We start from the raw sequence: 47957 nt of genomic DNA, 5'->3' as shown, positions 1-47957 counted from the left end.
AACGTGTGGAGTTGACCGGTACTAATAGGCCGAGGGCTTGTCCTCAGTTGCTCGCGTCCACTGTGTTGGTTCTGAAACCACGAACAGCCCCACGTGCCACACGTGGTGCGGCTGACAGTTTCATAGTGTTTCGGTGGTTATAGCGTAGGGGAAACGCCCGGTTACATTCCGAACCCGGAAGCTAAGCCTTACAGCGCCGATGGTACTGCAGGGGGGACCCTGTGGGAGAGTAGGACGCCGCCGAACAATTTTTAGGGAAACCCCCGCATCTTCGAATGCGGGGGTTTTCTGCGTTTCCGGACCCTTTTCACGACGGCTGAACCAGCTTTGTGTCATAGGCCAGGATGACCGCCTGGATGCGGTCCCGGGACCCCGTCTTCGCCAGGATGCGGCCCACATGGGTCTTCACCGTCGATTCGGCCAGATGGAGCCGCGTGGCTATCTCCGTGTTCGTCCAGCCCTGGCCGATGACCGTGAGGATTTCGCGCTCCCGGTCGGTGAGGGACGCCAGACGGGGGTCCTCCTCCTCGCCGTTCTCCGCGCCGGGGCGGGTGGGGAGGTGGTGGACGTAGGCGTCGAGGAGGCGGCGGGTCAGGCTGGGGGCGACCACCGCGTCGCCCGTGGCGACCGCGCGGATACCGGCGAGGAGTTCCTCTGGCTGGGCGTCCTTGACGAGGAAGCCGGAGGCGCCCGCGCGGAGGCCGGCGTAGGCGTACTCGTCCAGGTCGAACGTGGTGACGATCAGGATGCGGGTGCGGTCGCCGGCGGCGGTGATGCGGCGGGTCGCCTCGATGCCGTCGAGGCCGGGCATGCGGATGTCCATGAGGACGACATCGGGGTGGAGCTCGGCCGCCATGCGGACCGCTTCACTGCCGTTCGCCGCCTCGCCCACGACCGTCATGTCGTCCTGGCTCTCCAGCAGCATGCGGGAGCCGAAGCGTTGCAGTGGCTGGTCGTCGGCGATGAGGACCGTGGTCACTGGGGGGATTCCTCCGGGAGGTGTAGGCGGACACGCCAGCCCTGCTCCGGGTGGGGGCGAGGGCCGGCCTCAAGTGTGCCGCCGTACAAGGCGGTTCGCTCGCGCATTCCGGGTAGTCCGCGGCCGTCCCGGGAGGTTCCGCTTAGAGGGCCGCCCGCGCGCGTGCCTGTGTCCGTGATCGTGACGGTGACGGCGCCCTTCTCCTCGCAGGAGAGGGATATCTCCGCCGTGGCGTCGGGGCCGGCGTGTTTGAGGGTGTTGGTGAGGGCTTCCTGGATGACCCGGTAGACCGTGAGCTGGCGGCCCGGGGGGAGGGCCGGGCTGCCGTGGTTGGTGATGCCGACGGGGAGGCCGGCGGAGCGCACCCCGTCGAGGAGCCGGTCGAGGTCGGTGAGGCCGGGCTGGGGGGCCAGGTCGGCCTGGGGCTTGTCCTCCTCGCGCAGCACGTCGAGGAGACGGCGGAGTTCGGTGAGGGCCTGGCGGCTGGTGGTGGCGATGGCGTCGAGGGCCTGGGCGGCCCGTTCGGGCGACTTGGCGGCGGCGTACCGGCCGCCGTCGGCGAGGCCGGTGATGACGGAGAGGTTGTGTCCGATGATGTCGTGCATCTCGCGGGCGATGCGGGCGCGTTCGGCGGCGGTGGCGAGCTGGGCCTGCTGATCGCGTTCGGTCTCCAGGCGGCGGGCCCTGTCTTCGAGGGCCGCCGTGTAACTGCGGCGGGTGCGGACCGTGATGCCGATGAGGGCCGCCACCGCGGTGGACATCAGGTGCGATCCGATCTGCTGGTCCCAACTGCCCTCCCCGTGGCGGAGGGCGGAGACGAGGACCGGGGTCATCACTAAGGCCGTCGCCCACCACAGGCTGCGCAGGGGGCGGCGCAGGGCCAGGTGGTAGACGAGGACCAGCTGGAGCAGGGCCGCCTGGAGGGCGGCGCCGGTCCATGCGTCGACCAGGGTGAACGGGACCATGGCGGCGAGGGCAGCCGCGGGGTGGGTGCGGCGCCACAGGAGCGGGACCGAGAGGCCGAGGCTCAGGGTGAGGAGCAGCCAGCCGGGGAGGTCGAGCTGGTGGGCGTTGTGGCGCCAGCCGCCGCCGGCGTAGTCGATCAGGGCCGCGGTCACCCAGAAGCCGGTGAAGTGCAGGTCCCACAGCAGGGGGTGGCGCCGGTCGAAGGCGCGCGCCTTGTGGGTGAGGCGCTGGGCGTATTCGGTGAGGGGCTCCGGCGTCCGGTCTTGCGTCACGGGGTCCATCGTGAGGGATCCGGCGGCGGGCGTCATACGTCTCGGCGGCGCAGGACCAGGGCCGCCAGTGCCAGGGTCGTCGCGGTCCACAGGAGCATGGCCGACAGGGCCGCTCCCGGGGAGGTGGCTCCGGGCAGGGGCTGGGCCGTGGTGAGGGCTTCCAGGGCCCTGCCGGGGAAGTGGCGGACGGCGTCGTCGACGAGGGCGTACGGGAGCATGGCCAGGATCTCCGGGAGGATCATGACGAGGCCGATGAAGGCGCCGATGGCGGTGGGGACCGAGCGGAGCAGGGCGCCGAGGGCCAGGGCCAGCACGGCGAGGAGGGTGAGGCCGGCCGCGTTGCCCGCGAGGGCGCGCAGGACGCCCGGGTCGCCGAGGGAGGCGGACTGGTCGGTGCCGGAGAGGAAGAGCTGGGCCAGGGGGAAGGTCAGGAGGTTCGTCGCCAGGGTGAGGGGGAGGGCGACCGCGGCCAGGACGGCGGCCTTGGACCACAGCACGGGCAGGCGGCGCGGGACGGCGGTCATGGTGGAGCGGATCTGGCCGGTGGAGTACTCGCCCGCCGTGGCCAGGATGCCGAGCACCCCGAGGTTGATCTGGGCGAACTGGGTGCCGAGGAGGACGAAGACGACCGTGTCCAGGCCGCCTTCGCCCGTGCCGTCGTAGGCGGCGCCCAGGCCCGCGCCCATGGCGGTGGTGAGGGCGCTGGTGACGACGAGGGTGATCCAGGTGGAGCGCAGGGTCCAGAACTTGTGCCACTCGGAGCGCAGGACGCGGGCCGGGGTCACGCGGTGCGGGAGGGTCGCCGTGGTCATGCCGCTGCTCCTTGCGGGGTCGCCGGGTACTCCACCGCGTCGCGGGTGAGGTCCATGAAGGCCTCCTCCAGGGAGGCGGCGGAGGGGGTCAGTTCGTAGAGGGGGATGGCGTGGGCGGCTGCCGTGCGGCCGATGTGTTCGGCGTCGGTGCCGCGGATGTGGAGGGTGCCGGGGGTGTCGGTGGTGATGTCGACGCCGGGGGCGGTGAGGAGGCGTACGAGGGCCGGGGCCTGCGGGGTGACGACCTTGGTGGTGCCCGCGCCGGAGTGGTGGACGAAGTCGGTGACCGTGGTGTCGGCGAGGAGGCGGCCGCGGCCGATGATGACCAGGTGCTCGGCGGTGAGGGCCATCTCGCTCATCAGGTGGGAGGAGACGAGGATCGTGCGGCCTTCCGCCGCGAGGGATTTGAGGAGGGTGCGGATCCACAGGACGCCCTCCGGGTCGAGGCCGTTGACCGGTTCGTCGAGGATCAGCACGGCCGGGTCGCCGAGGAGGGCCGCGGCGATGCCGAGGCGCTGTCCCATGCCGAGGGAGAAGCCCTTGACGCGGCGGTGGGCCACGCCGGTCAGGCCGGTGAGGCCGAGGACGTGCTCGACGCGGGCGCGGGGGATGCCGTGGGTGAGGGCGAGGGCGCGCAGGTGGTGGTAGGCGGTGCGGCCGGGGTGCACCGAGCGGGCCTCCAGCAGGGCGCCGACCTCGGTGAGGGGTGCAGGGTGGGCGGCGTAGGAGCGGCCGCCGACGGTGGCGTGGCCGCGGGTGGGGGCGTCGAGGCCCAGGAGCATGCGCATGGTCGTGGACTTGCCGGCGCCGTTCGGGCCGAGGAAGCCGGTGACCGTCCCCGGGCGGACGGTGAAGGACAGGTCCGTGACGACCGTCCGGTCGCCGTAGCGCTTGGTGAGTTCGTGTGCCGTCAGCATGCTTCGATGCTCGTGGGCGCGGGGGCCGCGGGCGTCGGACCGGCGGGGTAATCGGGGTGAGGGGCGTCGTACCCGGGTACTACCGTGGCCGCATGAGCTATGTGATCCGGTCCGTGCGTGCTGATGAGTGGCCTGCGGCGAAGGAGCTGCGGCTCGCGGCGCTGCGGGATCCGGTGGCGCACCTGGCGTTCCTGGAGACGTACGAGGAGGCCGCTGCCCGGCCGGACTCCTACTGGCAGGAGCGGACGGCCGGGGCCGCCGAGGGGGCGGAGGCGCGGCAGCAGATCATCGCCGCGGGGCCGGACGGGCGGTGGGTGGCGACGCTGACCGTGCTCGTGGAGGAGCCCGGGACGACCGACTGGGCCGGTTTCCCGGTGGAGCGGAAGCAGGGGCATGTGGTCGGGGTGTTCGTACGGCCCGAGGAGCGGGGGAGCGGGCTGACCGAGGTGCTGTTCGACGCGGCCCTGGAGTGGGCGTGGGGGCGCGGTCTAGAGCGGGTGCGGCTCATCGTGCACGAGGAGAACGGGCGGGCGCAGCGGTTCTACCGGCGGGTGGGGTTCCTGCCGAGCGGGGTGACGGTGCCGTTGGGGGACGCGGGGGAGCGCGAGCTGGAGTTCGTCCTCGAGCGGGAGTGACGGCGTCTAGGTCGTGTCCGCAAAGTCCCTCCGTTCGCCCGGAGGGCGGGCCCTGCGGCGTCTGGTGCGTGCTCTCGGCGTGCCGGGTGCGGTCCCTCGTACTGGACGTACTTGGGGCTGCGGCCGGTGCGGCGAGAGTGCGTGCCAGGCGTCGCGGGGCAGGAGGGACTTTGCGGACACGACCTAGACGGGCAGTTCGTCGTGCGGCCAGCGGGCGCGGCCCTGTTCGCGGGACCGGAGCAGGGCCAGGGTCGGCATGCCCCGGTCCGCTCCGGTGGCCAGCAGCTCCGGGAGTTGGGGAAGCGGGGCCACGGCCGCGACGTCGTCCAGGACGAGCGTCATTGGTGGGTCGAGGCGACCGGCCGATGACCGTTCGGCCATGTGCCGGCCGCGCTCGACCACGCTCGAGACGAGGGCCGTCAGGAAGGGCATGGCGCCCGGGTGCGTCCTGGGGTCCTCGATGGATTCCCCCACCACGTAAAGCGTGCCCCCTTCGTGGACGAAGGAATCCAAGGCGAGGGCATCAGTTCGGTTGGGAGTGCACGCTTCGCGGATGTTGACCGTGGACAGGGCCGCGAGGGCGCGGGTGGTCAGCTGCTGGGCCATGTCGCGGCGTTCGGGGTGGGCCGTGAGGGCGCCTTCGAGTTCACCGGCGGAGCCGGGGGCGGCCTTGGGGCTGGTGCGCAGGATGCGCACGGCGTCCTGGATCTGGGTGCCCTGGGACCAGCGGTGGACGTGGCGGATGGTGCGGCCGTCGATGGCGGCGGCGTGCAGGTAGCTGCGCAGGAGTGTGGCCGCGGTGTCGGTGAGGGCCTGGTCGAGTTTGGCGGTGGGGCGTACGGGGGTGAGGAGGGCGGTGGCTCTGGCGGCCGCCGTGTCCTTGTCCTCGCAGCCGGCCGTGGGGGACCAGTGGAGGCGGGCCGGGGTGTCGCAGAGGTGGGCGGGGTCGTAGAGGTGGGTGGGCCCCAGTTTGGCTCGGGCGTCCTTGGTGTCCTGCCACAGGAGCGGGTTCGACGTGACGACGAGGGCGGGGCCTTCCGCGTCGCGCACGGCTTGGGCGGCGGTCGTGCGGCGGGTTTCCCTGGGCGCCACGAGGATCTTCTCCCGGGTCTCCGGCCGTTCCTGGCCGAACAGGGGCGCCGGGGGCGTGATGGGGGCGGTCGCTGCCGGAGCCGGATCGGTTGCCGTCCGGGGAGGGTGCGAGCGGGGCGTGGGCACCTCGTGTCGCGCCGTCGTGGGGCCGGGGTCCTGCGGCGGTGCCGGGGTCTCGTGCACGGCCGCCGCCGTCGGAGCCGGCTGCTGTTCCGCCGTCAGGATCCTCTCCTGCCGCCGTCGCGCCCGGACCGCGCGCCATCGGGCCAGGGTGCCCATGACGAACACCGTCAGGACGACCAGGATCATCAGCTGGCCGACGAACAGGCCCCAGAACAGGCCGTAGCCGGAGAGCTCGCCGGGGGGTGTGCCGGGCCAGGCGCCGGGGACGTCGTGGGGCTGGGCGATGAGGCCGCGCATGGCCAGTGGCGTCCGGGCGAAGGTGACGCCGGACGGCCAGTGGCCGTGGGCGAACAGGGCGGACAGGCCCGTGGCCGTCCACACCAGCACGGTCATGCCGAGGAGGAACGCGAGTATGCCGACCAGCAGGCCGTCCGGGATGCCTCCCTGGGGGCCGCGCTGGGTGGGGCGGTCGTCCGGTCTCACGCGTGCTCCCCTGTGCCTACGCCACCGTCGATTCGGAGTCGCCCAGGTGGTGCTCCACGAAGGCCGCGGCCCGTTCCTCCGCCTCGAGTTCGGCGGCGTGCAGGGCGTCGTCCGCAAGCTGGGCGGAGGACTCGGTCATCGCGCGGTCGGTGAAGACGAGCGGGCGTTCGGTCTCCGTGACCAGGTGTTTGACGACCTGGACGTTGCCGTTGACGTCCCAGACGGCGATGCCGGGGGTGAGCGTCGGGATGATCTCCACCGCCCACCTGGGCAGCCCCAGCACCCGTCCCGTCGCTCTGGCCTCGTCGGCCTTCTGGGCGTAGATCGTCCTGGTCGACGCCATCTTCAGGATCGCGGCGGCCTCCTTGGCCGCAGCGCCGTCGACGACGTCGGAGAGGTGGTGGACCACCGCCACGAACGACAGGCCCAGGCGCCGGCCGAACTTCAGCAGGCGCTGGAAGAGCTGGGCGACGAAGGGGCTGTTGATGATGTGCCAGGCCTCCTCGACCAGGAAGATGCGCTTCTTCCGGTCGGGGCGGATCCAGGTGTGCTCCAGCCACACGCCGACGATCGCCATGAGGATGGGCATGGCGATGGAGTTGCGGTCGATGTGGGACAGGTCGAAGACGATGAGCGGGGCGTCCAGGTCGATGCCGACCGTGGTGGGGCCGTCGAACATGCCGCGCAGGTCGCCGTCGACGAGGCGGTCCAGGACCAGGGCGACGTCGAGGCCCCAGGCGCGCACGTCGTCTATGGCGACGTTCATCGCCTCGGCCGACTCGGGCTCGGGGTGGCGCAGTTGCTCGACGATGTCGGTCAGGACCGGCTGGCGGTCGACGATGGTCTCGTTGACGTAGGCGTGGGCGACCTTGAGGGCGAAGCCGGAGCGTTCGTCCAGGCCGTGGCCCATGGCGACCTCGATGATCGTGCGGAGCAGCGCGAGCTGGCCCGTCGTGGTGATCGCGGGGTCGAGCGGGTTGAGGCGGATTCCCATGTCCAGGGCCGCCATCGGGTCCAGGCGGATGGGAGTTATGCCCAGCTCCTGGGCGATGAGGTTCCACTCGCCGACGCCGTCCTCGCCCTGGGCGTCCAGGACGACGACCTGGCGGTCCTTGAAGCGGAGCTGGCGCAGCACGTACGTCTTCTCCAGCGCCGACTTGCCGTTGCCGGACTCGCCGAGGACCAGCCAGTGCGGGGCCGGGAGCTGCTGGCCGTAGAGCTGGAAGGGGTCGTAGATGTAGCCCTTTCCGGAGTACACCTCGCGGCCGATGATGACGCCCGAGTCGCCGAGGCCGGGGGCGGCGGTCGGGAGGTAGACGGCCTGGGCCTGGCCCGTGGACGTGCGCACCGGGAGCCGGGTCGTCTCGACCTTCCCGAAGAGGAAGGACGTGAAGGCCTCGGTGAGGACGGACAGCGGATCCCGCATCAGGTCCTACCTCCGGATGCCGGTGGCGAAGGGAAGGGTGTTCACGAAGGCGCGGTGGTGCTCGCGGTCGCACCATTCGAGCTTGAGGTACGACTTTCCGGCCGAGGCCCTTATCGTGCGCTTGTCGCGGGCGAGGGCGTCGGGGGAGCGGGAGCTGACGGTGATGTAGCCGACGAGGTTGACGCCCGCGGCGCCGCTGGCGAGGTCCTCGCCGCGCTGGTCGAGCCGGGAGTGGGCGGCCACGTCACGGGGGTCGACGGTGCGGTTCATCTTGGCGGCGCGGGACGCCTCGGCCTCGTCGTTGGTCTTCTCGGTGAGCATGCGCTCGATGGCGACCTCGGTGGGTTCGAGGTCCATGGTGACGGCGACCGTGCGGATGACGTCCGGGGTGTGGACGAGCAGCGGGGCGAGGAAGTTGACGCCGACGGGGGTCATCGGCCACTCCTTGACCCAGGCGGTGGCGTGGCACCAGGGGGCGCGGGTGGAGGACTCGCGGGTCTTGGCCTGGAGGTAGGTGGGCTCCATGGCGTCCAGTTCGGCCGGCCAGGCGTTGCGCTTGGTCATCGCCTGGATGTGGTCGATGGGGTGGTCCGGGTCGTACATGGAGTGGATCAGCGAGGACAGCCGGCTCTGGCCGAGGGGCTGGCGGACGCGGATGTCGGCCTCCTGGAGGCGCGAGCAGATGTCGGTGAGCTCGCGGGCCATGACGACGGCGAGTCCGGCGTCGCGGTCGACCTTGCCGCCGTGGGCGCGGGCGGCGCGGGCCATGGCGTTGGCCTCGGCGGCGAGGTCGCGGGTGTAGTGCATGCAGGCGACGAGGTAGGCGCGGTGCTGCTCGCTGCTGGTGGACACCATCGACTGGAGCTGGTCGTAGGACTCCTGGAGCCACGGCAGGGCCTTGTCGTCGCCGCGGACGGCGACGTCCTTGGCGTGGGCGTCCGGGTCGGCCGGGAGGGTGCGGGCCAGCATCTGGAGGCGGGTGACGAAGCCGTCGCCGTTGGCCACGTGCTTGAGCAGGGTGCCGAAGCGGTCGACGAGGGCCTCCTGGTCCTCGCTGTCGCGCAGGCCGACGCCCGGGCCCTCGATCTCGATGGCGGCGGTGACGGTCTTGCGGTCGGCGTGCAGGAGCACGGCGATCTCGTCGGGTCCGAAGGGGGCGGCCAGCCAGGTGATGCGGCCGATGCCGGGGGGCGGGCCGATCTCCACCTCGCGGCCGTCCAGCCGGGTGCCGGCCTCGATGACGGCGGAGCGGTAGGCGGTGCCCCGCTTCAGGGTGCGCTTGTAGCTGCGGTTGATCTCGAACCACTTGTAGAAGGTGCGGTGCTTGTAGGGCACGTACACCGCGGCCAGCGCCAGCATCGGGAACCCGGCGAGCAGCACGATGCGCAGGGACAGCACCGGGACGAGGAGCCCGCACATCATGCCGAGGAACGCGCCCACGACGATCAGGGCGATCTCACCGGTCTCGCGGTTGCGGCCGATGATCGCGTTCGGCCGGGCGCGGCCGATCAGATATGTCCGGCGGGGCGTGACCGGATGGGACACGTGGGACTCGGTCGTCAACGCCCTTCACCTCCCGTGCGATTGGTACTGCTGTTGCGGGTGTTGCTGGCGTGGGGAGTGTTGACGGGGCTGCTCGAACGGGGGGCGGGTGCGGCGGAGGGGACAGATCCGCCGCCGCCGTTCGAGGGGCGCCCGCTGTGCGCGGCGACTCCGCCGGATGCGGGGTTGCTGGGGCGGGGGGCGGAGGACTGGCTGCCTCCGCCGTTGTGGTCGGCGCGGGTGCTGTGGGTCTTGATGCCCTGCGCGACCAGGGAGGCCGGGGAGCTGATGACCGCGGCGGCCTTGCTCTCGGCGCCCTGCATGAGGCGGTTGTTGCGGGAGCCGGCGATCTCGTCGCCGAAGCCGGGGACGAAGCGGTAGATCATCGCGCTGGCGAAGATGGCGAGCAGGATGATGGCGAGGCCGGAGACGACGGCGGAGAAGGCGTTCGGGCCGTCGTCGGCGGAGAGCGCGCCGGCCAGGCCGAGGACGATGACGATGACCGGCTTGATGAGGATGACCGCGATCATGATGCCGGCCCAGCGGCGGACGTGGCCCCACAGGTTCTTGTCGACGAGACCGGCGTAGACGACGGTGCCGAGGAGGGCGCCGACGTAGAGGAGCGCGGCCCTGATGACGAGCTCCAGCCAGAGGACGCCGGCGGCGAGGATGCTGACCAGGGAGACCACGATCAGCATGATCGGGCCGCCGCCGATGTCCTCGCCCTTCTTGAGGGCCTCGGAGAAGGTGCCGAAGAAGGCGTCGGTCTGGTCGCCGGTGGCTTTGGCGAGGACCTCGGTGACGCCGTCGGTCGCCGATACGACGGTGTAGAGGATCAGCGGGGTGAAGGCGGAGGCGAGGACGGTCAGCCAGAGGAAGCCGATGGCCTCCGACAGGGCGGTGGTCAGGGGTACGCCGCGCACGGCTCGCTTGGCGACGGCGAGCAGCCAGAGCAGGAGCGTGAGGATCGTCGACGCGGCGAAGACGACGGCGTACTGCTGGAGGAACTTGGGGTTGGTGAAGTCGACGTTGGCGGTCTCCTTCACGGCGTCGCTGAGCTTGTCGACGGTCCAGGAGGCGGCGTCGGCGCAGCCCTTGGCCAGGGAGGAGAGGGGGTCGAGGGTGGAGGTGGGGTCGAGCCGGGAGGTCCCGCTCCCCCCGCCACTGCCGGTGTCGCCCTCACAGATCTCTCTGGCCCTGCCCGAGAGCAGGCCGCAGTTGTCGTTGCTGGGGCTGGGGCTGGGGCTGGGCGACGGTGTGGGGGCGGCGATCGCCCGGGTGGCGAACAGGACCATGGCGGTCTGCACGGCGGTGAGGGTTGCGGCGACCTTGACCGCGCGGCGCGGGCTACCGGGCATACGTGAACCCTCCGAACTCCTGGACGGCCTTCGAGATGTCGTCTGACGTCGACACCCTGTTGTCGCCGTTGACCGGCGCGGGGCCTTCCTTCTGGGAGAAGCTGTCGACTTTCCAGTCGCCGTCGGTCCAGCGCAGCTGGAGGGTCATGGTGAACCAGTCGTTGGCGACCGGGCTCTGTGAGCTCGCTCCCGCCATCCCGAACACGCCGGTGCACCACACGTCGACGGTGGCGGTGCTGCCCGACCAGTCGGTGACCTTGGTGCCGACCGGCATGGTGCGGGAGACGTAGGTGCTGCCCTTGGGTGCCTCGCCGTTCTCGTCCAGGCCGACCTTCTCCAGGAACGCCTTGCTGTACACCCGGTCGAGGTTTCTCTCCAGCTCGGAGACCTTGTCGGCGTCGAACACCTGACGGACGATCTCGGGTCGCCGCGCGGGCTTGAGGATGTCGGCCGAGACGAGCACGACGGCGTAGTTCGCCGCGGCGCTCTCCGCTCCCTCCTGGTCCTGGGCGAACCCCGACGGGATGCCGGCGGCCGACTTGGATGTGACGGGGCGTTTGCCGGACGGGGCCGTCGCCGAGGTCTCCGGCTTGCCCGAGGAACCGTCCGCCGAAGAGGACGGGTCACCGTCCCCCCGGTTCGCGAAGGCGATCGCTGCGATCAGGAGGACCACCACGCCCACCACCGTGACCAGGCTGCGGGACGAGCCGCGGCGGCGGGGCTCGCCGAAGGCGTCGCCGGATTCGGGCAGGCGGGTCCGGGTCTGGCCCGTGCCCGCGTAGCCACCGGAGGACTCGTGGTCGTCACCCAGACTCATGCCGCGTACGCCCCCTCGACGTCGTGCGGAAACACTTCGTACCGGTCGTACTTCTCATACTCCCCGTACGACGGTAGCCGTGCTGGTTCCCGCGCGGGCGCGGTGTGGTGACTCGACATCAGGGAAACGCAACCTCAGCCGGTGGGCACGACGGGCGGGTGGGATGGAGAGGGAGAAGGAGCCGGGCGTGACCGGCCGGGCGGACGGTGCCCCGGCTACACGGCCATGCCGTACACGATGGTGAACAGCGTGCCGAGCGAGCCGATGATGAAGACGCCTGTCAGGCCCGCGATGATGAGGCCCTTGCCCTGCTCCGCGCTGAAGGTGTCGCGCAGTGCGGTGGCTCCGATGCGCTGCTTGGCGGCGCCCCAGATGGCGATGCCGAGGCACAGCAGGATGGCCACCGCCATCACGACCTCGATCATCACCTTCGCCTCGTTGCCCAGGCTGCCGAAGGGGCCCCAGTCCGGAGCGATCCCGCCGATGATGGTGTTGATGTCACCCTTGTCGGCCGCAAAGAGCATGTAAGTCACCGCCCCTGTTGGGTAGTTCCGCATCCTCTGCGGTCATGCAGAGGTCAGGCCTCATTCTCGCCGACAATGATGCTGTCGTATGTCGACTTGGCGTCATTGATTGGCGGGTTCCGTACGAATACCTTGCCACCGATCCGCGCCGGGCCCTAGGGGAGGCGACGGGCGGTGTGCGAAGGATCGTATGGTCACTCTGTGTATCACGGCAGGTCACGCCGGGCAATGAGGCCTGAGCGGAACCTGGTGTGTGGTTCCGTCGTTGTGCCCTCTTGCGGCCTTTCTCACCTTTACCGGCTGTTTTCTGACGGCCGGTCGGGTGAGTGGTCGCCCCGGTGTTCCCCGGGTGAAGGCTACCTGGCAAGGCGAACGGGCCGCGGCTGGGTTGCCGCGGCCCGTTCGTCCTCGGCCGGTTCCCGGGGCCCCACGGCCCCGGGCGGCCGCACTCGGTGACGTTCTGTCACGAGCGGGAGGCGTCAGCCGGTGAAGGCGACCAGCCCCTTCGGGGTGCCCAGACCGGTCGGGCCGTCGTAGCCCGTCCGGGCGGTGCAGAAGTAGGCGGTGGCGCAGCTTCCGTTGCTGCCGCTGGTGACGTCGTTCAGGGCGGTGGTGTTCGCGTAGGGGAACTTCGCCGGGTAGGAGCCGCTGGACGGGGTGCCCGCGAGGGCGTAGACGGCCGCGATGATCGGGGCGGAGGCGCTGGTGCCGCCGTAGGTGGCCCAGCCCTGGCCGTCGGCGCCGTAGGTGTCGTAGACGGAGACGCCGGTGGCCGGGTCGGCGACGGCCGAGACGTCGGCGATCATGCGCCGGGCGCAGCCGGTGTCGGTCTGCCAGGCGGGCTTGGTGTCGTAGGCGGAGCAGCCGGAGCCGGTGCCTTCCGTGCTGCTGGTCCGCCAGACGCTCTCGGTCCAGCCGCGGGTGGTGGAGGAGGGGGTGAGGGCGGTGCCGCCGACGGCCGTCACGTACCTGGAGGCCGCCGGGTACTCGGCGCCGTAGCCCGCGTCGCCCGCGCTGACGGTGATGGCGACGCCCGGGTGGTCGAAGTAGGCGGAGTCGTACGAGGCGTCGGAGGAGGACTCGCCGCCGCCGTAGCTGTTGGAGACGTACTTGGCGCCCAGGGCGACGGCCTCGTTGACGGCGGTGCCGAGGTTGGTCATGGACGCGGACTTGGCCTCGACCAGGGTGATGCGGCAGTTCGGGCAGACGGCGCTCGCCATGTCGAGGTCGAGGGAGATCTCGCCGGCCCAGCCGCTGTCGGGTGCGGGCAGGGCGGTGGTGGAGCCGGTCTGGCTCACCTTCTTGAAGCAGCCGTTCGCGGTGGTGCAGGCGGGCAGGCCGTAGTGCGAGCGGTAGGCGGCGAGGTCGGACTCGGCGTCGGGGTCGTCGTAGGCGTCGACGATGGCGATGGTTCGGCCGGAGCCGTTGCCGGCGGCGGAGGTCAGGCCGTAGGCGCTGCGCAGGTCGGAGGGCCCGTAGCCGGACGGGGAGGTGGCCTCGGCGGCCTTGGCCGATATGCCGTGCTGTCGCTGGAAGGCGGTGCGGCCGCCCGTGACGCGCAGGGCGTTACAGGCCATCTCGTCGGTGTGGCGGGGCAGGGCGCAGGAGCGGGTCCAGGTCACCTGGGAGGAGGTGCTCGTGTCCGCGGCCTGGGCGTGGGCGGCGGTGGTGAGGCCGGTGAGCAGGAGTGCGGCGGCGGCGGTGGCGGCGGACGCCGTCCGGCGCCATCTGCGGCGGGGGGCGGGGGAGTCGGTGGGTGTGCGCAAGGTACAGCCTCCTGGCAGTGGTGGGGCAGAGGCCTGCGGGTGGGGGACCGCCGGTGTGATTCCCGGCGGGGGCGGCGACCCGCGACGACCCTCGCTTGTTGGGTACGTGACAACAAGACGGTGATCGGAATCCTGACTTCCGCCTTACCGAAGGGGGTCTGGGGCTTACCGATCGCTGACGGCTCGATGGCGGGGCGATGGGCGCGGCTTGACCCGGCCGCTCCCGTGCGGCCGGTGACCCGCTGCCGGCCCGCCGGCTGTGGCGGGTGCCGGAGGAGCTGACGGGCTCACGCGTCTGGCCGGCCCGGGCCGGCGTCTGACGTTCCTCTCACCTTCGTCGGGCACAGTCGCTCCGGTGAAGCGCGTCCTGTCCATCGCCGTGGTCCTCGTCGCCCTCATCACCGCGTCCGCCGCGACCGCCGACGACGGGGCCGGGCCCCTCGGGGTGACCGTCACCGCGCGCGCCTCCCGGGTCGGGGTGCTCGTCCCCGCCGGCCGGGCGGGGCGCCTGCCCGGCGGCCACTTCTGCACGGCGTCCGTGGTGGGCGCGCCGCGCCGGGACCTGATCGTCACCGCGGCGCACTGCCTGGGCGGCGACGGCGGCCTGCTCTTCGTGCCGGGCTACCGCAACGGCCGCGCGCCGTACGGGGAGTGGACGGTGCGGCGGCGCTACCTGCCCCGCGGGTGGGTCGAGGGACGGCACGAGGACAGCGACGTCGGCTTCGCCCGGCTCGCGCCACGGGGCGGGGTGGAGGTCCAGGACGTCGTCGGCGGGAACCGGTTCACGACCGGTACGGCCACGGGGGCCACCGCGGTGACCGTCACCGGGTATCCCGACGCGCGCGAGACGCCCGTCAGCTGCACCGCAAAGCCCGCCGCGCACAGCCGCACCCAGCAGCGCATCGCCTGCCCCGGCTTCAGCGGGGGCACGAGCGGCAGCCCCTGGGTGAACGGGGACGGGCAGGTCGTCGGCGTCCTCGGCGGGCACGACCAGGGCGGGACGACCCCCGGGGTCTCCTACAGCGTGGTCCTCGGCGCGGAGGCGCGGCGGCTGTACCGGGAAGCGGCCGGAGACACGTGACGCGGCGCGCCCCCGTGCGCCGGGCCGCACCGCCGTGCCGGCACCGTGCCGCCCGTGCCGTGCCCCGTCCCACCGTCCGCCCCCGACTCTCCTGCCCGTGATCATTCCCGGGTGTGGCGGCCGCCTCTACACTGAGCGACGGACTCCTGGGCGACGAGGGGCGGTTGACGGTGCGTAAGGCGTGGATCGTGGCGGGTGTTGCGATCAGCTCCGCCCTGGCCTTCGTGATGCTGCTCGTCGTCGGTGTCTACCTCGTCGCCGGAAACCTGGTCAACGGCGTGGCCGGCGGGGCGAAATCACTGGCCAAGGGATCCGTGCCCGCCGCGTACGCGGCCACCGTGCAGAAGTGGGGCAATCTCTGCCCCGCCATCAGCCCGGCCCTGCTCGCCGCCCAGCTCTACCAGGAGAGCGGCTTCAACCCGAGGGCCCAGAGCCACGCCGCCGCGCAGGGGATAGCGCAGTTCATCCCCGGCACCTGGGCCAGCCACGGCATCGACGGCGACGGCGACGGCGACCGTGATGTGTGGGACCCGAAGGACGCGATCCCCTCGGCCGCCTCCTACGACTGCGAACTCGCCTCGTACGTGAAGAAGGTTGGCGGGAATCCGACCGAGAACATGCTGGCCGCCTACAACGCGGGCGCGTACGCGGTGATCAAGTACGGGGGCGTGCCGCCGTACAGCGAGACCCGGAACTACGTGAAGCGGATCACCACGCTCGCGGAGAGCTTCGCCGCGCCGGTCGGGCGGGTCGACCCCTCCGAGCAGGCCGCCGCCGCCATCGAGTACGCGCAGAAGAAGCTCGGCACGCCCTACCTCTGGGGCGGTACCGGCACCGCTGAGCAGGGCGGACGCTTCGACTGCTCGGGACTGACCCAGGCCGCCTACGCCACCGTGGGCATCAAGCTCCCGCGGGTGGCGAACGACCAGTACAACGCCGGTCCGCACCCCTCGCGGGACGAGCTGCTCCCCGGCGACCTCGTGTTCTTCTCGGACGACCTCACCAATTCCCGCGCCATCCGGCATGTCGGCATTTATGTCGGGGGTGGGTACATGATCGACGCGCCCCGGACCGGTGCCGTCATCCGATTCGACCCGATCGACACCCCTGACTACTTCGGAGCCACCCGCGTCACCGAAGATGGCGCGAAAGCACTGCCCACGACGGTGTGAACCGTGCGTGAACCCACCCCCTGAGCTGCGACAACGTATCTCTCTTCGATAACGTCTGCGTGATCATTCGGTGGAGTGTGGAACGTATCAACGGGGACCATGCGTTCCTGGAGACGTAGCCGAGCGGACGTTCATCGGCACGCGTCCCGCACGCGTGCGGCGGAAGCGGATCTGCAACCACGGGGGTGGCGGGAGCGGCGCACGCAAAGGTGCGCCGGGAGAGACGACGAAGGGGCCGCAGCACCATGGCTGGACTCGCCGATTCCGGGTCGAACCCCGACGTCGACCTGCTGTACGACATCAATGGCCTGGCCAAGGACGCGCCGGCGTGGTTCGACCGCGTCATGGAGTTCGTCGGTGAGTACGGGCTGCTGTTCGCCATCGTGCTGCTGGTGGTGGGCTGCTGGTGGTCCGTCAGGCGACGCCGGGACGAGGACGCGGTGTCCACCGTCGCGGCTCTGATCTGGGCACCGCTGGCGGCGGGGATCGCCGTGCTGGTGAACGTGCCGATACGGGGATTCGTGGAGCGGCCCCGGCCGTTCCTCGATCACCAGGGCATCGAGGTGCTCGTCCAGGGCAAGACCGACTACTCGTTCGTCAGCGACCACGCGACGATCGTGATGGCGCTGGCCGTCGGACTGTTCGTCGCCCACCGCAGGTTCGGGCTGGTCGCTCTCGTGCTCGCGCTGTTCGGCGGGTTCATCCGCGTCTACATGGGCGTGCACTACCCGACGGACGTCGTCGGGGGCTTCGCGCTGGGCACGGCGGTGGCGCTGCTGCTGTCGCCGCTCGCCATGGCCCTGCTGACGCCCCTGGTGCGGGCCGTCGAGCGGTCGCCCCGGGCGGGATGGCTGGTGCGCGCCCGCGGGCGGGCCGAAGGGGAGGGCGCGGCGCTCCCCGAGGCCCGCAGCGAGCGGGCCTCGGAGCGGGACCTCGCCGCGTAGCGCCGAGGCGGCCCCTTACAGCGCCTGGGGACAGGTGAAGAAGCGGTCGGGGTCGTACCGCTTCTTCAGCTGGGTCAGGCGGGTCGCGGCGTCTCCGTAGTACGCCGTGCGCCAGTCGGTCAGGGTCGGGTCCGCGTAGTTCTGGTAGGCCGCGCCCGAGGCGTAGGGGCGCATCGCCCTGTGGGCGGAGGCCAGCCAGTCGCGGGCCGTCGCCCCACTCGTGCCGGCCCGCCAGGCGGCGATGTACTGGGCCAGCATCCGCGAACGCCGGTGCACGAAGGCCGTCGATGTCGGGGAGACGCGGTTGACCGCTCCGCCGAGGGCCGTCAGCGCGATGCTCGCCGTGCCGCCGCGCACCGAGGCGATCCGGGACAGCAGCGTGCGGATGCCGGCCGGGGAGAGCGAGCGGTCGAAGAAGTCCGAGGCGGCCGCGTAGGTCTCGCGGCCCAGGGCGCCTTTCGGGGAGCGGCCCGGGGTCGGGCCGGGCAGATGGCACTGCGCGTCCGTCGGGAACGAGGAGCAGCCCGCGTACACCTCCATCGACTCCTCGTACGAGCGGCGCTTGAGGGAGACGCTGCGGGCCGGGGCGCCGACACGGTCGGCCAGGCGGTCCACGGCGTTCTTCAGCTCGCCGTACGTGCCGAGGGAGAACGCCGAGACCGAGACGGTCGGGGTGCCGCCCGCGGCGTTCGCCACGTGCAGGGAGGACCAGATCTCGTCGGGCTGCGACGGGCCCCATTCCTGCCAGGCCTTCACCACCGCTGCCGCCTTCGACCACGGCCAGGACAGGTACGCCGAGACGCCCTGCGGGGCCGGGTGGGTCTTGAAGTGCAGCTCCGTCACCACGCCGAAGTTGCCGTTGCCGGCGCCGCGCAGGGCCCAGAACAGGTCCTTGTTCTCACGGGAGTCGGCGGTGAGCTGCTTGCCGTCGGCGGTGATCAGGGTGGCCCGGGTGAGGCTGTCGCAGGTCAGGCCGTAGGCGCGGGAGACCACGCCGTGGCCGCCGCCGAGGGTGAGGCCGGAGACGCCGACGGTGGGGCAGGAGCCGGCGGGGATGGTGACGCCCTTCGCGGCCAGCGCCCGGTAGACGTCGATGAGTTTGGCGCCGGCGCCGACCACGGCGGTGTCGCCGGAGGCGCGGACGCGGCTGAGTTTCGAGACGTCGACGATCAGGCGGCCGTCGCCGGAGGACCAGCCTCCGTAGGAGTGGCCGCCGTTGCGGATCGCCACCCGCAGGGCGTGGGCACGGGCGTAGGCCAGCGTCGTGCGGATGTCGTCCGGGTGGGACACGTACGCGACCGCGGCGGGCTTCAGGCCGTCGAAGCGGGTGTTGTAGAGCTGCTTGGCCGCGGGCCAGTCGGCGTCGCCCGGGCGGATCAGCGGGCCGTCGAGGTCGCGCGCCAGGGCCGACCAGTCGAGGGCGGTGGATCTGGAGGTGTTGGAGGTGCGCGCGGCGTCGGACGCCGTGGCTCCGGAGCGGCCGCCCGGCTGGGTGCAGGCGGAGGTGAAGGGGGTCGCGGCCGCGGCGATGGCTGCCGTGCCGGCTGTGAGGATGGTGCGCCGTTCCATGGGGCCTCCCGGTGGTTCCGTCGTGGGAGACGGGGTGACGGTGGTGCGGGTTCCACGGCACCGCCGTGAGGCGGCGTCTGCCACGGGCGTCAGCCAGGGGTGTGTTTCTCCGCGTCGGTGCGCGCCTGGCTTCGCGCTCTTCGCGCCGGGCCGCGCCAGCCGCAGGTGCAGTGAGCCATGCAGAAGGGGCCCTTCTCCATGGTCGTCGTGCGGTGTTCCGGGAGGTTGGGGGGAGGTTCCAGCCCGTCCTGCTGCGCCACGACGACAACGTTACCCAGCCCGGGTAAAGGGTTCGTATGCCGACCCCGGCGGCTCGCGTGACGGGGGCACATACCCGTCGTTAACCGGAACAACGAGGGGGCCCGTGACGGACGTACCGGCTGGGGGTAGGCAGGCGATGACTGGGCGGCAGCGGCATGGGCGGCGCGGGCGGACGGGTGCGGCTCTGGCCGTGGCCGGGCTCGTGGCCGGGGCGGGGCTGGGCACCGGAGGGTGTGCCGGGGGTGACGCGGTCGCCGGGGACTCGGGCGGCGGGGACGCGGTCGTCGCGCTGCGCCGGGCCGCCGACCGGCTTGTCGAGGCGGGCAGTTCGAAGGCCCGTACGTCGATGGTGATGGCCGCCGGCGGGACGCGGGTCACCATCCGGGGCGCCGGGGTGTACGACTACCGCAAGCGGATGGGGCGGCTGAAAGTGCTGCTGCCGCAGGACCCCGCGGGGGTCGCCGAGCGCCGGCCGATCACCGAACTGCTCGCACCGGGCGCGCTGTTCATGAAGAACCGGGGCGCCGGAGTGCCCTCGGACAAGTGGGTGCGGGTGGACACGCGCACCCTGTCCGACGGCAACCTCGTCACCGGCGGGGCCACCGATCCGTTCACGGCGTCCGAGGTGCTGCTCGGGACGCGGACCGCGACGTACGTCGGCAGGACGGAGGTCGCCGGGACCGGGGTGCGGCACTACCGGGGGACGGCCGACCTCGGTGACGCGGCCCGGCGTGCCTCGCAGGGGAACGCGGGGCCCCTGAAGGCGGCGGCCAAGGGTTTCGCCACCGCCGAGGTGCCCTTCGACGCCTACCTAGACGACGAGGGGCGCATCCGCAAGGTCAGGCACCGGTTCAGCTTCCTCAACGGGCAGCAGAAGAGCCCGGTGGCCGTCGCCTCGACGACGCTGCTCTACGATTTCGGGGCCTCGGCGCGCGTACGGTTGCCCCGGACCGACGACATCTACGCGGGCGAGATCGCCGAGGACTGACCGGCCTGAACTAGCCCGTCCGTGCCATGCGCGGTGTGTAGGCCGCTCCCTACTCTAGGAAGTCGGTAACGGCAGAGACGAGGTGACGCACGTGGCTCCGGTCGGCGGTACGGCAGTTCAGGACCACGTGGCCCTCGCCGAGATCGAGCTGTGCGGCGAGCTGATCATCGCCGCCTCGGCCGCCCAGGAGCGGCTCAGCCTGGAGAGCATCGACGCGGTGCTGAGAGTCGCCGAGGAGCGGGACGCCGTACGGGAGTGACCCGGCTCACGTCCGCAGCATGCGGGCGATCGCCTGGGTCGCCTCCTTCACCTTCGCGTCGATCTCGTCGCCGCCCTTGAGGGCCGCGTCCGCGACGCAGTGCCGCAGGTGCTCCTCGAGCAGTTGCAGGGCGAAGGACTGCAGGGCCTTGGTGGAGGCGGAGACCTGGGTGAGTATGTCGATGCAGTAGACGTCCTCGTCGACCATGCGCTGAAGGCCGCGGATCTGGCCCTCGATGCGGCGCAGGCGCTTGAGGTGTTCGTCCTTCTGCTTGTGGTACCCGTGCACCCCGTGGTCGTGGTCGGTGATCCCGCCCGCCTCCGCGGGATCGGCGGTGCCGGTGGTGACATGGGCGACATGTGTGGTGTCGGTCACGTCCGTCATCGCTTCCTCCTGGTGGGCAGTGGGCCGACATATACCCCTGGTGGGTATATGGTACCGAACTTTGCCGGGTATACGGCCTGGAAACCGCCCCCGTGCTCACCACTGTGCCTGATGGGCGACACTGGTGGGCGGCCCGATAGCCGTGGCCGGATGATGCGCCTAGCATCAGCCTGACCGAAACCGAAGCACCCCGAGGACCCCACGTGCGCTTTCGTCTGACCCCCAGGGAGACGAGCTTCTACGACATGTTCGCCGCCTCCGCGGACAACATCGTCACGGGCTCGAAGCTCCTGATGGAACTGCTCGGGGCGGACACATCCGCCCGGGCCGAGATCGCAGAGCGTATGCGGGCAGCGGAACACGCAGGTGACGACGCCACGCACGCGATCTTCCACCAGCTGAACTCCTCCTTCATCACGCCGTTCGACCGCGAGGACATCTACACCCTCGCCTCGTCCCTCGACGACATCATGGACTTCATGGAGGAGGCCGTCGACCTGGTCGTCCTCTACAACGTCGAGGAACTGCCCAAGGGCGTCGAGCAGCAGATCGAGGTCCTGGCACGCGCTGCCGAACTGACGGCCGAAGCGATGCCGCACCTGCGCACCATGGAGAACCTCACCGAGTACTGGATCGAGGTCAACCGGCTGGAGAACCAGGCGGACCAGATCCACCGCAAGCTGCTGGCGCACCTGTTCAACGGCAAGTACGACGCCATGGACGTGCTCAAGCTCAAGCAGATCGTGGATGTGCTGGAGGAAGCGGCGGACGCCTTCGAGCACGTGGCGAACACGGTGGAGACCATCGCCGTCAAGGAGTCCTGAGCCCTTCATGGACACCCTTGCTCTGGTCGTGACCATCGCGGTCGCGCTCTTCTTCACGTACACCAACGGCTTTCACGACTCGGCGAACGCGATCGCCACGTCCGTCTCGACCCGCGCGCTGACGCCGAGGGCGGCGCTGGCCATGGCCGCGGTGATGAACCTCGCCGGTGCGTTCATGGGCTCGGGGGTCGCCAAGACCGTCAGTGAGGGCCTGATCCAGACACCGACCGGGTCGAAGGGGATGGGCATCCTCTTCGCCGCGCTGGTGGGCGCCATCGTCTGGAACCTCATCACCTGGTACTTCGGGCTGCCGTCCTCCTCCTCGCACGCGCTGTTCGGCGGCATGGTCGGCGCGGCCCTGGCCGGCGGGACGACCGTCTACTGGAGCGGGGTGCTGGAGAAGGTCGTCATCCCCATGTTCATCTCCCCGGTGGTCGGTCTGCTGGCCGGATACCTGGTGATGACCGCGATCCTGTGGATCTTCCGGAAGGCCAACCCGCACAAGGCCAAGAGGGGCTTCCGCATAGCGCAGACGGTCTCGGCGGCCGGCATGGCGCTGGGACACGGTCTGCAGGACGCGCAGAAGACCATGGGCATCGTGGTGATGGCGCTCGTCATCGCCGATGTCGAGGACTACGGCGACCCGATCCCGGTGTGGGTCAAGATCGCCTGTGCGGTGATGCTGTCGCTGGGCACGTACGCCGGTGGCTGGCGCATCATGCGGACGCTGGGGCGGAAGATCATCGAGCTGGACCCGCCGCAGGGCTTCGCGGCGGAGGCGACGGGCGCGTCGATCATGTTCACCTCGGCGTTCCTGTTCAAGGCGCCGATCTCCACGACCCATGTGATCACCTCCGCGATCATGGGCGTCGGGGCGACGAAGCGGGTGAACGCCGTGCGGTGGGGCGTCGCCAAGAACATCATCCTGGGGTGGTTCATCACGATGCCGGCCGCGGCGATCGTGGCCGCCGCGTCGTTCGGGATCGTGAACCTGGCATTCCTGTAGGCCGGATCCCGGCGCAGCGAAGCAGTACGTGAAAAGGCCCGCCCCTGGGAGAGGGGCGGGCCCTTTTCGGCCTCGCGGTGGCACCGCCATGCAGCACCGCGAGGAGACTTCGGGGCGGATCAGCCGAAGCGGCCGGAGATGTAGTCCTCCGTGGCCTGGACCGACGGGTTGGAGAAGATGCGCTCCGTGTCGTCGATTTCGACGAGCTTGCCGGGCTGGCCGACCGCCGCGAGGTTGAAGAACGCCGTGCGGTCGGAGACACGGGCCGCCTGCTGCATGTTGTGCGTCACGATGACGATCGTGAACCGTTCCTTCAGCTCGCCGATCAGGTCCTCGATCGCCAGCGTGGAGATGGGGTCCAGGGCCGAGCAGGGCTCGTCCATGAGCAGGACGTTCGGCTCGACCGCGATCGCCCGGGCGATGCACAGACGCTGCTGCTGACCGCCGGACAGGCCCGAGCCGGGCTTGTTCAGGCGGTCCTTGACCTCGTTCCAGAGGTTCGCGCCCTTGAGGGAGCGCTCGACGATGTCGGAGAGCTCGCTCTTCTTGTAGTTGCCGTTCAGCCGCAGGCCCGCCGCCACGTTGTCGAAGATCGACATCGTCGGGAACGGGTTCGGGCGCTGGAACACCATGCCGACCTCGCGGCGCACCGACACCGGGTCGATGCCCGTGCCGTAGAGGTCCTCGTCGTCCAGCAGCACCTTGCCCTCGACGCGGCCGCCCGAGGTGACCTCGTGCATGCGGTTGAGGGTGCGCAGGAACGTCGACTTGCCGCAGCCGGAGGGGCCGATGAACGCCGTCACCGAGCGCGGCTCGACGGTCATCGAGATGTCCTCGATCGCCTTGTGGGAGCCGTAGTAGGCGGTGAGTCCGCTTACGTCGATTCGCTTGGCCATTACTACTTCACTTCCAGAGTCCGGGGGTCGCTGTGTGGCCCCGCGCGGCGGTAGCCGCATATTGACGCTTTAGCGACCGGTCTTCGGGGCCTTCCAGCGGGCGATCCCGCGGGCCACCAGGTTCAGGAGCATCACGAAGGCGATCAGGGTGAGCGAGGCCGCCCAGGCGCGGTCGTAGGCCGCGCCGGAGCCCGCGCTGTTCGCGTACTGCTGGTAGATGTACAGCGGCAGCGAGGCCTGCGCCCCCTCGAAGGGGTTGGCGTTGATGAACGCGTTGCCCCACACCAGCAGCAGGACCGGGGCGGTCTCACCGGTGATGCGGGCGATCGCGAGCATGATGCCCGTGGTGATGCCGCCGATGGAGGTCGGCAGGACCACCTTCAGGATGGTGCGCCACTTCGGGACGCCGAGCGCCAGGGAGGCCTCGCGCAGCTCGTTCGGGACGAGCTTGAGCATCTCCTCCGTGGAGCGCACGACGACCGGCATCATCAGGATGGCCAGGGCCAGCGAACCGGCGAAGCCGAAGGGCTGCATGTCGAACATCAGCATGAGGCTGAGGATGAACAGGCCCGCGACGATCGACGGGATGCCGGTCATGACGTCGACGAAGAACGTGATGGCCCTGGAGAGGTTGCCCCGGCCGTACTCGACGAGGTAGATCGCGGTGAGCACGCCGATCGGCGCGGCGATCACCGTGGCGAGTCCGACCTGCTCCAGGGTGCCGAGGATGGCGTGGTAGATGCCGCCGCCGGGCTCGGTGTCGGCGACGACGCCCATGGAGTGCGTCAGGAAGTAGAGGTCGAGGACCTTCACACCGCGCACGACGGTCGACCAGACCAGCGAGGCCAGCGGGACGACGGCGAGCAGGAAGGCGACCCAGACCAGGGAGGTCGCGATGCGGTCCTTCGCCTGCCGCTTGCCCTCGACGCCCGCGGCGATGGCGTACGTGCCGACGACGTAGAGGATCGCGGCGATCAGGCCCCACTGGACGCGGCTGTGCAGGCCGCCGGCCAGGCCGATGACGACCGCGAGGGCGATCGAGCCGCCGGCGATGGCGTAGGGGGACCACTTGGGCAGGCGTGTGCCGCGCAGGCCGCTGGGGCCCTTCGGGGTCACGGTTGCGGTGCTCATGCGTTGGCCCCCGAGTACTCCTTGCGGCGGGCGATGATCGCGCGGGCCGCGCCGTTGACCAGCAGGGTGATGACGAACAGGACGAGACCGGAGGCGATCAGCGCGTCGCGGCCGAACTCGGTGGCCTCACCGAACTTGCTGGCGATGTTCTGGGCGAACGTGCCGCCGCCCGGGTCCAGCAGGCTGGCCTGGATGTCGAAGGTCGGGGAGAGCACCGTGGCGACGGCCATGGTCTCGCCGAGGGCGCGGCCGAGGCCCAGCATCGAGGCGGAGATGACGCCGGAGCGGCCGAAGGGGATGACCGCCATGCGGATCACCTCCCAGCGGGTGGCGCCCAGCGCCAGGGCCGCCTCCTCGTGCATCTGCGGGACCTGCCGGAAGACCTCGCGGCTCACGTTGGTGATGATCGGCAGGATCATGATCGCGAGCAGGATCCCGACGGTCAGCATCGAGCGGGGGGCGCCGCCCTCCCAGGAGAAGACGCCGGTCCAGCCGAGGTACTCGTCCAGCCAGCCGAAGAGGCCGTTCATGTTCGGCACGAGGACGAGGGCGCCCCACAGGCCGTAGACGATGGACGGCACGGCGGCGAGCAGGTCGATCACGTACGCGATGGGGCCGCGCATCCGGCGCGGGGCGTAGTGCGTGAGGAACAGCGCGATGGCGACGGCGACCGGGACCGCGATGACCATGGCGACGATCGAGGAGACGACCGTGCCGAAGGCCAGGACGGCGATGCCGAAGTTCGGCGGGACGAGGTTGGTGTCCCACTGGAAGGTCGTGAGGAAGTTGCCCTCGTCCTTGCTGATGGCGAGGGAGGCGCGGTAGGTGAGGAAGACCGCGATCGCGGCCATGATCACCAGCAGCAGGATGCCGGAACCGCGGGAGAGACCGAGGAAGATCCGGTCCCCGGGGCGGGTGGCTCCGCGCGCGGCGCGCTTGTCGACGGCCGGCTGCGAGGCGGGGGGAGGAGCGTCTTTTATCTGTGTGGGTGTGCCCATCAGGTTCTCCGGTCTGCGGAGCCGTACCGGGGGTACGGCCACTGGCGGCGGTGCACCGGACGGTGCGGTCCGGCCCCGGGGAGGGAGCCGGACCGCACTCGGGTCAGCTCAGGCCCTCGATGGTGGTGCGGACCTGGGAGATGATGTCGGCCGGGATCGGCGCGTAGTCGTTCTCCGAGAGGATCTTCTGGCCGTCCTCGGAGGCGATGTAGCGCAGGAACGCCTTGGTGCCGGGGAGGGTGTCGGACTTGTTGCCCTTGTCGCAGACGATCTCGTAGGTGACGAGGACCATCGGGTAGGCGCCCTCGGCCTTGGTGCCGTAGTTCAGCTGGAGCGCGAGGTCCTTGCCCGTGCCGACGACCTTGGCCTCGGAGATCGCCTTGGTGGCGTTCTCGACGGTGGCCTTGACCGGCTGGGCGGCGCCCGTGTCGAGGTCGACCGTCTTCAGGCCGTCCTTGGCGTAGGACAGCTCGAAGTAGCCGATGGCGCCGTTGGTCTGCTTCACCTGCTGGGCGACACCGGAGGAGCCGGAGGCGGACTGGCCGCCCTTGGCCTGCCAGGTCTTGCCGCCGTCGTAGGGCCAGTCGCTCTTGGCGGTGGCGATCAGGTACTTGGTGAAGTTGTCCGTGGTGCCGGAGTCGTCCGAGCGGTGGAACGCCTGGATCTTGAGGTCCGGGAGCTTCGCGTCGGGGTTCAGCTTCTTGATGGCCGGGTCGTTCCAGTTGCTGATCTTGCCGTTGAAGATCTTCGCCAGGGTCGGGGCGTCCAGGACGAGGTTGTCCACGCCGTTGACGTTGTAGCCGACCGCGATCGGGCCGCCGACCATCGGCAGGTCGATGCCCTGGCCGCCGGTGCAGACCTTCTTGGAGGCGGTGACCTCGTCGGGCTTCAGCGCGGAGTCGGAGCCGGCGAAGGCGACCTGACCCTGGGTGAACGCGGTGACGCCGGCGCCGGAGCCGCCGCCCTTGTAGTTGATCTGCACGCCCTGGCAGGCGGAGGTGAACTGCTTCACCCAGGCGTCGATCGCGTTCTTCTGCGCGGACGAGCCGTCGGCGAGGAGCTGGCCCTTGGCGTCGTCGCACTTGACGTTGCTCGGCGCGGCGGCGTTGGACGAGGTGCCGCCCTTGGTGTCGCCACCGGTGTCGTCGGAGCCGCACGCCGTGAGGGCCAGGGCGCCGGAGACGGCGAGAGCACCGAGAGCGAGGGCCCGCCGGTTCATGCGCTGAAGCTTCACTTGAGTTCCTTCCAGGAGCCGCCGTCCTGATCGGCGGCGTGCGAAGAGTGAGTGACGCGGACGCGGTCGCGCTCGACAGGCGCTCTCGCGTCGGTAAGGCCGAAATTAGGCAGATCAGGTGAAGCGGCCGATGGCCACACATGAACGAGGGGTGAACCCCTGCCTAAGGTGTGGTTAGGTCACGGAATGCTCACGGGGAGGGCACGTGAGGATTCCGCTTCGCGGGCGCGTCCCCCTGGACTCCGGCGGCCGGCCTCACTCCGGCCGAGTGGCCGGACGCGGCCGGTCCAGCACCGCGAGCAGCGCGTCGACCAGGGGCCGGTCCTGGGGGCGGGTGAGGCGGGCGCGGGCCGCGTCGGGGGCCAGCCACACAATGCGGTCCACTTCGTCGGTGGGGGTGAAGGCGCAGGTCAGCGCCTCGGCGGCCCAATAGCGGACATGCTTGGGGCGGCCGCTCGCCAGATAGTGCTGGCCGGGCAGCTCGGTGCCCGGCTCGGCCCGGCAGCCCGTCTCCTCCGCCACCTCGCGCAGGGCGCCCACGAGTGCGTCCTCGTCGCGCTTGAGCTTGCCCTTCGGCCAGGACCAGTCGTCGTATTTCGGCCGGTGGACCAGGCAGAGCCGCACCTCGCCGTCGGCGGAGCGGCGCCACAGGACGCAGCCGGCCGCACGGACCGTGGCGCCGGGGGACGTCGGGTTCATCCGGTCCTCACCGCCTCTTTCTGCCAGCACTGCTGGAACGCGAAGCGCGCCGCCTCCACCTCGTGCCGCTGGTCGGCGTGGAGCACGCCGAGGGCGTACGCCGTGGCCGGGGCGATCCTGGGCGTGCGGGCCGCCTGGGCGGCCGCCGCTGCCGCCTCGGAGGCGTCGCGGTGCCGGTTCAGGGCCTGCCCGGCGGAGAGCAGGCGCAGGTCGACCACGGCGTTGCCCTTGGGTCCGCTGACGGCCTCGCGGGCGTAGCGGTGCAGGCGCAGCAGCAGCCGGACCTGGTGCCACGGGGCGTCCTGCGGATGCGGGACCGTGTCCGGGGACAGGCCGTGGACGAGGGCCGCGGCGTTGTACGGGTTCCCCGCGGTGACGAGCGGGAGGGCGGCCACGGCGTCGGCGAGGCGGTCCTGGGCGGCGGTGGCGAGGGGCCGCAGGTCGGTGCTGTCGGCGCCCTGGGCGAGGGGCACCTCGCTGGCCAGGACGGCGACCCGGTCCGCGACGGCGTGGAAGCGGCTGCTGCCCAGGGCCTGGAGAGCCGTGGAGTGGGCGCGGGTGCGGGCCAGGGTCAGCTGCCGGTCGAGCAGGGCGCCCGCCTTGGCGGCGCCGACGGTCAGGCCGCGTTCCGGTGCCGCGGCCGGTGAGGTGCGCGGCCCGGCGTCGCGGGTTGTTGTTCGCTGCGGGGCGGGTGCAGCCCCGGCGGCACGACCGGCCGCGGCCGAGCCGGCGCGCGTGCCGGCCGCGGTGTCCGCGCGGCCGGCGGGCGCCGTGCCGGCCGGCTGCCCCGGCAGCGCCGTCGAGCCCGACAACCGGTGCAAGGCGCTCAGCAGGCGCTCCAGCCGGGCCGTGTACGCGTGCTCCATCGCCAGGGTCCCCGACACCCAGGCCAGTTCGGGGCGCATCGCCTCGCACCAGTCGGTGTCGAGGAGGGACTGGAACGTGTGCAGGCTGGCGCTGATGCGGCGGGCCGAGCGGCGCAGGGCGCGGGCCGCCTCGGCGGACGCCTCCGAGCCGTTGGCCCCCGACCCCGTCTCGCGGTGCAGGCGCAGCGCCCGGAGGAACTCCGTGGCCTGGGTCCGCAGGTAGCCCGCGAGGACGTCACCGGTCGGGTCGGGCCCCGCGTGCCCGGGCCGGGGATCCGTGGGGTCAAGGTGTTGCTGTGCCACGCCGGCGCCTCCGGGCGTCTATGAGCATCTCCTGGACGTTGCGCAGGGGCTGTCCGTCCGCGTCGGTCGCATGCCGGGTCCAGTCGCCGTCCGGGCCGAGGTGCCAGGAGGCGGTGGAGTCGGACATGCCGGTCTCCAGCAGCCGGTTCAGGGCCGCCCGGTGGGCCGGGTCGGTGACCCGGACCAGGGCCTCTATCCGCCGGTCGAGGTTGCGGTGCATCATGTCGGCGCTGCCGAACCACACCTCGGGCTCGCCGCCGTTGCCGAAGGCGAACACCCGGGAGTGCTCCAGGAAGCGGCCGAGGATCGAGCGGACCCGGATGTTCTCCGACAGGCCGGTCACGCCCGGGCGCACCGCGCAGATGCCGCGCACCCAGATGTCCACCGGCACTCCCGCCTGGGCGGCGCGGTAGCAGGCGTCGATGATGGCCTCGTCGACCATCGAGTTGACCTTGATACGGACGTACGCGGGGCGTCCCGCGCGGTGGTGCTGGACTTCCTTGGTGATCCGCGAGACCAGCCCGTCGCGCAGCGACTTGGGGGCGACCAGCAGCCTGCGGTAGGTCTCGCGGCGGGAGTAGCCGGACAGGCGGTTGAAGAGGTCCGACAGGTCCGCGCCGACCTGCGGGTCGGCCGTGAGCAGGCCGAGGTCCTCGTAGAGGCGGGCCGTCTTCGGGTGGTAGTTGCCGGTGCCGACGTGGCTGTAGCGGCGCAGCGTCTCGCCCTCCTGGCGGACCACCAGCGACAGCTTGCAGTGGGTCTTCAGGCCGACCAGGCCGTAGACCACGTGGCAGCCGGCCTCCTCCAGCTTGCGGGCCCACTTGATGTTGGCGTGCTCGTCGAAGCGGGCCTTGATCTCGACCAGCACCAGGACCTGCTTGCCGGACTCGGCGGCCTCGATGAGCGCGTCGACTATCGGGGAGTCGCCCGAGGTCCGGTACAGGGTCTGCTTGATGGCGAGGACGTCCGGGTCGCCGGCCGCCTGCTCCAGGAAGGCCTGGACGGAGGTGGAGAACGAGTCGTAGGGGTGGTGCAGCAGGACGTCGCGCTCCCGCAGGGCGGCGAAGATGTCCGGCGGGGACGCCGACTCGACCTCGGCGAGGTCGCGGTGGGTGCCGGCGACGAACTTGCGGTACTTGAGCTCCGGCCGGTCAAGGGAGGCGATCCGGAACAGGCCCGTCAGGTCCAGAGGGCCCGGCAGCGGGTAGACCTCGGCCTCGCCGATCTTCAGCTCGCGCACCAGCAGGTCCAGGACCTCGCGGTCGATGGACTCCTCGACCTCCAGGCGCACCGGCGGCCCGAAGCGCCGCCGCATGAGCTCCTTCTCCAGGGCCTGGAGCAGGTTCTCCGCGTCGTCCTCCTCGACCTCCAGGTCCTCGTTGCGGGTGAGGCGGAAGGCGTGGTGCTCCAGGACCTCCATGCCCGGGAACAGCTCCTCCAGGTGGGCGGCGATGACGTCCTCGATGGGGACGTAGCGGCCCGGGGAGCTCTCCAGGAAGCGGGACAGCAGCGGCGGGACCTTCACCCGGGCGAAGTGCTTGTGGCCGGTGACCGGGTTGCGCACGACGACGGCCAGGTTCAGGGACAGGCCGGAGATGTACGGGAAGGGGTGCGCCGGGTCGACCGCCAGCGGGGTCAGCACGGGGAAGATCTGGTGCCGGAACAGGGTGAACAGGCGGGCCTGCTCCTTCTCCTGGAGTTCGTTCCAGCGGACCAGGTGGATGCCCTCCTCCGCGAGTGCGGGGGCGACGTCCTCGTGGTAGCAGGCGGCGTGCCGGGCCATGAGCTCGCGCGAGCGGGCCCAGATCATCTCCAGCACCTCGCGCGGCTGGAGGCCCGAGGCGGAGCGGGTGGCCACGCCGGTGGCGATACGGCGCTTCAGCCCGGCGACCCGGACCATGAAGAACTCGTCCAGGTTGCTGGCGAAGATCGCGAGGAAGTTGGCCCGCTCCAGCAGGGGCGTGTTCGGGTCCTCCGCGAGTTCCAGCACGCGCTCGTTGAACGCGAGCCAACTGCGCTCCCGGTCGAGGAAACGGCCCTGCGGCAGCTGGGGTCCGTCGTACGGCGATTCCTCGTACCCGTCGAGGTCGGCGTCGATGTCCGGTTCCAGATCGGAGACCGCCGCGGCCACCGTGTGCGGGCGGTGGGCGGCGATGGAGCCCACGGAGGGCTGCGCGTGCTGGACCTGTGCCTGGGTGTTCGGCTGGCTCATGGACCCATTCTTCCGCGCCGCGAGCATCACGGGCGCGTCGGACAGCGCGGGCGGGAGCGGAGGCGTCACATGAGTGCTCCCGTTTCCCTCGGGACCCTCGCGGGGCGGGGAAGGCTCGGGCACGGCGGGATTCATTGGCCGAGCTTCGCAAGCTCGTCTGAATCGATGGTTACGGAGACATGACGTGCGGGACACCGGGGGGCGGCTCGCGGGCGTCCACAGGGCCCGTCGAGAGGGGCGGGCGGCTGCCCACAGGCTGTGGACGGCGCTCGGCGGCGCCGCACGGCGGGAGTGTCCCCGAGGGGCGGGCCGCGCGTCCATCCCCCCGTGGAAGGACGCGCGGACCGGGTTCAGGGCAGGCGGCGGGCCAGGAGGAGGAAGGCGGCGGCCATCGCGGTGCCGGCCACGGCCAGCAGCAGGCCGGTCTCCATGTACTGGAGCGGCCAGAAGTGGGACCGCGGGTGGAACGTGGCACGGCTGATCTGGACGCCGTGGGGCATGGGGGTGTCCCAGGTGACCTGGAAGGCCGAGCGGGGGAGCTCGATGCTGCCGGGCGCGATGCGGCTGACGGTCGGCCAGAGGTCCTCGCGGTGCCGTTCCAGGAGGCTGTGGAGGAACAGGGAGGCGGCCAGGGCCACTCCCGTGGCGGGCAGGGCCCGGCGCCACACCAGTCCGGCGAGGGCGCCGAGGGCGAGTCCGGCCAGGGCGTAGGCCACGGCCACCGGGCCCGTCGACACGAACGCGTCGGGGTCGTACCAGTCGCCGACCAGGTCGGGATCGCCGTCGCCGCGCGCCCAGACGTTCAGCGGCACGAGCGCGCCGGTGCCGGCGGTGAGCAGGGCGGCCGGGGCGGCCAGTTTCGCGGCCAGCCAGCGCAGGGGGCCGACCGACTGGGTCCAGGCGAGCTGGGCGGTGCCGTTCTCCAGTTCGCGGCCGATCAGGGCGCCGCCCGCCCAGGCCGCCACGGGGAACATCACCCAGGACAGGGCGGTGGCGAGCACGGCGATGCCGTTCGCGTACACCTCGTCGGCGGTGATCGCCTCGACCGCCGTGCAGGAGGGGAGCCGGTCCGTGGGGGGCGTGGCGCAGGCGCTCATGCCCGCCCGCGCCTCGTCCCCCAGGGAGTGCAGCCAGAGCAGAGCGGCGGTCGCGACGGCCAGGGCCGACAGGGACAGGGTGAGGGCCGTGCGGTGCGTCCCGCCGAGCGCCCGCAGCAGGCTGCCCCGGTGGCGGGCGGCCCGGGCGGCGGGGGCGGTCGCCGCGGTGAGGGCGGTCATACGGCGGCTCCCGTGCGGCGGCGCAGCAGGACGAAGGCGGTCGCGGTCGCCAGGGCGGCGACGGCGAGGAGGAGGCCGGTCTCCATGAGCTGGAGGGGCCAGAAGTGGGAGGCCGGGTGGTAGTCGGCGTAGTAGTGGGTGATGCCGTTCCTGGCGTCGCAGCCGGGCTCGCCCGAGCACGACGGGATCGGGACGCGGGCACCGGAAGCGGTCAGGGCGCCGGTCTCGACGATCATGCCGCCGAAGCGGGGGGTGCCGTCCTCCAGGCTGGTCACGACCGTCTGCACCGGCCACAGGTGCGGGCGCAGTTCGTCGACGACGTAGAGGAGTGACACGACGGCCAGGACCGCGACGCCGAGGGCGGGCAGCGTCCGGCGCAGCAGCAGCCCCACCAGGACACCGAGGGCCAGGGCGGCGAGGGCCTCGGCGGCGGCGACGGTGCCGTTGATCTCGAAGACGCCGTCGTCGTGCCACTCGCGCCAGCGCATGGCACTGATCAGGGAACGGTCCGACGACCACAGCAGACGGTGCAGCAGCGTCAGCGTGAGCGTGCCCGTCACGAGCAGCAGGGCCGGGATCGTGAGCTTGGCGGCCAGCCAGCGGGCCGGGCTGACCGACTGGGTCCAGGCGAGCCGGGCGGTGCCGTTCTCCAGCTCGCGGCCGATGAGGGCGGCGCCCGCCCAGGCGCCGGTGAGCAGCGGGAGGAGCCTGAGCAGGCTGATGCCGACCGTCACGGCCGTCTGGTATCGGCTGTTCGCGGGGCCGGGGGCGTCGCAGCCCAGGTTCGGGTGGGCCTGGTCGCAGCCCATGGCCGTGTACTCGGCCCAGGCGGCGTTCCCGCCCGGGCCCATCGCCCACAGCAGCGCCCCGCCGGCTACCGCGACCAGCCCCAGCCAGAACAGCAGCGCCGAGAGGTGCAGCCGGAGCATGGCCAGGAGCAGGCCGCGCGACGGCGAGGTGGGCCGGGTGACGGCGGGTGCGGTCGCGGTGTCGAGGGCGGTCATACGGCGGCCTCCCGCGCGTCGAGCAGGAGCGGCGGGGCGGCGGGGCAGCGCAGGTGGGCCAGGACGACTTCCTCCAGGGACGGACGGTCGCCCTGGAATCCGTCGCCGAGGGGGCCCGCGGGCCGGACCAGGGCGGTCAGCTGACGGCCGGTGGTGCGCGACTCGACCACGGTGTGCGGGTCGAGGGTTTCGCCCGCCCGGCCCGTGACCAGGGTGTGCGCGGCGAGCAGGTCGTCGAGCGGCCCGGCGAGCCGGACGCGGCCCGAGCCGAGCAGCAGCAGGTGGTCGCAGGATCCCTCCAGCTCCGCGACGACGTGCGAGGACATGACAACCGTGGTGCCGTGGTCGGCGGCGTCGGCCATGAGGGTGGCCATCAGCTGGTGTCGCGCGAGCGGGTCGAGGTCGGCCATCGGCTCGTCCAGCAGCAGCAGTTCGGGCCGCTTGCCGAGCGCGAGGGCGAGCGCGACGCGGGTGCGCTGGCCGCCGGAGAGCGCCCGGATCTTCGTGCCGGGGTTGAGGTCGCCCTCGGCGACGATCCGCTCGGCGACCCGGGCGTCCCAGCGCCGGGGGTTGAGGTCGCCGCCCAGCCGCAGGGTCCCGGCGATGGTGAGCTGGGGGTACAGGGGCTTGTTCTGGGCGACGTAGGCGAGGCGCTCGCGGGCCGCGGCCGGGGTGGTGCCGAGCACGGTGATGCTGCCCTCGGTGGGGCGCAGCAGCCCGGCCGCCAGGGCGAGCAGGGTGGACTTGCCGGCGCCGTTCGGGCCGGTGAGGGCGCACACGCGGCCCGTGGGGAGCCGGAAGGCGCAGCCGTCCAGGGCCGGGGCGCGGCGGCGCCCGAACCTCCTGCCCAGCCCCGCCGCCTCGATGGCGGTGTCGGTCATGCGTCCCCCTTGAAGTCTGCGAAATGCGCGTCGAGTACGGAAGTGAAGAGTGCGGCCACGTCCTCGCGCTCCAGGCCGGCCTCGCGGGCCCGGACCGCCCAGGCGTCCAGGTCGGCGCGGAGCGGGGAGTCGGCGGGGGCGGTGCTCAGGGACCTGCGCACGAACGTGCCCAGGCCGCGGCGGGCCTCCACCAGGCCCTCGCGCTCCAGCTCCCGGTAGGCCTTGAGGACCGTGTTCGGGTTGATGGCGGTGGCCTCCACGACCTCGCGGGCCGTGGGGAGCTTGTCGCCCGGCTCCAGCAGGCCCAGGCGCAGGGCCTGTTTGGTCTGCTGGACGATCTGGACGTAGGTGGCCACGCCGCTGCGCCGGTCGATGCGGTACTCGACCACTGCTGGAACCACCCTTTCACTAATTGAGTAGTGAAAGGGTGGTGGAAGGAGGGCCGGAAAGTCAAGCGCGGGTGCGTGAACCGTTCGGCCGGGGCCGTCCGATGAGGAGACGTGAGCGATACGAGAAGCGACGGGGAGCTGCTGCGGGCCATCGCCGCGGACGCCGACCGGCGCGCCTTCGAGGAGCTGTACCGGCGCTACGCGCCATGGCTCCGGGCCCGGCTGCGGGGGCGGTGCGCCGACCTCGGCGTCGTCGACGACGTCGTGCAGGAGACCTTCCTCGCGGTGTGGCGGGGCGCCGCCCGCTACCGGGAGGAAGCCGGTTCCGCGGACGCGGCCGGGTGGCTGTGGCGCATCGGCTCCCGGCGGCTGGTGGACGCGCTGCGGGGCGACGGGGCGCGGGGACGGCTGCGGCAGGCCCTGGCGAGGCTGCGGCACCGGGACGAGGTGTCGGCGGAGGAACGCGTGCTCGCGGGGGTGGAGCACGGGGACCTCGCCGGGGCCCTGGTCCGGCTGTCGCCGGAGCTGCGGGCGGTGTTGCAGGCGACCGTCATCGACGGGCTGACCACCCGTGAGGCGGCGGTGCTGCTCGGGATACCGCCCGGGACGGTCAAGACACGGGCGATGCGCGCCCGGAAGCAGTTGCGGGAGGCGTTGGCATGAGCTGGCACGTGGCCGAAGAGGATCTGCGCGCCTATGCGCGAGGGGAGTTGCGGCCCCCTGCGCTCTGGTCCGCCGACGCGCATCTGACCTCGTGCGCCCGGTGCCGTGAGGTGCTGGCGGAGGTCAGTGACCCGGTCGCCCTCGACGCGGGGTGGGACCGGCTCGACACCGAGCTGGACGCGCCCCGGGCCGGGCTGCTGGAGGGGCTGCTCGTGCGGCTCGGCGTGGCCGGGCACACCGCGCGGCTGCTGGCGGCGACGCCCGTGCTGCGCGGGTCCTGGCTCGGGGCCGTCGTCGCCGTGCTGCTCCTGAGCGTGGGGGCCGGGCACGCCGTGCGCGGCGGGGAGTTCCCCACGCCGTTCCTGGCCCTCGCGCCGCTGCTGCCGCTGGCGGGGGTGGCGCTGTCGTACGGACCCGTGCTGGATCCGACGTACGAGATGACCGTGGTCGCGCCGATGCACGGGTTCCGGCTGCTGATGATCCGGACGGTGGCCGTCCTCGCCGTCGTGCTCGGGCTGAACGGGCTGGCCACCCTGGCACTGCCCGCCTACGGGCTGCGGGCGCTGGCCTGGCTGCTGCCCGCGTTGGCGCTCACCGCGACCGGGCTCGCGCTGACGCCCCGGCTGGGGCCGGTGCTCGCGCCGTCCCTGGTGGGCGGGGCGTGGCTCGGGCTGCTGCTGACGGCCGACGCGCTGCGGACGGGGGCGGACGTGCCGCTCGCACCGTTCACCCTCGCCGGGCAGGGCGTGGCCGCGACGGTCGCCGCGCTCGCCGCCGGGCTGCTCTTCCTGCTCCGTGACCGATTCGACCTCTGCCAGGGACGTGCCGTATGACCCCGACCGTGTCCGCCTCCGGGCTGAGCCTTCGCTACGGCGGCACCCGCGCCCTCGACGACGTGTCGCTGCGGCTGACCGGCGGCGTCACCGGGCTGCTCGGGCCCAACGGCGCCGGCAAGACCACACTGCTGCGGGTGCTCGCCACCGCCCTGCCCGCCGACCGGGGCGCCTTCACGGTGCTCGGGCACGACCCGGGGACCGCCCGAGGCCGCCAGGAGGTGCGGCGCCGGCTGGGCTACCTGCCGCAGACGCCGGGCTTCCACCCGGACTTCACCGCCTTCGAGTTCGTCGACTACGTGGCGATCCTGAAGGAGATGACCGACCGGGGGGCCCGGCACCGGGAGGTGCGGCGGGTGCTCGACGAGGTCGGTCTCGCGGACGTGCGGGGCAAGCGGATCCGCAAGCTGTCCGGCGGGATGCGGCAGCGCGTCGCCCTGGGGGCCGCCCTGGTCGGTGACCCCGGGTTCCTGGTCCTCGACGAGCCGACCGTGGGGCTGGACCCCGAACAGCGCATGCGGTTCCGGGAGCTGATCGCCGGAGCGGGGGAGGGGCGGACGGTGCTGCTGTCCACCCACCAGACGGAGGACGTGGCGATGCTCTGCCACCGCGTGATCGTCATGGCCGGCGGGCGGGTGCGGTTCGAGGGCACCCCGGCCGAGCTGACCGCCCGGGCCGCGGGACGCGTGTGGAGCAGCACCGGACGGGACCCGGGCGCGAAGGCGGGGTGGCGCACCGGCACCGGGACCTTCCGCAACGTGGGGGACCCGCCGCCCGGCGCCGAACTGCTCGAACCCACCCTGGAGGACGGCTACCTGCTCACGCTCGACGGCACCGGAGCGGAGGTGGCGGCATGACCGCGGTGACGGAGAAACCGGCCGTGCCCGGGACGGTGGAGGCGCCGGGCGGGGCCTGGAAGGCCGTCCTCGCCCTGGCCGTGTTCGAGTCCCGCCGGCTGCTGACCCGGATCCCGGTGCTGCTGGCTTTCGCGGTGTACGCCGGCTGGACCGTGTGGCGCGACGGGAGGGCGTGGGGCGACTACCCGGCCCTCCAGGACGCCGACCGGGCCACCCAGGGCGCGCCGATGCTCATCGGCCTCGCGGTCCTGCTGTCCGTCAACCTCGCCGCCCTGCGCTCCCGGAGGCACGACACGGAACGGCACCTCGCGGTGCTGGTCCTCCCGCGGTGGCGCCGTACGGCCGCCCACGCCCTGTCGGTCGTGGCCGTGGCCCTGCTCACCGCCGTGTGCGTGGTCGGGCAGTTCGGCCGGGAGGCACTGCGGCCCGGCGCGATCGGGCACGGGTCGGTGGGCGAACTGCTCGTCGGCCCGCTGACCGTGCTGCTGTTCGGGCTGTTCGGGCTGCTCCTGGCGGGGCTGGTGCGGTCCGTTCTGGCCGGGCCGCTGCTGGTGGTGCTCTTCCTGTTCTTCTTCCTCTTCCTCTCGGGCATGGACTACGGGGCGAGGTGGCTGCTGCCGGCGGTCGAGGAGGCGTCCCCCAACACCATGCCGTCGGACCTGATGGGCCGGCCGGCCGCCTGGCACGCCCTGTACCTGGCCGGGCTGGGCCTGTGCCTCGGACTGCTGGCGGTGCTCCTGGCCGGTGCCCGCAAGCCGGCCGTGTTCGCCGGTGTCGCCGGGGCGCTCGCCATGACGCTGGCCGGCGGAGTGGCCCAGTCGGCGGGCGACTCCCCCGAGCTGGTCAAGGCACGCGAACGCGCGAGCGTGCACCCCGAGCAGATGCAGTCCTGTGTCCGCCGGGACGGATCGACGTACTGCGCGTTCCCCGAGTGGGGGCCGCGGGTGGCGGACTGGGCCGGGGTCGTGGACCGGGTCCGGTCCCTGGCCGGGGGCAGCGCCCACGAGCAGGACCTCGTCGTACGGCAGCGGATCGAAGCGCGCTACGGCCTCTCCAGTGACTCCGCTCTGGCCTCGCTGGAGCGGCCGCACGAGGTGACGGTGGGCACCCAGTGGGGCGGCAACCGCGTCCCCGAGTTCTCCGCGGCCGTGGCCGGGGTGCTGATCGCGGGCGACGAGAAGGCCGCGACCTCGATCTGCGACGGCCGCATGGTCCCCCTGATGTGGCTGGCCGTGGGCTGGGAGGCCGAGCCGCTCGACGCGCTGCGCCGCGTCCGCCTCGACGACACCGTCACCGGCTCTTCCTTCGTGCTCCAGCCCACCGATGGCCTGTACATGACCGAGGTCCAGACCGAGGTGCTGCGGGCGCTGCTCGACCTGCCCCGCGACGAGGCCGAAGCGCGGGTCAAGGACCACTGGGGCGAACTGACCGCACCGAAGGTCACCACGGCCCGGGCCGCCGAACTGCTCGGCCTGCCCGCGCCCGAGGGGAAGGACAAGTGCTCGTGATCAGGCAGTTGGTGTTCCCCGTCCACCGGACGGCGCCGTGGGCGGCGATCGGCGCGGCCGGGGCGACGGGACTGCTGCTCGCCGCGCTGACCCGGACCGGCGAGACGGCGGAACAGCTCTCCCTGTATCTGCTGCGGGCAGCGATCCTCGCCTTCGCGGTGGGCCTGGCCTTCCTCCTGGACGACCCGGCCCGGCACACCACGGCCGTCGTGCCGACCCGGCGCCCGGTCCGCATCGCCCTGCGCACGGCCCTCGCCGTCCCTGCCACGGCGGCCTGGTGGACGGTCGCGCTGCTGCTCGTGCCGCCGGGCGTACGGCCTCCGGTCGCCGACATCACGCTGGAGGCGGGGGCGGCCTTCGTCCTGGCGGTGGCGGGAGCTGCGGCCGCGGTGCGCTTCAGCGAGGTCACCCGGCCCGGACCGCCGGTCGCGGGCGCGCTGTTGACCACAGCCGTCCTGACCCTGCTGTTCTGGCCCGGCCGTTTGGCCCTGTTCGTACCGGTGCAGGACGAACGGTGGGCAGCGGCGCACGAGCGGTGGGCAGTGGTGCTGGGCGGGGCCGTGCTCCTCGGCCTGGTCTGCACGGTGGAGCCACTGCGGCGGCGGATCCGGCTCTAGTCGGCGCCCGGCACATCGAGCGGTTGTGCAGATGGCCACGCCCAGCCGTGTACGTCGATCCAGCAGGGCAGTCCTACAACCACGGGTTGTCTGGCTACCCTGCTACTCGTGGATCTCAAAGCCGTACGCGCCTTCGTCGCGATCGCCGACTCCGGGCAGTTCCAGAAGGCCGCCGTGGACCTGGCCCTCACCCAGCAGGCCGTCTCCAAGCGGATCGCCGCGCTGGAGAAGGACCTCGGGGTACGGCTGCTGGTCCGCACGCCGAGGGGCGCGGAACTCACCATCGACGGACAGGCCCTGCTGCCGCACGCCCGGGTCCTGCTCCAGGCGGCGGAACGGGCCACCACCGCGGTGCGTCCGGGGGACCGGGCACTGCGGGTCGACGTCGTGGGACGCCGGGCCGCCACCGGCGGACTGGTGCAGGGCTTCCACCGGGCGCGTCCGGAGATCGCGCTGGACGTCGTCACGCTGTTCGACGTGGAGACGGCCGTGACCGCCGTGCGGGACGGGGCCGTCGACGCCACCTTCCGGGCCGTCACCATGCCGGGGCACCGGCTCCCCGACGGCATCGGCGCCGTCCCGGTCCTCGACGAGCCGCTGCACCTGTGCGTCGGCCCCGGGCACGCCTTCGCCCGGGCCCCCTGGGTGTCCCCCGCGCAGCTTGCCGGGCACCGGATCTGGATGCCCGGCAACGTGCCCGGGACCGAGTGGCACGCCTACTACGAGGCGCTCGCCGCCGAGTTCGGGCCGTCCATCGACACCATCGGCCCCAATTTCGGCCTCGAAGCGCTCCTCGACACCATCGCCGGTTCCCCGACCGTGGCGACCTTCCTCAGCGAACGGACCCCGCACGTCTGGCCGGCCGGCCACGACCTGCGGCTGGTGCCGTTGCGTGACCCCGTCCCGGTCTACCCGCACTCCCTGCTCTGGCGCACGGACAACCCTCATCCCGGCCTGACCGCGCTGCGGGACCACCTGACGGCGACCCGGCCGCTGCCGCCGGAGGGAACGACCTGGTGTCCGGCCTGGGCCCGGAGCGCGCCTACCCCAGCCGCTTCTCCATCAGCGTGAAGGACTTGGGCGCCCCGCCCGGCTGCGGCTTGCCCTCCTTGTGCCCCACGACCCGGTAACCGGCCTGCTCGTAGTAGGCCGTGAGCGGGGTGTTCGTGGCCAGACAGTCCAGGCGCACGGCGGTCCGCCCCGCCTCGGCCACACGGCGTTCCGCGGCCGTCAGCAGCAGCCGGCCCGTCCCGGGCGCGGCCGTGCTCCGGTCCGCCATCAGCCGGTGCACGTACCCGGCCACCGGCGGCTGCGGACCCCAGGCGTCCTCGTCCTCCCACCACAGCTCCCAGGCACCGGCCAGGCGCCCGCCGCTCTCCGCCAGCCAGACCTCGCCGTGCGCCATGACCCGGCGGAAGTGCTCCTCGTCCAGCTCCCCGGGCCGCCACTGCCCGGTGACGCCACGGGCCAGCATCCAGCGGGCGGCGTCGTCGCGGAGCCGGACCAGGGCGGTGAGGTCGGATGCGACGGCCGGGCGGACACACAGGCCCGGCACCGCGGAAGCGCTCACGTCTCCGTCCGGTACATCAGGTCCACCTCGTGCGTGACGAACCCCAGCCGCTCGTACACCGACACCGCCGCCTTGTTGTCGGCGTCGACGTACAGCATCGCCGTCGGCAGGCCCTGGGCCGCGAGATGCCGCAGCCCGATCGTGGTGAGGGACTTGCCGAGGCCGCCGCCCTGCGCGCCGGGGCCGACGCCGAGGACGTAGACCTCGCCCAGGCCCTCCTCGGCGTGCACCTTCGTCCAGTGGAAGCCCACGAGTTCGTCGCCGCGGAAGGCGAGGAAGAAGCCCGCCGGGTCGAACCACGGCTCGGCCTTGCGGTCGTCGAGGTCGCGCTGGGTCAGCGAGCCCTGCTCGGGGTGGTGGGCGAAGGCGGCGGCGTTCACCGCGAGCCAGGCCGCGTCGTCCCGGCCGGGCTCGAAGGTCCGCACGGTGACACCCTCGGGGAGCACCGGCTCGGGCGCGTCGAAGTCGGTCAACGGCCGCCGCATCTGGCGCAGTTCACGGAACAGCGTCAGGCCGAGGACCTGCGCGAGGTGCCGGGCGGCGGAGTGCCCGCCGTGCGCCCACACCCGCAGCCGCTTGCCCGACGCGGCCAGCAGCGCGGACCCGAGCGCCCGCCCGTGCCCGTGCCCGCGATGACCGGGGTGCACCACCAGCTCGGCGGCCGGCGGCTCCACCGGGTCCGTGTCCTCCAACTGGGCATAACCGACAAGTTCCCCACCGGCGGTGAGCAGCAGATGGGACACACCCGCACGCTCGCCGCCCCGCAGCTGCAACCGGCCCTGTTCGGACACCGCCTGCTGCCCGTCGGTCCGGGCCGCCTCCTCGAGCAGTCCGAGCACGGCCTCGGTCTGCTCCGCGGAGAGGGCGGCAAGGGTCTCGATCGAGCGGGGGCGTCCGGGCCGTACGGTGTCGTCGCTGGTCATGCGTACGAGGGTACGGGGCACCACCGGCAAAACGGCGGCAAAGAAGCAACCAGGTCGTAACCACGAAACACCTGTCGCGCTACGCGCGTTGACTCTAGGCTGCGCCGGACGACATCACCGTCCGACAGACCCACAGGGGGGCGTATGCCAGCCACTTCACCGGCGCATCCGGAGCGCCGGAGACGCCGTACGAACCGTTTCGCCGCTCTCGCCGCCGGTGTGGTCACCGTCGGCGCGCTGGCCGCCGCGGCGCTGCCGGGTTCGGCCAGCGCCGGCGAGGACCAGCACGAGGGCGGGTACGGCCACGGCCGCTACCAGGACGTGCAGCTGCTGTCCTTCAACGACCTGCACGGCAACCTGGAGCCGCCCGCCGGCTCCTCCGGCCGGGTCACCGAGACGCAGCCCGACGGCACGACGAAGACCATCGACGCCGGTGGTGTCGAGTACCTCGCCACGCATCTGCGGCAGGCCCGCAAGGGCGAGAAGTACTCCATCACCGCGGCCGGCGGCGACATGGTCGGCGCCTCCCCGCTGATCTCCGGGCTGTTCCACGACGAGCCGGCCATCGAGGCGCTGAACAAACTCGACCTCGACGTCACCTCCGTCGGCAACCACGAGTTCGACGAGGGCGCCAAGGAGCTGGCCCGCCTCCAGAACGGCGGCTGCCACCCGAAGGACGGCTGCTACACGGACGAGACGTTCACGGGCGCCGACTTCCCCTACCTCGCGGCCAACGTCCTCGACGAGAAGACGAAGAAGCCGATCCTCAAGCCCTACTGGGTGTGGAAGAAGAACGGCGTCAAGGTCGGCTTCATCGGCGTGACCCTGGAGGGCACCCCGGGCATCGTCTCCGCCGAGGGCGTCAAGGGCCTGTCCTTCAAGGACGAGACCGAGACGATCAACAAATACGCCAAGGTGCTCCAGAAGCAGGGCGTGAAGTCGATCGTCGCGCTCATCCACGAGGGCGGCTTCCCGGCGTCGACGTCGTACAACTACGACTGTGACTCCCCGGGCGCGGGCGACGGCATCTCCGGGCCGATCGTCGACATCGCCAAGAACGTCACGCCGCAGGTGGACGCGCTGGTCACCGGCCACACCCACAACGCGTACGTGTGCAGCATCGCCGACCCGGCGGGCAAGCCCCGCATGGTCACCTCGGCCGCGTCCTTCGGCCGCCTCTACACCGACACCACGCTGACCTACGACCGCAGGACCGGCGACATCGCCCGTACGGCGGTGAAGTCCGCGAACCGCGTGGTCACCCGGGACGTCCCCAAGGCGCCCGACATGACCGAGCTGATCAGCAAGTGGAACACGCTGGCCGCGCCCATCGGCAACAAGCCGATCGGCTGGATCTCCGGCGACATCGGCAACACCGGCACCGAGTCCCCGCTCGGCGACCTCATCGCCGACGCGCAGCTCGCCCACGGCAAGCAGCTCGACCCGGAGACCGACCTGGCGCTGATGAACCCGGGCGGCATCCGCGCGCCGCTGACCTACGCGGCCAAGGCCGGTGAGGGCGACGGTGTCGTCACCTACGCCGAGGGCTTCACGGTCCAGCCGTTCGCCAACACCGTGAACCTCCAGGACTTCACGGGCGCGCAGGTGATCCAGGCGCTCAAGGAGCAGGTGTCCGGCCCGAACGCGGCCGCCCCGAAGGTCCTCCAGGTCTCGTCCGGTCTGACCTACACGCTGGACCTCACCAAGTCCGGTGCCGACCGGGTGGTCACGGACAGCATCAGGCTGAACGGTGCGGCCATCGACCCGGCTGCCACCTACCGCGTCGCGACGAACAGCTTCCTCGCGGGCGGCGGCGACGGCTTCCCGACCCTCGGCCAGGGCACGAACGACGTCGTCGGCTCCGACGACCTGAGCGCCCTGGAGCAGTACCTGACGGCCAACTCCTCGGCGTCGAACCCGATCGCGCCGCCGAAGGCGGACCGCATCACGATCGTGAAGTAAGTCGCATACCCGGGGTTCGAGTTGCGGGTGGGGGAGGTACGCGTGATCGGATGGATCGATGCGTACCCCCCACCACGTAGCTGCGCATCCCCGTCCGAACCCGTACGAGGAGCTCGCCGCCCTCGATGACGGGCCTTTGGAGGAGACCCCTCTGGAGGAGTTCCTCGCGAAGGAACCGGATGCGGGCGCCGAGGACGCCTGGACTCCGCCGGACCACCGCCGTGGCGGCAGGCGGCGCAGGAAGAATCGTTTCGCTGGCTTGCCGCTCGCGGTGAAGGCGGTGGTCGGGCTGGCCGTCCTCGCCTCCTTCGCCGCCCTCGGCGACCGCTGGGCCGTGCTGTACGCCGAGCACCGGGCCGCCGGCACCCTCAAGGACCGCCTCGACCTGGCCGCCGCTCCCGAGGTGGAGATCGGCGGCTTCCCCTTCCTCACCCAGCTCGCCGACAAGCGCCTGGAGTCGGTGAAGGTGACCGTCCCGGACGTCGCCGCCGACCGGGTCTCCCTGGCCAAGGTGTCGGCCACGGCCCACGACGTGACGCTGGACGCCGACGGCCCCACCTCCGTGCGCGGCGCCCACGTCCCCCGCTTCGACGGGGAGGTCCAGCTGACCTTCGCCGACCTCAACCGCGAACTCGGCGCCTCCCAGGTGACGTTCACCGGCGAGGGCCACAACCGCGTCCGTGCGGACGGCACCCTGCCCGTCGCCGGGCACGACCTGCGGCTGCGCGCCGAGGCCCGGATCGAGCGGCAGGGCGAGCGGGGCATCGCCACCGAGATCGGCAACATGCGCCTGGACATCGGCGACCTGGCCACCTACCGCCCCGGCACCCGCCCCTCGGAGGGCCTGCACCTGACGCCCAAGGGCACCGCCGACCTCGCTCGTCAGACCCGCAAGGCCAAGGCGCTGCTGTCGGTCCCGGCCATCGTGCGGCGGATGGGCGTGCCCGAGGCGACCGTGCGCGAGGCCCTGGCCGACGACGGCAAGCTCACCGAGCTGACCGGCTCCCCGCGCTTCGCCCGCCAGGCCGCCCGCCTCAACCTCATCGACCTGGCCCTGGAGCACCCCGACGTCATGCGCCGCCTGGGTCTCGACCCCAAGCTGCTCGACTCCCTGGCGGGTTTGACCCGCCCGGTGCTGGCCGACCGGTTGTCCCTGGCGTTCGAACTGCCCGAGCCGGAGCAGGGGAACGTGCGGCTGCGGGACGTGCGGGTGGAGAAGGACGGCATCCGGGTGCGGGTGTCGGGCACCGGGCTGACCCTGGGCTCCTAGGCTGCGTTCGGCTCCCGGCCTGCTTTCTTGATGAAATTTGGTGTGCTGATGTGTTGACCTCTGTTCGAGTTCTCTTCTAGTTTGCGGGAGCCAACGAGCCGCCGATCTGTACGCGAGGTTCGCTCGAAGTACTGCTCAGAAGGGGACGTCGTGTCACGAAAGACTCACCGGGGGACAGCCGGCCTGGGAGCGCTGCTCGCCTGCGTCACGGCATTCGGCGGGGCCCTCGCCTCTCCCGCAGCCGCATCCCCCGCCACCCCGCCGCCCGTCAGCGACTTCAAGGGCGTCAACTGGGCGGACCCGCGCGACAACTACGCCCATGACGCGGTCGTGCCCTCGGGTCTGTCCACCTCCGACAGCTACGCCACCACCTACGCCAAGTCCAGGGCGATCATCGGCGGGTTCTCCAAGCTGGGCGCCAACACCGTCCGCCTGCCGGTCAATCCGACCTCCGTGAACGGCCCGTTCTGGAAGTCGTACCGGGGCGCGATCGACGCCGCCACCGCCAAGGGCTTCAAGGTCATCCTGGGTTACTGGGAGGCCGACAACGCCAAGGACGGCAAGATCGACGACCAGGCCTCCTGGGACCGGATGTGGACGCGGATCACCTCCGCCTACGCCCGCAACCCCAAGGTGTACTTCGAGCCGATGAACGAGCCGTTCGGCTACACCGCCCAGGAGTGGACCGACATCGCCGCGAAGTGGGTGAGCACCCACGGCAACGTGCCCCGCGACCGCATCCTGATCGGCGGCTACAAGTACAGCGAGGACGTCAAGCCGGTCTGCGCCGACCCGCGCCTGAAGGGCACCCGCCTGGCCCTGCACAACTACGGCTTCTGGCACACCGACTGGACCAGCGTCGACCAGTGGAAGGCGGACTTCAAGAGCCGCATCGGCGACTGCGCCTCCCGCACGATCCTCGACGAGTTCGGTGCCTCCATGACCACCGGCCTGGACTACAACGGCCCGGCGGGCAGCTCCAACGAGATCGCGTACATCCAGGCCGCGACCGACACCATCCGGGAGCTGGGCCTGGGCTCGGTCTACTGGCCCGGCCTGCGCAACGGTGACACCTACTCCCTCACCACGCTCCAGGGCACGGGCACGAACCTCAGCCTGACGGTGAACAACCAGAGCGGCCTGGACCGGCTGCACTACGCCTGGAAGCAGTGATTCCCACCGGAACCATGGTGGCCCTTCCGGGTCCGGCGCCGCTCGTCAGCCGGACCCGGAAGGGAGTCGTCAGGACGCCGAAGGCGTCCAGCCCGCGAGCCAGTCCGCGACCTCCTGGTCCGCGGCCTGCGCGTCGGTCAGATGAGGACGGTCGGCGCTCGCCGGGCCAGCACCGGCGCCGTAGTTTCCGTACTCGGCGAACCGGTCGTCCTTCCAGGAGAAGCCGCTCATGTCGGTCCACGGCGTGGACTTGATCGCGTTGCTCAGGTTGGTGTTGCGGACGGTGGCCTGGGGGTCGAGGGTGGCGTCCCCGCCCGCGTGCCAGGGCCGGCCGAGGTAGAAGCTCCCGGCCGAGACGTCGCCGTTCACCGTGGAGTTGGCGATCAGGATGCCCTTGCGGTTCGCGGCGGTGCTCGGCGCGGTGATGTACCCGGCCGAGGTTCCGTCCCAGCGCTTCTTCAGCGTGATGACGGACTTGTCGACCACGGCGGTGGCCCGGCCGAAGATGAAGTCGACGTTGCCGACGACATAGGAGTTGCTGACGTACACCCGGCCCAGCCGGTCCTTCGACGCGGTGTCCAGCAGCAGGGTGTCCTGGTCGCCGCTGACGATGATCCCGTCGAGGAACACCTTGTCGGCGGCGGTCCGCAGGGCGACGGCCTGCCGGTCCTTGATGTTCTGGTTGGCCTTCTCGTCGAAGTCGTTGGAGATGGTCAGGTTGCGCGCCTGGAAGTCGTCCGCCTCGACGGCGACCGTGGCGCTGCCGCCCGTGCCGTAGGTGCCGCCGCCGGGCTTCGGGGTCCCGGACGCGTTGTTGTAGACGATGGTCGTGTCCTTGCGGCTGCTGCCGGTACCCCGGATGGTGACGTGCGGCTTGTTGGAGGGCACCTTCACCAGTTCCCGGTACGTCCCGGGCTTCACGGCGATCACCACGCGCGAGGGGTTGTTCGCCGGTACGGCGTTCACGGCGGCCTGCACGGTGCGGTACTGGCCGCTGCCGTCCTGGGCGACGGTGAGCGTGGTGGCGGCCGCGGCCCTGGTGGAGGCGGCGGTGGTGCCGAGGGAAGCACGCGGCCCGGCCTGGGACGTGAGGAGCGCCGGAAGGGAGGCGGCCTTGTCGAGGGTGTAGGGGTAGTACGTCTTCGGGTCGAAGGCGCTCCCGCCGCTCTCGTTGCGCCCGCTGGTGCCGCTGAAGACATTGCCGCGCTGCACGATCGAGGCGCCGCCGTCCTTGATGACGGGGTTGTCGACGCCATGGAAGAGGGAGTTCTCGAGCACCATCCTCGTGCCGCCGCGCGAGTAGTTCCCGTACGAGGACTTGATGCCGGTGCCCGGGGCATCCTCCAGGAAGTTGTTGTACAGGTGCGCGTGGGCGGCGTTGTCCGTGGAGGGGTTGCGCTGCTCGGTCTCGCGGATCCAGTTGTGGTGGATCGTGATGTCGGTCTTGACGTTCTCGGTCCAGCCGATGCCGAAGGTCTTGTTGTTGTCGCTGAGCTTGTTCCACGACACGGTGACGTTCGTGCTGTCCTTGCGGACGTCGATGAGCCCGTCGGCCATGTGCCGCAGATCGTTGTGGTCGATCCAGACGTGATGGGCGCCGTCCATCTGGATCGCGTCGAAGTCGTGCTCCTTGTCGTTCCAGATGCCCTGGTACGCGTCCCGGATGGTCAGGTTCCGGATGATCACGTTGTGCACGCCCTGGCCGAGGAAGAACCCGCCGCCGACGATGTGTCCGGCGGTCCCCTGACCCACGATGGTCTTGTCGGACCGCACCTTGATCTCTTTGCCGACCGGGTTCATCGTGATGGTCCCGGCGACGACGATGACGTAGGGCTCGGCCGCCGTCGCGTACTTCTCCAGATCGGCGAGCGTCTTGACGGTGACGGTCTTCCCGCCCCGGCCGCCGTAGGTCCCGTTCTGCCCGAGGGAGTTGACGGAGGCGAACCCGTCGGCGGTGTCGGTGGCCCAGGAGGGGGCGGCGGCCGAGGCCTGCCGGCCGGTGGAACCCAGGACACCGAGGTCGGTGCCGTAGGCGAGGGTACCGGCGGCGGTGAGGGCCAGGGGGACCCCGACCACCAGGGCGGTACGGCTTCTGCGACGACGGTGCTGGGCGCTGCTGCGCGGCTCACTCATGCGGCGATCCGTTCCATGTGGGGGAATGACCGCTGATGAGTCGCCGCGCCCTGAGGAAAGGTTGCCGGGGTATCCGCCTTGCGTCACAAGGGACTTGGGCCGGAGGTTTCCTCGATGCCGCGCACGCGGCCCTTCAGGACGCGTCGACGTAGGCCAGGTGTGTCCCGCAGACGGTGCAGCGGAAGAGCATGGCGCTCGCCCCCTCGCCCAGGCTGGTCAGGAAGTGCTCAAGCCGGGCCTCGTCGTGCCGGCCGTCGACGCGCATGTCGGTCCGCAGCCGGTCGAGCGCTTCGGGATGCGCCGCCAGCCCGCTGTAGCCGACTTCGCCGAGGAACGCGGCGGCGTCCTGGCAGTGGAC

Annotated in this window: 45 protein-coding genes and 1 rRNA gene (1 of these 46 cut by a window edge); 18 read left to right on the top strand and 28 right to left on the bottom strand. The window is 71.6% G+C overall.

Annotated features, from left to right (window positions below):
* Nucleotides 1–129: 129 nt before the first annotated feature.
* Nucleotides 130–246 (top strand): 5S ribosomal RNA (gene rrf, locus AB0I06_RS19220).
* A 61-nt stretch (nucleotides 247–307) separates the two neighbouring features.
* Here the strand turns inward: rrf and AB0I06_RS19215 are convergent.
* Genes AB0I06_RS19215 through AB0I06_RS19200 form a run of 4 tightly spaced genes read right to left on the bottom strand, consistent with a single transcriptional unit; the run spans nucleotide 308 to nucleotide 3946 of the window.
* Entirely contained in the window at nucleotides 308–979 is a 672-nt protein-coding gene (locus AB0I06_RS19215; protein WP_363119994.1) for a response regulator transcription factor, read from the bottom strand.
* Nucleotides 976–2226 (bottom strand): histidine kinase, encoded by a 1251-nt coding sequence (locus tag AB0I06_RS19210; protein WP_363119993.1) that lies wholly within the window; start codon nucleotides 2224–2226, stop codon nucleotides 976–978. Before AB0I06_RS19210 ends, AB0I06_RS19215 begins: the two co-directional genes overlap by 4 nt.
* Nucleotides 2227–2249: 23 nt before the next feature.
* Nucleotides 2250–3029, bottom strand: coding sequence for an ABC transporter permease (locus tag AB0I06_RS19205; protein WP_363119992.1), 780 nt, complete (start codon nucleotides 3027–3029; stop codon nucleotides 2250–2252).
* On the bottom strand, nucleotides 3026–3946 hold the full coding sequence (locus AB0I06_RS19200) for an ABC transporter ATP-binding protein (RefSeq protein WP_363119991.1): 921 nt from the start codon (nucleotides 3944–3946) through the stop codon (nucleotides 3026–3028). The genes AB0I06_RS19205 and AB0I06_RS19200 overlap by 4 nt, the downstream gene beginning before the upstream one ends.
* 92 nt (nucleotides 3947–4038) lie before the next feature.
* Here AB0I06_RS19200 and AB0I06_RS19195 point away from each other — a divergent pair, with 92 nt between their 5' ends.
* Nucleotides 4039–4581 carry a GNAT family N-acetyltransferase gene (locus AB0I06_RS19195; RefSeq protein WP_363119990.1) on the top strand — a complete coding sequence of 181 codons (543 nt, stop codon included), beginning with the start codon at nucleotides 4039–4041 and terminating at the stop codon, nucleotides 4579–4581.
* A 183-nt stretch (nucleotides 4582–4764) separates the two neighbouring features.
* Here AB0I06_RS19195 and AB0I06_RS19190 read toward each other — a convergent pair whose 3' ends face one another.
* The 7 genes from AB0I06_RS19190 to AB0I06_RS19160 all read right to left on the bottom strand — a co-directional run bounded on the left by AB0I06_RS19190 (nucleotide 4765) and on the right by AB0I06_RS19160 (nucleotide 13712).
* Complete coding sequence (locus tag AB0I06_RS19190) at nucleotides 4765–6279, bottom strand: type IV secretory system conjugative DNA transfer family protein (protein ID WP_363119989.1); 1515 nt, start codon at nucleotides 6277–6279, stop codon at nucleotides 4765–4767.
* A gap of 16 nt (nucleotides 6280–6295) precedes the next feature.
* A complete protein-coding gene (locus AB0I06_RS19185) occupies nucleotides 6296–7705 on the bottom strand; it encodes an ATP-binding protein (protein WP_363119988.1) in 1410 nt (469 codons plus the stop codon).
* Between the two features lie 6 nt (nucleotides 7706–7711).
* Nucleotides 7712–9268 (bottom strand): SCO6880 family protein, encoded by a 1557-nt coding sequence (locus AB0I06_RS19180; RefSeq protein WP_363119987.1) that lies wholly within the window; start codon nucleotides 9266–9268, stop codon nucleotides 7712–7714.
* Complete coding sequence (locus AB0I06_RS19175) at nucleotides 9265–10605, bottom strand: hypothetical protein (protein ID WP_363119986.1); 1341 nt, start codon at nucleotides 10603–10605, stop codon at nucleotides 9265–9267. Before AB0I06_RS19175 ends, AB0I06_RS19180 begins: the two co-directional genes overlap by 4 nt.
* Entirely contained in the window at nucleotides 10595–11422 is an 828-nt protein-coding gene (locus tag AB0I06_RS19170) for a hypothetical protein (RefSeq protein WP_363119985.1), read from the bottom strand. The genes AB0I06_RS19175 and AB0I06_RS19170 overlap by 11 nt, the downstream gene beginning before the upstream one ends.
* A gap of 215 nt (nucleotides 11423–11637) precedes the next feature.
* Nucleotides 11638–11946 carry a hypothetical protein gene (locus tag AB0I06_RS19165; protein WP_003991275.1) on the bottom strand — a complete coding sequence of 103 codons (309 nt, stop codon included), beginning with the start codon at nucleotides 11944–11946 and terminating at the stop codon, nucleotides 11638–11640.
* A 479-nt stretch (nucleotides 11947–12425) separates the two neighbouring features.
* On the bottom strand, nucleotides 12426–13712 hold the full coding sequence (locus tag AB0I06_RS19160; RefSeq protein WP_363119984.1) for a S53 family peptidase: 1287 nt from the start codon (nucleotides 13710–13712) through the stop codon (nucleotides 12426–12428).
* A 355-nt stretch (nucleotides 13713–14067) separates the two neighbouring features.
* Here AB0I06_RS19160 and AB0I06_RS19155 point away from each other — a divergent pair, with 355 nt between their 5' ends.
* From AB0I06_RS19155 to AB0I06_RS19145, 3 genes are all read left to right on the top strand, one after another.
* A complete protein-coding gene (locus tag AB0I06_RS19155) occupies nucleotides 14068–14793 on the top strand; it encodes a trypsin-like peptidase domain-containing protein (protein WP_363119983.1) in 726 nt (241 codons plus the stop codon).
* 227 nt (nucleotides 14794–15020) lie between these two features.
* Nucleotides 15021–15965, top strand: a complete 945-nt coding sequence (locus AB0I06_RS19150) for a bifunctional lytic transglycosylase/C40 family peptidase (RefSeq protein WP_363120008.1) — start codon at nucleotides 15021–15023, stop codon at nucleotides 15963–15965.
* A gap of 245 nt (nucleotides 15966–16210) precedes the next feature.
* Nucleotides 16211–16909: a phosphatase PAP2 family protein gene (locus tag AB0I06_RS19145; protein WP_363119982.1), complete on the top strand. Its 699-nt coding sequence runs from the start codon at nucleotides 16211–16213 to the stop codon at nucleotides 16907–16909.
* A gap of 15 nt (nucleotides 16910–16924) precedes the next feature.
* Here the strand turns inward: AB0I06_RS19145 and AB0I06_RS19140 are convergent, their stop codons facing one another.
* Entirely contained in the window at nucleotides 16925–18478 is a 1554-nt protein-coding gene (locus AB0I06_RS19140; RefSeq protein WP_363119981.1) for an FAD-binding oxidoreductase, read from the bottom strand.
* Between the two features lie 397 nt (nucleotides 18479–18875).
* On the opposite strand from AB0I06_RS19140, the gene AB0I06_RS19135 reads away from it, so the two are divergent.
* Entirely contained in the window at nucleotides 18876–19727 is an 852-nt protein-coding gene (locus AB0I06_RS19135) for a hypothetical protein (protein WP_363119980.1), read from the top strand.
* A gap of 91 nt (nucleotides 19728–19818) precedes the next feature.
* Nucleotides 19819–19986, top strand: a complete 168-nt coding sequence (locus tag AB0I06_RS19130; protein ID WP_363120009.1) for a hypothetical protein — start codon at nucleotides 19819–19821, stop codon at nucleotides 19984–19986.
* Nucleotides 19987–19992: 6 nt separating this feature from the next.
* On the opposite strand, the gene AB0I06_RS19125 is transcribed toward AB0I06_RS19130, so the two are convergent.
* Entirely contained in the window at nucleotides 19993–20370 is a 378-nt protein-coding gene (locus tag AB0I06_RS19125) for a metal-sensitive transcriptional regulator (RefSeq protein ID WP_363119979.1), read from the bottom strand.
* Between the two features lie 203 nt (nucleotides 20371–20573).
* Here AB0I06_RS19125 and AB0I06_RS19120 point away from each other — a divergent pair, with 203 nt between their 5' ends.
* Nucleotides 20574–21194, top strand: coding sequence for a DUF47 family protein (locus AB0I06_RS19120; protein WP_363119978.1), 621 nt, complete (start codon nucleotides 20574–20576; stop codon nucleotides 21192–21194).
* 7 nt (nucleotides 21195–21201) lie between these two features.
* Entirely contained in the window at nucleotides 21202–22200 is a 999-nt protein-coding gene (locus AB0I06_RS19115) for an inorganic phosphate transporter (protein ID WP_363119977.1), read from the top strand.
* 119 nt (nucleotides 22201–22319) lie between these two features.
* Here the strand turns inward: AB0I06_RS19115 and pstB are convergent, their stop codons facing one another.
* The 11 genes from pstB to AB0I06_RS19060 form a co-directional block, all read right to left on the bottom strand.
* The gene (pstB, locus tag AB0I06_RS19110; RefSeq protein WP_363119976.1) at nucleotides 22320–23096 is read right to left on the bottom strand and encodes a phosphate ABC transporter ATP-binding protein PstB; all 777 of its coding nucleotides are present in this window, start codon (nucleotides 23094–23096) and stop codon (nucleotides 22320–22322) included.
* Nucleotides 23097–23165: 69 nt separating this feature from the next.
* Nucleotides 23166–24227 (bottom strand): phosphate ABC transporter permease PstA, encoded by a 1062-nt coding sequence (gene pstA, locus AB0I06_RS19105; protein WP_363119975.1) that lies wholly within the window; start codon nucleotides 24225–24227, stop codon nucleotides 23166–23168.
* A complete protein-coding gene (gene pstC / locus AB0I06_RS19100; RefSeq protein ID WP_363119974.1) occupies nucleotides 24224–25225 on the bottom strand; it encodes a phosphate ABC transporter permease subunit PstC in 1002 nt (333 codons plus the stop codon). Before pstC ends, pstA begins: the two co-directional genes overlap by 4 nt.
* Before the next feature lie 103 nt (nucleotides 25226–25328).
* The gene (pstS, locus tag AB0I06_RS19095; RefSeq protein WP_363119973.1) at nucleotides 25329–26459 is read right to left on the bottom strand and encodes a phosphate ABC transporter substrate-binding protein PstS; all 1131 of its coding nucleotides are present in this window, start codon (nucleotides 26457–26459) and stop codon (nucleotides 25329–25331) included.
* Nucleotides 26460–26714: 255 nt separating this feature from the next.
* Nucleotides 26715–27158, bottom strand: coding sequence for an NUDIX hydrolase (locus tag AB0I06_RS19090; protein ID WP_363119972.1), 444 nt, complete (start codon nucleotides 27156–27158; stop codon nucleotides 26715–26717).
* Nucleotides 27155–28327: a CHAD domain-containing protein gene (locus AB0I06_RS19085; protein WP_363119971.1), complete on the bottom strand. Its 1173-nt coding sequence runs from the start codon at nucleotides 28325–28327 to the stop codon at nucleotides 27155–27157. The genes AB0I06_RS19090 and AB0I06_RS19085 overlap by 4 nt, the downstream gene beginning before the upstream one ends.
* Nucleotides 28308–30674 (bottom strand): RNA degradosome polyphosphate kinase, encoded by a 2367-nt coding sequence (locus AB0I06_RS19080; protein ID WP_363119970.1) that lies wholly within the window; start codon nucleotides 30672–30674, stop codon nucleotides 28308–28310. Before AB0I06_RS19080 ends, AB0I06_RS19085 begins: the two co-directional genes overlap by 20 nt.
* 215 nt (nucleotides 30675–30889) lie before the next feature.
* The gene (locus AB0I06_RS19075; RefSeq protein WP_363119969.1) at nucleotides 30890–31816 is read right to left on the bottom strand and encodes a hypothetical protein; all 927 of its coding nucleotides are present in this window, start codon (nucleotides 31814–31816) and stop codon (nucleotides 30890–30892) included.
* Nucleotides 31813–32820, bottom strand: coding sequence for an ABC transporter permease (locus AB0I06_RS19070; protein WP_363119968.1), 1008 nt, complete (start codon nucleotides 32818–32820; stop codon nucleotides 31813–31815). The genes AB0I06_RS19075 and AB0I06_RS19070 overlap by 4 nt, the downstream gene beginning before the upstream one ends.
* Nucleotides 32817–33701 carry an ABC transporter ATP-binding protein gene (locus AB0I06_RS19065; protein WP_363119967.1) on the bottom strand — a complete coding sequence of 295 codons (885 nt, stop codon included), beginning with the start codon at nucleotides 33699–33701 and terminating at the stop codon, nucleotides 32817–32819. Before AB0I06_RS19065 ends, AB0I06_RS19070 begins: the two co-directional genes overlap by 4 nt.
* Nucleotides 33698–34090 (bottom strand): GntR family transcriptional regulator, encoded by a 393-nt coding sequence (locus AB0I06_RS19060; RefSeq protein WP_363120007.1) that lies wholly within the window; start codon nucleotides 34088–34090, stop codon nucleotides 33698–33700. The genes AB0I06_RS19065 and AB0I06_RS19060 overlap by 4 nt, the downstream gene beginning before the upstream one ends.
* 111 nt (nucleotides 34091–34201) lie before the next feature.
* On the opposite strand from AB0I06_RS19060, the gene AB0I06_RS19055 reads away from it, so the two are divergent.
* The 6 genes from AB0I06_RS19055 (at nucleotide 34202) to AB0I06_RS19030 (ending at nucleotide 39639) form a co-directional block, all read left to right on the top strand.
* A complete protein-coding gene (locus tag AB0I06_RS19055) occupies nucleotides 34202–34753 on the top strand; it encodes an RNA polymerase sigma factor (protein WP_363119966.1) in 552 nt (183 codons plus the stop codon).
* Nucleotides 34750–35586, top strand: coding sequence for a zf-HC2 domain-containing protein (locus AB0I06_RS19050; protein ID WP_363119965.1), 837 nt, complete (start codon nucleotides 34750–34752; stop codon nucleotides 35584–35586). The genes AB0I06_RS19055 and AB0I06_RS19050 overlap by 4 nt, the downstream gene beginning before the upstream one ends.
* Nucleotides 35583–36443 carry an ABC transporter ATP-binding protein gene (locus tag AB0I06_RS19045; RefSeq protein ID WP_363119964.1) on the top strand — a complete coding sequence of 287 codons (861 nt, stop codon included), beginning with the start codon at nucleotides 35583–35585 and terminating at the stop codon, nucleotides 36441–36443. The genes AB0I06_RS19050 and AB0I06_RS19045 overlap by 4 nt, the downstream gene beginning before the upstream one ends.
* On the top strand, nucleotides 36440–37951 hold the full coding sequence (locus AB0I06_RS19040; RefSeq protein ID WP_363119963.1) for an ABC transporter permease: 1512 nt from the start codon (nucleotides 36440–36442) through the stop codon (nucleotides 37949–37951). Before AB0I06_RS19045 ends, AB0I06_RS19040 begins: the two co-directional genes overlap by 4 nt.
* Nucleotides 37948–38568, top strand: coding sequence for an ABC transporter (locus tag AB0I06_RS19035; RefSeq protein WP_363119962.1), 621 nt, complete (start codon nucleotides 37948–37950; stop codon nucleotides 38566–38568). The genes AB0I06_RS19040 and AB0I06_RS19035 overlap by 4 nt, the downstream gene beginning before the upstream one ends.
* A 108-nt stretch (nucleotides 38569–38676) precedes the next feature.
* Entirely contained in the window at nucleotides 38677–39639 is a 963-nt protein-coding gene (locus tag AB0I06_RS19030; protein ID WP_363119961.1) for a LysR family transcriptional regulator, read from the top strand.
* Here the strand turns inward: AB0I06_RS19030 and AB0I06_RS19025 are convergent.
* Together AB0I06_RS19025 and mshD are read right to left on the bottom strand one after the other, a co-directional pair.
* The gene (locus AB0I06_RS19025; RefSeq protein ID WP_363119960.1) at nucleotides 39611–40138 is read right to left on the bottom strand and encodes a GNAT family N-acetyltransferase; all 528 of its coding nucleotides are present in this window, start codon (nucleotides 40136–40138) and stop codon (nucleotides 39611–39613) included. The genes AB0I06_RS19030 and AB0I06_RS19025 overlap by 29 nt on opposite strands.
* The gene (mshD, locus tag AB0I06_RS19020; RefSeq protein WP_363119959.1) at nucleotides 40135–41061 is read right to left on the bottom strand and encodes a mycothiol synthase; all 927 of its coding nucleotides are present in this window, start codon (nucleotides 41059–41061) and stop codon (nucleotides 40135–40137) included. The genes AB0I06_RS19025 and mshD overlap by 4 nt, the downstream gene beginning before the upstream one ends.
* Nucleotides 41062–41205: 144 nt before the next feature.
* Between mshD and AB0I06_RS19015 the strand changes: the two genes are divergently transcribed.
* The 3 genes from AB0I06_RS19015 to AB0I06_RS19005 all read left to right on the top strand — a co-directional run bounded on the left by AB0I06_RS19015 (nucleotide 41206) and on the right by AB0I06_RS19005 (nucleotide 45466).
* On the top strand, nucleotides 41206–43023 hold the full coding sequence (locus AB0I06_RS19015) for a bifunctional metallophosphatase/5'-nucleotidase (protein WP_363119958.1): 1818 nt from the start codon (nucleotides 41206–41208) through the stop codon (nucleotides 43021–43023).
* 58 nt (nucleotides 43024–43081) lie between these two features.
* A complete protein-coding gene (locus tag AB0I06_RS19010; RefSeq protein WP_363119957.1) occupies nucleotides 43082–44293 on the top strand; it encodes a DUF2993 domain-containing protein in 1212 nt (403 codons plus the stop codon).
* 150 nt (nucleotides 44294–44443) lie between these two features.
* Complete coding sequence (locus AB0I06_RS19005; RefSeq protein WP_363119956.1) at nucleotides 44444–45466, top strand: cellulase family glycosylhydrolase; 1023 nt, start codon at nucleotides 44444–44446, stop codon at nucleotides 45464–45466.
* Between the two features lie 69 nt (nucleotides 45467–45535).
* Here AB0I06_RS19005 and AB0I06_RS19000 read toward each other — a convergent pair whose 3' ends face one another.
* Together AB0I06_RS19000 and AB0I06_RS18995 are read right to left on the bottom strand one after the other, a co-directional pair.
* Nucleotides 45536–47599 (bottom strand): pectinesterase family protein, encoded by a 2064-nt coding sequence (locus tag AB0I06_RS19000; protein WP_363119955.1) that lies wholly within the window; start codon nucleotides 47597–47599, stop codon nucleotides 45536–45538.
* Nucleotides 47600–47732: 133 nt separating this feature from the next.
* Nucleotides 47733–47957: the 3' end of a CbrC family protein gene (locus tag AB0I06_RS18995; RefSeq protein WP_363119954.1), read on the bottom strand. The gene runs 360 nt beyond the window's last position; the window shows 225 of its 585 coding nt (coding positions 361–585); its start codon lies beyond the right edge, outside the window — the gene reads right to left on this strand; it ends in the stop codon at nucleotides 47733–47735.

Origin of the sequence: Streptomyces sp. NPDC050674, from assembly GCF_040654575.1 — a bacterium.
Classification (GTDB): Bacteria; Actinomycetota; Actinomycetes; order Streptomycetales; family Streptomycetaceae; genus Streptomyces.
This window is presented reverse-complemented; position numbering and strand designations above follow the sequence as displayed.

What these genes read in the sequence shown, in the direction of transcription:
- AB0I06_RS19210 (WP_363119993.1), bottom strand. Translation starts at nt 2,226, where the DNA reads ATGGACCCCGTGACGCAAGACCGGACGCCGGAGCCCCTCACCGAATAC.
- AB0I06_RS19205 (WP_363119992.1), bottom strand. Translation starts at nt 3,029, where the DNA reads ATGACCACGGCGACCCTCCCGCACCGCGTGACCCCGGCCCGCGTCCTG.
- AB0I06_RS19200 (WP_363119991.1), bottom strand. Translation starts at nt 3,946, where the DNA reads ATGCTGACGGCACACGAACTCACCAAGCGCTACGGCGACCGGACGGTC.
- AB0I06_RS19195 (WP_363119990.1), top strand. Translation starts at nt 4,039, where the DNA reads ATGAGCTATGTGATCCGGTCCGTGCGTGCTGATGAGTGGCCTGCGGCG.
- AB0I06_RS19185 (WP_363119988.1), bottom strand. Translation starts at nt 7,705, where the DNA reads ATGCGGGATCCGCTGTCCGTCCTCACCGAGGCCTTCACGTCCTTCCTC.
- AB0I06_RS19175 (WP_363119986.1), bottom strand. Translation starts at nt 10,605, where the DNA reads ATGCCCGGTAGCCCGCGCCGCGCGGTCAAGGTCGCCGCAACCCTCACC.
- AB0I06_RS19170 (WP_363119985.1), bottom strand. Translation starts at nt 11,422, where the DNA reads ATGAGTCTGGGTGACGACCACGAGTCCTCCGGTGGCTACGCGGGCACG.
- AB0I06_RS19165 (WP_003991275.1), bottom strand. Translation starts at nt 11,946, where the DNA reads ATGCTCTTTGCGGCCGACAAGGGTGACATCAACACCATCATCGGCGGG.
- AB0I06_RS19150 (WP_363120008.1), top strand. Translation starts at nt 15,021, where the DNA reads ATGCTGCTCGTCGTCGGTGTCTACCTCGTCGCCGGAAACCTGGTCAAC.
- AB0I06_RS19145 (WP_363119982.1), top strand. Translation starts at nt 16,211, where the DNA reads ATGGCTGGACTCGCCGATTCCGGGTCGAACCCCGACGTCGACCTGCTG.
- AB0I06_RS19140 (WP_363119981.1), bottom strand. Translation starts at nt 18,478, where the DNA reads ATGGAACGGCGCACCATCCTCACAGCCGGCACGGCAGCCATCGCCGCG.
- AB0I06_RS19135 (WP_363119980.1), top strand. Translation starts at nt 18,876, where the DNA reads ATGACTGGGCGGCAGCGGCATGGGCGGCGCGGGCGGACGGGTGCGGCT.
- AB0I06_RS19125 (WP_363119979.1), bottom strand. Translation starts at nt 20,370, where the DNA reads ATGACGGACGTGACCGACACCACACATGTCGCCCATGTCACCACCGGC.
- AB0I06_RS19115 (WP_363119977.1), top strand. Translation starts at nt 21,202, where the DNA reads ATGGACACCCTTGCTCTGGTCGTGACCATCGCGGTCGCGCTCTTCTTC.
- pstB (WP_363119976.1), bottom strand. Translation starts at nt 23,096, where the DNA reads ATGGCCAAGCGAATCGACGTAAGCGGACTCACCGCCTACTACGGCTCC.
- pstA (WP_363119975.1), bottom strand. Translation starts at nt 24,227, where the DNA reads ATGAGCACCGCAACCGTGACCCCGAAGGGCCCCAGCGGCCTGCGCGGC.
- pstC (WP_363119974.1), bottom strand. Translation starts at nt 25,225, where the DNA reads ATGGGCACACCCACACAGATAAAAGACGCTCCTCCCCCCGCCTCGCAG.
- AB0I06_RS19090 (WP_363119972.1), bottom strand. Translation starts at nt 27,158, where the DNA reads ATGAACCCGACGTCCCCCGGCGCCACGGTCCGTGCGGCCGGCTGCGTC.
- AB0I06_RS19080 (WP_363119970.1), bottom strand. Translation starts at nt 30,674, where the DNA reads ATGAATCCCGCCGTGCCCGAGCCTTCCCCGCCCCGCGAGGGTCCCGAG.
- AB0I06_RS19075 (WP_363119969.1), bottom strand. Translation starts at nt 31,816, where the DNA reads ATGACCGCCCTCACCGCGGCGACCGCCCCCGCCGCCCGGGCCGCCCGC.
- AB0I06_RS19070 (WP_363119968.1), bottom strand. Translation starts at nt 32,820, where the DNA reads ATGACCGCCCTCGACACCGCGACCGCACCCGCCGTCACCCGGCCCACC.
- AB0I06_RS19065 (WP_363119967.1), bottom strand. Translation starts at nt 33,701, where the DNA reads ATGACCGACACCGCCATCGAGGCGGCGGGGCTGGGCAGGAGGTTCGGG.
- AB0I06_RS19050 (WP_363119965.1), top strand. Translation starts at nt 34,750, where the DNA reads ATGAGCTGGCACGTGGCCGAAGAGGATCTGCGCGCCTATGCGCGAGGG.
- AB0I06_RS19045 (WP_363119964.1), top strand. Translation starts at nt 35,583, where the DNA reads ATGACCCCGACCGTGTCCGCCTCCGGGCTGAGCCTTCGCTACGGCGGC.
- AB0I06_RS19040 (WP_363119963.1), top strand. Translation starts at nt 36,440, where the DNA reads ATGACCGCGGTGACGGAGAAACCGGCCGTGCCCGGGACGGTGGAGGCG.
- mshD (WP_363119959.1), bottom strand. Translation starts at nt 41,061, where the DNA reads ATGACCAGCGACGACACCGTACGGCCCGGACGCCCCCGCTCGATCGAG.
- AB0I06_RS19015 (WP_363119958.1), top strand. Translation starts at nt 41,206, where the DNA reads ATGCCAGCCACTTCACCGGCGCATCCGGAGCGCCGGAGACGCCGTACG.
- AB0I06_RS19010 (WP_363119957.1), top strand. Translation starts at nt 43,082, where the DNA reads ATGCGTACCCCCCACCACGTAGCTGCGCATCCCCGTCCGAACCCGTAC.
- AB0I06_RS19000 (WP_363119955.1), bottom strand. Translation starts at nt 47,599, where the DNA reads ATGAGTGAGCCGCGCAGCAGCGCCCAGCACCGTCGTCGCAGAAGCCGT.